54 protein-coding genes and 1 tRNA gene (1 of these 55 running past the window's edge) are annotated in these 56666 nt (G+C 57.3%); 32 read left to right on the plus strand and 23 right to left on the minus strand.

Features of this window, described 5'->3' with window-relative positions; genetic code table 11:
• On the plus strand, positions 1 to 200 hold a 200-nt coding region (locus ACR0FB_RS13870; protein WP_480621426.1), incomplete at its 5' end, for a hypothetical protein.
• Between the two features lie 208 nt (positions 201 to 408).
• Here ACR0FB_RS13870 and ACR0FB_RS13875 read toward each other — a convergent pair.
• Positions 409 to 912, minus strand: a complete 504-nt coding sequence (locus tag ACR0FB_RS13875; protein ID WP_171724345.1) for a hypothetical protein — start codon at positions 910 to 912, stop codon at positions 409 to 411.
• Positions 913 to 1316: 404 nt separating this feature from the next.
• Here ACR0FB_RS13875 and ACR0FB_RS13880 point away from each other — a divergent pair.
• Both ACR0FB_RS13880 and ACR0FB_RS13885 read left to right on the plus strand, forming a co-directional pair.
• Positions 1317 to 1406, plus strand: a tRNA-Ser gene (locus ACR0FB_RS13880).
• Positions 1407 to 1808: 402 nt separating this feature from the next.
• Positions 1809 to 2042 (plus strand): hypothetical protein, encoded by a 234-nt coding sequence (locus ACR0FB_RS13885; RefSeq protein WP_480621425.1) that lies wholly within the window; start codon positions 1809 to 1811, stop codon positions 2040 to 2042.
• A 35-nt stretch (positions 2043 to 2077) separates the two neighbouring features.
• Here the strand turns inward: ACR0FB_RS13885 and ACR0FB_RS13890 are convergent, their stop codons facing one another.
• The 9 genes from ACR0FB_RS13890 to ACR0FB_RS13930 form a co-directional block, all read right to left on the minus strand.
• Entirely contained in the window at positions 2078 to 3337 is a 1260-nt protein-coding gene (locus tag ACR0FB_RS13890; RefSeq protein WP_480621424.1) for a hypothetical protein, read from the minus strand.
• A gap of 177 nt (positions 3338 to 3514) precedes the next feature.
• Positions 3515 to 6658, minus strand: a complete 3144-nt coding sequence (locus ACR0FB_RS13895; protein ID WP_480621423.1) for a type I restriction endonuclease subunit R — start codon at positions 6656 to 6658, stop codon at positions 3515 to 3517.
• Complete coding sequence (locus ACR0FB_RS13900; RefSeq protein WP_480621422.1) at positions 6655 to 7938, minus strand: anti-phage deoxyguanosine triphosphatase; 1284 nt, start codon at positions 7936 to 7938, stop codon at positions 6655 to 6657. The genes ACR0FB_RS13895 and ACR0FB_RS13900 overlap by 4 nt, the downstream gene beginning before the upstream one ends.
• Positions 7939 to 7947: 9 nt before the next feature.
• Entirely contained in the window at positions 7948 to 8844 is an 897-nt protein-coding gene (locus ACR0FB_RS13905; protein WP_480621421.1) for a DUF6615 family protein, read from the minus strand.
• Positions 8841 to 10169, minus strand: coding sequence for a restriction endonuclease subunit S (locus ACR0FB_RS13910; protein ID WP_480621420.1), 1329 nt, complete (start codon positions 10167 to 10169; stop codon positions 8841 to 8843). Before ACR0FB_RS13910 ends, ACR0FB_RS13905 begins: the two co-directional genes overlap by 4 nt.
• A complete protein-coding gene (locus ACR0FB_RS13915) occupies positions 10166 to 11722 on the minus strand; it encodes a class I SAM-dependent DNA methyltransferase (protein ID WP_480686170.1) in 1557 nt (518 codons plus the stop codon). The genes ACR0FB_RS13910 and ACR0FB_RS13915 overlap by 4 nt, the downstream gene beginning before the upstream one ends.
• 368 nt (positions 11723 to 12090) lie before the next feature.
• On the minus strand, positions 12091 to 13269 hold the full coding sequence (locus ACR0FB_RS13920; RefSeq protein WP_480621419.1) for an AAA family ATPase: 1179 nt from the start codon (positions 13267 to 13269) through the stop codon (positions 12091 to 12093).
• A gap of 1565 nt (positions 13270 to 14834) precedes the next feature.
• A complete protein-coding gene (locus tag ACR0FB_RS13925) occupies positions 14835 to 15596 on the minus strand; it encodes a hypothetical protein (protein ID WP_480621418.1) in 762 nt (253 codons plus the stop codon).
• The gene (locus ACR0FB_RS13930; RefSeq protein ID WP_480621417.1) at positions 15593 to 16891 is read right to left on the minus strand and encodes a tyrosine-type recombinase/integrase; all 1299 of its coding nucleotides are present in this window, start codon (positions 16889 to 16891) and stop codon (positions 15593 to 15595) included. The genes ACR0FB_RS13925 and ACR0FB_RS13930 overlap by 4 nt, the downstream gene beginning before the upstream one ends.
• A 136-nt stretch (positions 16892 to 17027) precedes the next feature.
• On the opposite strand from ACR0FB_RS13930, the gene ACR0FB_RS13935 reads away from it, so the two are divergent.
• The 3 genes from ACR0FB_RS13935 (at position 17028) to ACR0FB_RS13945 (ending at position 20689) form a co-directional block, all read left to right on the plus strand.
• Entirely contained in the window at positions 17028 to 17252 is a 225-nt protein-coding gene (locus ACR0FB_RS13935) for a hypothetical protein (protein ID WP_480621416.1), read from the plus strand.
• Between the two features lie 61 nt (positions 17253 to 17313).
• Entirely contained in the window at positions 17314 to 19293 is a 1980-nt protein-coding gene (locus ACR0FB_RS13940) for a phosphatase PAP2 family protein (protein ID WP_480621415.1), read from the plus strand.
• 148 nt (positions 19294 to 19441) lie between these two features.
• The gene (locus tag ACR0FB_RS13945; RefSeq protein ID WP_480621414.1) at positions 19442 to 20689 is read left to right on the plus strand and encodes a hypothetical protein; all 1248 of its coding nucleotides are present in this window, start codon (positions 19442 to 19444) and stop codon (positions 20687 to 20689) included.
• A 7-nt stretch (positions 20690 to 20696) separates the two neighbouring features.
• On the opposite strand, the gene ACR0FB_RS13950 is transcribed toward ACR0FB_RS13945, so the two are convergent.
• Positions 20697 to 21638 carry a YcaO-like family protein gene (locus tag ACR0FB_RS13950; protein WP_480621413.1) on the minus strand — a complete coding sequence of 314 codons (942 nt, stop codon included), beginning with the start codon at positions 21636 to 21638 and terminating at the stop codon, positions 20697 to 20699.
• A gap of 68 nt (positions 21639 to 21706) precedes the next feature.
• Between ACR0FB_RS13950 and ACR0FB_RS13955 the strand changes: the two genes are divergently transcribed.
• Both ACR0FB_RS13955 and ACR0FB_RS13960 read left to right on the plus strand, forming a co-directional pair.
• Positions 21707 to 22018: a hypothetical protein gene (locus ACR0FB_RS13955; RefSeq protein WP_171171326.1), complete on the plus strand. Its 312-nt coding sequence runs from the start codon at positions 21707 to 21709 to the stop codon at positions 22016 to 22018.
• Positions 22019 to 22051: 33 nt separating this feature from the next.
• Positions 22052 to 23671: a hypothetical protein gene (locus ACR0FB_RS13960; protein WP_480491806.1), complete on the plus strand. Its 1620-nt coding sequence runs from the start codon at positions 22052 to 22054 to the stop codon at positions 23669 to 23671.
• Between the two features lie 7 nt (positions 23672 to 23678).
• Here the strand turns inward: ACR0FB_RS13960 and ACR0FB_RS13965 are convergent, their stop codons facing one another.
• The 5 genes from ACR0FB_RS13965 to ACR0FB_RS13985 are packed head-to-tail and all read right to left on the minus strand — an operon-like array spanning position 23679 to position 27651.
• Entirely contained in the window at positions 23679 to 24062 is a 384-nt protein-coding gene (locus ACR0FB_RS13965) for a carboxymuconolactone decarboxylase family protein (RefSeq protein ID WP_152456719.1), read from the minus strand.
• Between the two features lie 17 nt (positions 24063 to 24079).
• Entirely contained in the window at positions 24080 to 24820 is a 741-nt protein-coding gene (locus ACR0FB_RS13970; protein ID WP_480621412.1) for a sulfotransferase-like domain-containing protein, read from the minus strand.
• Positions 24821 to 24822: 2 nt separating this feature from the next.
• Entirely contained in the window at positions 24823 to 25659 is an 837-nt protein-coding gene (locus ACR0FB_RS13975; RefSeq protein ID WP_480485899.1) for an aspartate racemase/maleate isomerase family protein, read from the minus strand.
• A gap of 19 nt (positions 25660 to 25678) precedes the next feature.
• Positions 25679 to 26767: an aromatic ring-hydroxylating oxygenase subunit alpha gene (locus tag ACR0FB_RS13980; protein ID WP_480621411.1), complete on the minus strand. Its 1089-nt coding sequence runs from the start codon at positions 26765 to 26767 to the stop codon at positions 25679 to 25681.
• Positions 26764 to 27651, minus strand: coding sequence for a MurR/RpiR family transcriptional regulator (locus ACR0FB_RS13985; protein ID WP_209834748.1), 888 nt, complete (start codon positions 27649 to 27651; stop codon positions 26764 to 26766). The genes ACR0FB_RS13980 and ACR0FB_RS13985 overlap by 4 nt, the downstream gene beginning before the upstream one ends.
• Positions 27652 to 27719: 68 nt before the next feature.
• Here ACR0FB_RS13985 and ACR0FB_RS13990 point away from each other — a divergent pair, with 68 nt between their 5' ends.
• From ACR0FB_RS13990 to ACR0FB_RS14020, 7 genes are read left to right on the plus strand one after another with little or no spacing between them, the layout of a single operon-like run.
• Complete coding sequence (locus ACR0FB_RS13990; RefSeq protein ID WP_480621410.1) at positions 27720 to 30173, plus strand: FAD-dependent oxidoreductase; 2454 nt, start codon at positions 27720 to 27722, stop codon at positions 30171 to 30173.
• Positions 30173 to 31255, plus strand: coding sequence for an alcohol dehydrogenase family protein (locus tag ACR0FB_RS13995; RefSeq protein ID WP_480621409.1), 1083 nt, complete (start codon positions 30173 to 30175; stop codon positions 31253 to 31255). The genes ACR0FB_RS13990 and ACR0FB_RS13995 overlap by 1 nt, the downstream gene beginning before the upstream one ends.
• Complete coding sequence (locus ACR0FB_RS14000) at positions 31252 to 31830, plus strand: dimethylsulfonioproprionate lyase family protein (RefSeq protein ID WP_480621408.1); 579 nt, start codon at positions 31252 to 31254, stop codon at positions 31828 to 31830. The genes ACR0FB_RS13995 and ACR0FB_RS14000 overlap by 4 nt, the downstream gene beginning before the upstream one ends.
• Entirely contained in the window at positions 31827 to 32129 is a 303-nt protein-coding gene (locus ACR0FB_RS14005; RefSeq protein WP_480621407.1) for a hypothetical protein, read from the plus strand. Before ACR0FB_RS14000 ends, ACR0FB_RS14005 begins: the two co-directional genes overlap by 4 nt.
• A complete protein-coding gene (locus tag ACR0FB_RS14010) occupies positions 32126 to 33232 on the plus strand; it encodes a mandelate racemase/muconate lactonizing enzyme family protein (RefSeq protein ID WP_171724325.1) in 1107 nt (368 codons plus the stop codon). The genes ACR0FB_RS14005 and ACR0FB_RS14010 overlap by 4 nt, the downstream gene beginning before the upstream one ends.
• Positions 33229 to 34332, plus strand: a complete 1104-nt coding sequence (locus ACR0FB_RS14015) for a mandelate racemase/muconate lactonizing enzyme family protein (protein ID WP_480621406.1) — start codon at positions 33229 to 33231, stop codon at positions 34330 to 34332. The genes ACR0FB_RS14010 and ACR0FB_RS14015 overlap by 4 nt, the downstream gene beginning before the upstream one ends.
• Position 34333: 1 nt before the next feature.
• Positions 34334 to 35605: an aspartate aminotransferase family protein gene (locus ACR0FB_RS14020; protein WP_480621405.1), complete on the plus strand. Its 1272-nt coding sequence runs from the start codon at positions 34334 to 34336 to the stop codon at positions 35603 to 35605.
• Positions 35606 to 35843: 238 nt separating this feature from the next.
• Here the strand turns inward: ACR0FB_RS14020 and hemC are convergent, their stop codons facing one another.
• Entirely contained in the window at positions 35844 to 36809 is a 966-nt protein-coding gene (gene hemC / locus ACR0FB_RS14025; RefSeq protein ID WP_171635112.1) for a hydroxymethylbilane synthase, read from the minus strand.
• Between the two features lie 106 nt (positions 36810 to 36915).
• Between hemC and hemE the strand changes: the two genes are divergently transcribed.
• Entirely contained in the window at positions 36916 to 37950 is a 1035-nt protein-coding gene (hemE, locus tag ACR0FB_RS14030) for a uroporphyrinogen decarboxylase (protein WP_171635110.1), read from the plus strand.
• 80 nt (positions 37951 to 38030) lie between these two features.
• Here hemE and ACR0FB_RS14035 read toward each other — a convergent pair whose 3' ends face one another.
• Entirely contained in the window at positions 38031 to 39125 is a 1095-nt protein-coding gene (locus ACR0FB_RS14035; RefSeq protein ID WP_480621404.1) for a CaiB/BaiF CoA transferase family protein, read from the minus strand.
• A gap of 165 nt (positions 39126 to 39290) precedes the next feature.
• On the opposite strand from ACR0FB_RS14035, the gene ACR0FB_RS14040 reads away from it, so the two are divergent.
• The 6 genes from ACR0FB_RS14040 to uvrC all read left to right on the plus strand — a co-directional run bounded on the left by ACR0FB_RS14040 (position 39291) and on the right by uvrC (position 45978).
• Entirely contained in the window at positions 39291 to 40220 is a 930-nt protein-coding gene (locus ACR0FB_RS14040) for an ABC transporter ATP-binding protein (RefSeq protein ID WP_480485877.1), read from the plus strand.
• Positions 40217 to 40978, plus strand: coding sequence for an ABC transporter permease (locus ACR0FB_RS14045; protein ID WP_171635104.1), 762 nt, complete (start codon positions 40217 to 40219; stop codon positions 40976 to 40978). The genes ACR0FB_RS14040 and ACR0FB_RS14045 overlap by 4 nt, the downstream gene beginning before the upstream one ends.
• Positions 40979 to 41092: 114 nt before the next feature.
• On the plus strand, positions 41093 to 41890 hold the full coding sequence (locus ACR0FB_RS14050; RefSeq protein WP_480621403.1) for a S49 family peptidase: 798 nt from the start codon (positions 41093 to 41095) through the stop codon (positions 41888 to 41890).
• Positions 41891 to 42061: 171 nt separating this feature from the next.
• A complete protein-coding gene (locus ACR0FB_RS14055) occupies positions 42062 to 43024 on the plus strand; it encodes a calcium/sodium antiporter (RefSeq protein ID WP_171635180.1) in 963 nt (320 codons plus the stop codon).
• Positions 43025 to 43045: 21 nt separating this feature from the next.
• Positions 43046 to 43825: an SDR family oxidoreductase gene (locus tag ACR0FB_RS14060; RefSeq protein WP_480621402.1), complete on the plus strand. Its 780-nt coding sequence runs from the start codon at positions 43046 to 43048 to the stop codon at positions 43823 to 43825.
• Between the two features lie 290 nt (positions 43826 to 44115).
• Positions 44116 to 45978 (plus strand): excinuclease ABC subunit UvrC, encoded by a 1863-nt coding sequence (gene uvrC / locus ACR0FB_RS14065; protein WP_480621401.1) that lies wholly within the window; start codon positions 44116 to 44118, stop codon positions 45976 to 45978.
• On the opposite strand, the gene ACR0FB_RS14070 is transcribed toward uvrC, so the two are convergent.
• The gene (locus ACR0FB_RS14070) at positions 45975 to 46859 is read right to left on the minus strand and encodes a DMT family transporter (protein ID WP_171229853.1); all 885 of its coding nucleotides are present in this window, start codon (positions 46857 to 46859) and stop codon (positions 45975 to 45977) included. The genes uvrC and ACR0FB_RS14070 overlap by 4 nt on opposite strands.
• Before the next feature lie 173 nt (positions 46860 to 47032).
• On the opposite strand from ACR0FB_RS14070, the gene pgsA reads away from it, so the two are divergent.
• The 3 genes from pgsA to ACR0FB_RS14085 are packed head-to-tail and all read left to right on the plus strand — an operon-like array spanning position 47033 to position 48397.
• Positions 47033 to 47701: a CDP-diacylglycerol--glycerol-3-phosphate 3-phosphatidyltransferase gene (gene pgsA / locus ACR0FB_RS14075; protein WP_117872882.1), complete on the plus strand. Its 669-nt coding sequence runs from the start codon at positions 47033 to 47035 to the stop codon at positions 47699 to 47701.
• 3 nt (positions 47702 to 47704) lie between these two features.
• A complete protein-coding gene (gene moaD / locus ACR0FB_RS14080; RefSeq protein WP_209834739.1) occupies positions 47705 to 47950 on the plus strand; it encodes a molybdopterin converting factor subunit 1 in 246 nt (81 codons plus the stop codon).
• Between the two features lie 3 nt (positions 47951 to 47953).
• Positions 47954 to 48397 (plus strand): molybdenum cofactor biosynthesis protein MoaE, encoded by a 444-nt coding sequence (locus tag ACR0FB_RS14085; protein WP_171635087.1) that lies wholly within the window; start codon positions 47954 to 47956, stop codon positions 48395 to 48397.
• 35 nt (positions 48398 to 48432) lie between these two features.
• Here the strand turns inward: ACR0FB_RS14085 and ACR0FB_RS14090 are convergent, their stop codons facing one another.
• Positions 48433 to 49152 carry a helix-turn-helix transcriptional regulator gene (locus ACR0FB_RS14090; protein WP_480621400.1) on the minus strand — a complete coding sequence of 240 codons (720 nt, stop codon included), beginning with the start codon at positions 49150 to 49152 and terminating at the stop codon, positions 48433 to 48435.
• 84 nt (positions 49153 to 49236) lie between these two features.
• Here ACR0FB_RS14090 and ACR0FB_RS14095 point away from each other — a divergent pair, with 84 nt between their 5' ends.
• Together ACR0FB_RS14095 and ACR0FB_RS14100 are read left to right on the plus strand one after the other, a co-directional pair.
• Positions 49237 to 49512, plus strand: a complete 276-nt coding sequence (locus tag ACR0FB_RS14095) for a RidA family protein (protein WP_480621399.1) — start codon at positions 49237 to 49239, stop codon at positions 49510 to 49512.
• Positions 49513 to 49527: 15 nt separating this feature from the next.
• Positions 49528 to 49668: a hypothetical protein gene (locus ACR0FB_RS14100; RefSeq protein WP_480621398.1), complete on the plus strand. Its 141-nt coding sequence runs from the start codon at positions 49528 to 49530 to the stop codon at positions 49666 to 49668.
• Between the two features lie 11 nt (positions 49669 to 49679).
• Here the strand turns inward: ACR0FB_RS14100 and ACR0FB_RS14105 are convergent, their stop codons facing one another.
• From ACR0FB_RS14105 to ubiA, 3 genes are all read right to left on the minus strand, one after another.
• Entirely contained in the window at positions 49680 to 50000 is a 321-nt protein-coding gene (locus tag ACR0FB_RS14105; protein ID WP_117870533.1) for a hypothetical protein, read from the minus strand.
• A 1-nt stretch (position 50001) separates the two neighbouring features.
• A complete protein-coding gene (locus ACR0FB_RS14110; RefSeq protein ID WP_480621397.1) occupies positions 50002 to 51933 on the minus strand; it encodes an OmpA family protein in 1932 nt (643 codons plus the stop codon).
• A 64-nt stretch (positions 51934 to 51997) separates the two neighbouring features.
• Positions 51998 to 52960 carry a 4-hydroxybenzoate octaprenyltransferase gene (ubiA, locus tag ACR0FB_RS14115; RefSeq protein ID WP_171635084.1) on the minus strand — a complete coding sequence of 321 codons (963 nt, stop codon included), beginning with the start codon at positions 52958 to 52960 and terminating at the stop codon, positions 51998 to 52000.
• Positions 52961 to 52972: 12 nt separating this feature from the next.
• Between ubiA and ACR0FB_RS14120 the strand changes: the two genes are divergently transcribed.
• From ACR0FB_RS14120 to pheS, 5 genes are all read left to right on the plus strand, one after another.
• A complete protein-coding gene (locus tag ACR0FB_RS14120; RefSeq protein ID WP_480621396.1) occupies positions 52973 to 53698 on the plus strand; it encodes a 16S rRNA (uracil(1498)-N(3))-methyltransferase in 726 nt (241 codons plus the stop codon).
• Positions 53699 to 53707: 9 nt separating this feature from the next.
• Positions 53708 to 54433 carry an endonuclease NucS domain-containing protein gene (locus ACR0FB_RS14125; RefSeq protein WP_480621395.1) on the plus strand — a complete coding sequence of 242 codons (726 nt, stop codon included), beginning with the start codon at positions 53708 to 53710 and terminating at the stop codon, positions 54431 to 54433.
• A complete protein-coding gene (locus ACR0FB_RS14130; protein WP_171724309.1) occupies positions 54430 to 54957 on the plus strand; it encodes a hypothetical protein in 528 nt (175 codons plus the stop codon). The genes ACR0FB_RS14125 and ACR0FB_RS14130 overlap by 4 nt, the downstream gene beginning before the upstream one ends.
• Before the next feature lie 66 nt (positions 54958 to 55023).
• On the plus strand, positions 55024 to 56394 hold the full coding sequence (locus ACR0FB_RS14135) for a glutamate--cysteine ligase (RefSeq protein WP_152456747.1): 1371 nt from the start codon (positions 55024 to 55026) through the stop codon (positions 56392 to 56394).
• 70 nt (positions 56395 to 56464) lie between these two features.
• Positions 56465 to 56666, plus strand: partial view of a phenylalanine--tRNA ligase subunit alpha gene (pheS, locus tag ACR0FB_RS14140; protein WP_171635078.1) — the 5' portion only. Its footprint extends 872 nt past the window's final position; 202 of the gene's 1074 nt are visible here — the first part of the coding sequence; its start codon is at positions 56465 to 56467; its stop codon lies off the right edge, out of view.

Here is a 56666-nt window from a genome sequence, read left to right on the forward strand (position 1 = left end):
CAATCTCTTCGGGCTTCGGTCTCTTGTTTGCCATTCTTGGTCCTCCGTTTCCTAAACATAACGGTGGACCAGTTCAGTTGGGGAGGCTCAGCCTCAAGGCGATGTTGCAATTTGTGCCAACCCCACTGGAAGCACTGTGGAAGCAAGCGGGCGTACTTAAGGTTGTGCTTTCGGGGTACGCTGTAACCGTCGCGTCATAGGGACCATCGGAGCTGTGCCAGAGCTCCTTCACCGGACGGTCACGTTCTTATTGATGGATTGCGCCAAACATAATCGAGACCCCGATCACATAACGAGGCGTTCTGAGGAGCCCGCTCCGACCGGTTTTGAGATCAAAAAGCAGTTCATAGCAGAGGCGGAAGAGGTCAGGTCAGCCGGTCTAGTATGCCAGCTGACTTTGAGAACAAATCAATCAACTTCCGGCAGCCAGAACCCACCACGTTCCCAACGGTAGACGCGGTCAACCAATTTCGACGGGCAACAATTTGGATCACCGTCAGCGAAGTCTTTTCCGACGATATGCATTCGGTTAGACGCGAGCGCTTCTATTGATATCAATCCGCGCGCAGGCATACCTACAAATTCAATTTCCGCCGTTGCCCACATGTCGACATGGGCCGCCGAAGGCCGGTATTCCGGAACACGTACCACGACCGGCGTGAATGCGCTTGTTCCAGCCCCACCTGCGCATCCGACATCTACAACCGGAAACGCAATATATGTAGTGACGTCAAAATCGTCAGTGCCAAGTTCCGCAAGCAAAGATTGTGCGGCTTCTGGATCCGCGCAGCCTACAGCGTCAACAAAACTACCTACTTTCTCGTTAATAATAGCCTCTCTGTCAGCATCCATTGCCATCGCATTCGACATGACCAATGCCATCGCTCCAGCGGATGCGAGAAATTTCTTCATTCTGTGCCCTTCTTGGATTTATTAACCACACCGCTCTTAATAAAGGCGAGGGTGGTCGTAAAGTGAGCCATTATTCGTTTGCATTGCCCTGCGCTGCCGCCGCTGCCCGGAGGAAATGTAATCTAATCGAAACAAGAGAGCTTCTTCGGTTTGAGAATGCGATCTCTCAATCGACGCAGCAATGCAGAATGGGGATTCGATGTGCCCTGTCGTTTCGAACCAGGCGGTTCGGTGGTTTCACGTTGGAGAACGCCCCGGAAAAATTCTCCAATTCTGGCCGATGATTCATTTAAGTTGGCGCCTTTTACCGTGATTTCAACGGGTTCAGCAATTTTCTCAGAGAGAGGCACAAATCATATTTTTCGCCTTGTATTCCCGTCGCTTGCAAGGATATACCCGTCGGCGGAGACGTGGCCGAGTGGTCGAAGGCGCTCCCCTGCTAAGGGAGTAGGCGGGAAACCGTCTCGAGGGTTCGAATCCCTTCGTCTCCGCCATATATCATTGAATTTAAATGATATTTTTGGGTGCTAGTTGCGGTACCCGCCAAAAAACCCGCCATCCCAAATGCGCTTGGTTGCCACCTCATGCAACGGGTGAATCAGCTATGCCCAACTGCAACCCACTGGCCGCTTCGTACATCGTATCTAAATTGCGTATTCTAATGCGATTGCCGCACCTTTCCTAAAACCATTGCCGCCCAATCCCAAAAGGAGTGTGTAGCCCTCACTGCTTGAGTAAAGCGAACCTTATCGGAATCTACCTCAGGAAACGCGCTGTGGGATCAAGCGGACATAGGCCGATAACAGCGCCTTCATTTTGTCCCACGGTACGACAGAGTTTTTCGGTGGGACTGTGGGAGAAAACTGGTGTTCTAATACGCAACAATGGAGCAAATCATGAACGCCAAAACGAAAAAACCCGCTGGTCTACCCTCGAAGAAACATGGCATGAAGTCTGGAAAGAACCGCGACAACAAATCTCCCAAGCCCGGGAAAGCCTCGCGGGTGCCGATGACGACGGAAGCTGTCCGGCGCATCGAACAAAGCAAGACGCTCGACGGTGGATTTGTAAACCGCGCCCAAAAAACGGTTGCTCATGGCCGCCCGAAGCAACCGGCACGTCAGCCCTGATACTATGACTTGAACAAAGCCTTGCTGAATTGGGATCAGAGGCCAAATTCAGCAAGGCGCTTCCTATGGTTGTCCAATGCGCTACCGTAGATCAGCGGCCAATCCTGCCAAACGTCGTGCAAGTCTTGAAGCAATGTCGGATTGTCGAGCTTGCGACTTGCGTACTCCCACAAACGCTCAATGTAACTCATGAACCCAGCGATGTGTCCGTAGATTCGCAGCCGAAGAAGCTCATTTTCCCACTTCGCATCCCCGTCGTCTGACAAAGCACTCTGCAATGTCCCGTCGGGAGACAAATCCTCTGCAGCTTCGATCGTTCGGCAAATGTCTTCAACAACCTTGAATGTAAGCGGTTCTTGGCCCGAAAGAACTCCGTTCAACTTTCGAACAATATATTCGCTTCCATTTGTGCCGTCCGGGTGTTTTGCCAAAAGGGTGTGGATCTGCCGGGCAGCGCTGGTCGGACCCCGACTGCCCGTTCGTGCAGCACCGTGGTGAACTCGCTCAAATTCAGTGAGGGCAGCAACCCAGGCTGGCCCACTTGACCAACGCTGCGCATCATTTTCAGTCGGCTGAGGTGCCGGGTTTAGAATTGGGTTGTCCTCATCGCCGGGCGCGGCCGCTGCTGCAGAAACGAGAGCCAGTTGCCACATCATACCGGTATGAAAAGCCAATCGCCCCAATCGTTCCGCATCGAAGCTTGTTTCACGTTCCACATACCTTTGCAGAGCAGTTCCTTCGGGCAATCCTTCCAGGCAAGTCTTTGTCAGATCCTTTTCGGGTATCTTGCCTTGTTCCAAAGCGATGCCGTTCCGCTCCGGCTCAGAAAGAGCTTCGATGAACGAGTCAGAAAAAGCGCGCGATGTGTTCGAGCCTGGAACAGATGTACCAGAACGATTGGCAGCCATACCCAAAAGAAGTGAAGTTGGGCCGCCGCACCATTTTGCGAACTCGTCGAAGGACAATGCGTACTTCTCTTGGAAGGCATTGAGAAAGACATCGAGGTCAGCGAGATTGAGTACTTTTGCTTCTTTTCGCCCGGCCCGATCGGCCCAATGATCTAAGACTTGCGTAAAGAAAGCCCGCACCTTCTTACTACCGAGGGTGACCGCCTCGGTATCGGGAATACGATCCTTCATTTTGCGGAGTCGGTCGGCTTCGCGAGCTTGCGTTTCCGTAAGGCTGCCGTTGCGAGCAAGAAAAGGAACATGCTTCGGTTGAATGTTGGGCCGCGCTGCACCGATATCGGCGCAGTACGCACTCATCAGGGGGCCTTTGAAAGGATAGCTGATCATCGCAGTAGTCGGTTTTTGGGTCTTGTGTTGATTGGAGCTGTTTGGAGGGAAGAGCTATCGATTTGTTGAAGCTACGCGATACGCACGCGGTGTGCCCGGAATGTCGATACTAGGACCGCATTCAGCCCTAGTATCAGTATTCGTTGTAAGTTCAGTAGAAACTCCCAACACCGTTCATCAAGCGGCCTTCCAATGCAACAGAGTTTCGGCTTGGCTCAACACAGTATTGATCGCGACGGGCGCCAAATCAGGTGGATATCCATATTTTTTGAGGATTCTGCGCACAAGAACCCGAAGTTTGGCACGCGCGCTTTCTTTGAGGTGCCAATCAACAGTGACGTTCTTTTGAAGCTGTTCGACCAGCACATGGGCGATCTTGCGTAACTCTTCGCTGCCCAGCATCTCGACAGCGCTTCGGTTTTGCGCAAGAGCATCGTAGAAAGCCAGTTCCTCTTCGCCCAAGCCAAGGTCTTCGCCACGCTCGACAGATGCCTTCAAATCTTTAGCCATGTCTATAAGCTCTTGGATCATCTCAAGGCTCGTGATGGCGTTGGCGTGGTAGCGTGCCACAGCGGCCTCAAGACGCTCTGAAAAGGCTTTGGCCTCGACGACGTTCCGTTGCTGCCGGGCTTTGATCTCGCCCGCCAAAAGCTTTTTTAGAGCCTCCAGCGCAAGGTTCTTTTGCTCCAAGTTCTGAATTTCAGAGAGGAAATCTTCGGAAAGCACGGAGATTTCCGGGCTGTCCATACCCGCTGCCGCCAGGACGTCGACGATACTGGCATCTGCTATGGCATCTGAGATGAGTTGACCAATGGCAAACTCTTTTTCGCGCTTGCTCATCCCGGTCTTTGGCGACGACTTGGATAAAGCCGCGCGAACAGCCTGGAAAAAGCCAACCTCTTCCTTGACCGATTGTGCATAATCGCTTGCGGATGCCAAAGCGAAGGCTTTGGACAAATTGGCCACTAGATCGGCATAGTAATTCAGCTCTGCTTTTTTAGCCTTTTCACCGCTCGCCTTGTCTGCTCGGGTCTTTTGCTTCTCCAATGTCCATTCAATGGCACCAGCGAGCGCCTGAAGGCGATCCTGCGGCTCGCCTTCTATCCCAGCCCGGTAGTTGAAACCAGAAAAAAAGTCTTGGCATCTCTCGACAAGCTCCTGAAGCGTAGCCACGGCTTCTTCCTCGTCGATTCCGGTTTGCTCGCGATCGGTTGCTGTGTAGTTCCGAAGGGCTTTCTGCAGGTTTTGCCCAATTCCGATGTAGTCCACTACCAGACCACCGGGTTTGTCTTTGAACACTCGGTTTACGCGAGCAATCGCCTGCATCAAACCGTGACCGCGCATTGGCTTGTCAATGTACATTGTGTGCATGCTGGGCGCGTCAAAACCCGTTAGCCACATGTCGCGTACGATCACCAGTTTGAGCGGGTCGTATGGATCACGTGCCCGCTTGGCTAGCAGATCACGACGCATTTTGCTGCCGATGTGCTGCTGCCAGTCCAGCGGATCTGAAGCGGAACCGGTCATCACAACTTTGACCACTCCTTCTTTATCATCGTCAGAATGCCATTCTGGACGCAGCCCAATGATCCGGTTGTAGAGGTTCACACAAATTGCTCGGCTCATGCAGACGATCATACCTTTGCCCGCCATTGCCTCGATGCGGTCCTCAAAGTGAGTGACAATGTCTTGTGCGACCTTCTCCAATCTCGGAGGAGCTCCGACAAGACGCTCAACGCTACTCCAGTTCGACTTAACTTTTTCTTGCTCAGAAAGCGTTTCATCGTCGAAAAGAGCATCTACGGCCGCGTCGATCTCGGGCAGCTTCTCCTGCTCCAACTCAACACGAGCGAGGCGGCTTTCGTAGTAGATTGGGACAGTCGCTTTGTCTTCAACCGCGCGACTGATGTCATAGATATCGACATATTCGCCAAAGACGGCGGGCGTATTAACATCAGCTGCTTCGATAGGAGTGCCCGTGAAGCCCGCAAAGGACGCGTTGGGCAGGGCTTGGCGAAGATAGTGGGCATAGCCATATCGCCGCTTACCCGTCGTGCGATCCAGCTTAGCGTCAAAGCCATACTGGCTACGGTGAGCCTCATCTGCAATAACAATGATATTGCGCCTGTCAGACAGCATGGGGAAGTCTTCTTCACCTGCAATCGGAGCGAACTTTTGCAGTGTCGAGAAGATCACGCCACCTGATTGCCGATCGAGCTTTTGACGAAGGTCGTCGCGATCTTCGATCTGCTCTGGTGTCTGGCGAATCAAGTCACGGCAGAGTGAAAATGTCCCATATAGTTGATCATCCAGATCGTTGCGGTCGGTTACGATAAGGATCGTTGGGTTTTGAAGCTCCGGCGCTCGAACCAACTGTCCGGCAAAAAAAGCCATCAGAAAGCTCTTACCAGAACCTTGAGTATGCCAGATCACGCCTACTTTGCGGTCGCCTTCCGCGCTAACCGCATCAACGGCACAACGCAGCGCTTTCCGCGCACCGTGGAACTGGTGGTAGCCGCCAATGATCTTAAAGACGCCATCGCCCTTGTCACCAAACACGGTGAAATCGCGCATCAACTGGAAAAGTCGATCAGGCTGCATCACGCCTCGCAAAAGCGTGTCCATCTCCTTCGGGCCTTCTGGTGTGAAATCATCGTGGGCACCGGTGACCGTACGCCAGGGCATGAAGCGGTCTTCTCCCGCACTGAGCGAACCTATTCGCGCCAAAAGCCCATCTGACGTGATCAGGGCGGCATTGGTTCGAAAGAGAGAAGGGATTTGATGCTTGTAGGTCTGTAGCTGATTGAACGCGTCTTCAATCGTGGCGTTCTCACTAGCGGCATTCTTCAGCTCGATCACCACCAGAGGCAAACCATTCACGAACGCCACCACGTCGGGACGACGGTTGTGCCCTGCTTCAACAACGGTGAATTGGTTGGTGACCATCAGGTCGTTGTTTGATGGATTGGCAAAGTCGATCAACCAAACTTTGTTACCTTTGATTGATCCATCGGGGCGGCGGTATTCGACGTCGATCCCGTCAACCAAAAGCTTGTGAATGCGCCGGTTCTCTTCGATAAGCGAGGGAGTCTCAGAGACCGCCACCTGCCTGACAGCGGCATGCAATGTCTCATCTGGGATATCCGGATTCAACCGCTTTGCCGCGACTTGCAGCAACTCGTACAAGACCACCTCGCCATAAGATCCTCGCCGTTTTTCAGCCCCATCGGGTGCAATCGCCAAGGGGTCTTCGTATCGCCAGCCAAGGTCTTGCAGGATGCCAATAGCGGCTTGTTCGACGAGGTCTTCGTTAATGCTCACAACTCATCCCCACTACTCCCAAACCCCGGTTGATAAAGCCGTTTGTAGAGTTTTTCGGCGTAGGCATCCGTCATTCCCGCGATGTAGTCGCAGACCCTGCGTTCTGTTGAGCTATCTGTGCAGCCGTCTTCCCATGAACTCTGAGGTATCAGTCCATTGGGGTTTGAAATTAGAACGTCGAATAGACGCTCAACTATCATCTGCCCCCGCCATTCAAGCTGCTGCAACTTTGCCTTTTTAACTATCAAGTCGTACGCCAAGCCTTTGAGTGCCTTTAAGAGATCGCGATGCTCGGCGGGAAGAGATGCATTGAACCTCAAAAGCGGGTGCTGGAACTCACTATGAGTGGATAACCTCACGTTGGTGATGAACAAATTTACAAGGCTCGCAACCATCTGTTTGCGTTCAAAACTTGATCCGAGGAGACCGCGACAGACCATGACGCTGTTAAACTCAGTTTGCTCATGTGTCAGCGAGCCGTTGACCCGATCAAAAGCTTTTGTGACTTCTTGCCGAACCTCTTGATGAGTGGCCAGACCGCGTGCGACGATGTCTTCAATGTCGTGGATGCCATAGGCAATGTCGTCTGCCAATTCCAAGATACTACAGTCGAAACTGTGATGCGCACTTTTTCCGTCGGCCGAACCAACGAGATTGGCAACGTCTTCCTGTGAGAAGCCAGACAAAGCCCAACCCACCGCATCTCTTTCTTCGTCGTGATAGGACTTCGGAGGCTTCGTGCCAAATTTGCTGAGTTCGAAATCTGCCATAGACTTCGGATACTTCAACACGCCCAAGATCAAACGCCGCGTAGGATATATGCCGTAGCCACGTTCCTTGTACTTTTCGAGCTTAGTGAGGATGCGCAGTGTTTGGCCATTCCCCTCGAATCCGCCGTTTTCCAACATCGATTTGTGAAGTGCCTGTTCGCCTTTGTGCCCAAACGGCGGATGGCCTAAGTCATGCGCAAAGCAGGCGGCCTCAATCAGGTCTCTGTCCGGCAACCAATTCACTACATCGGCAGGAATGTCCTTCCTGGCCTTAAGGGCCTCTAAAATGCCGTAGCCGATCTGGGCGACCTCAATTGAGTGCGTGAGACGAGTTCTGTGGAAGTCGCCCTCACCAGTACCCATGACCTGAGTTTTGCCTTGTAAACGCCGGAATGCAGCAGAGTGCATTATTCGCGCACGATCGCGCTGAAATTGGCTGCGAATGTCCCCTGGTCTCAAATCCTGATCGCCGTGCTGGCGTTGCTCAAAGTGTTCTTTGTTGAATATCACGTAATTTTCCTATTGCTGCTCATCTGGTGTCTCCCGAAACACCGGACGGTCGGGAAACTCGCGTACATCAATTTCAACAAGCCGTCCGATACCGCGCTCACGGTAATCTGACACGCTTCCTCGATGTTCGAACTCTGGATCGTCTGCTTCAACGATGCCTTCAATGTCGCGCTCTATGTGATCATGGTCGTTCAATTCGTCCAACGTGGGGAACCCTAGAACCGAAGCACTATCCACAGGTTGCTGGGAGACTGTCGCGACTGTGACATCAGTAGATGGGACTAGAAACCGCAACACTCTACCTTCCATGTCCAATACATCAAAAGGGCTTGCATGCGCGTAGTTCCGACGCTCGACGAGGTAGTGCCAGGGAACACAGTATTTCTCGATTTCAGAAAGCGTCTTGGGCATCTTCTTTTTGACGGTCTTTGCGTGCGCTAAGAGGCAACCAGCCTCAAAGGCATCGAATCCACCGCCAACATTTTCCTTTTCCCAGTAGTCGCGCTGTCGTTCGGCTGAGTAGAGGCAATAGACAGGCTTGAGCCCGTGTGCCTTGGCGTCCTTGATCAATAGGTCGATCTGTTGCTTGCCCGAGGACTTCACCTTGTGAGGGATTTTTAGCTTGTCATCTTTCTGCAAGCGCTTGGCTTGAACGCGCATTCGAAACTTCCGCCTGCGCCCGATGATATGCCACTCCCAATCCGCTCCGTTCTTTGCCTCCTTCTTCTTGCCGAAGGTTTTCAAGGTAATGATAGCGGGATGACGACGGCGAAGCTCTAACAGGTTGGTTTCCGTGATCGTCTCCTCACCGTAACTGACATTGACATCGTCGTGATGTGCAAACCCGAGGTTCTGCGAGGTAGAATGGGCCAACTCCAGCAAGCTATGAAGTAGCGATCCTCTCATAACAGCGCCTCAGCGTCCTTCAGGCGGATTTCGCCGGACATGAGTTTGGGCAGGAGGAGGTCGCGCATATTGGCGAGGGTTTGGTTTTCTTCTTGGTTTGCGTAAAGCTTCGCGAACAACGGACTAAAAATCTCCGTTGCTGCGTTCTCTACCTCATCCGAACCCAAGCAAATCCGCATGCTCTTGAGGTCTTGTTTTGTTACGTGGCCAAGCCCGGTTGTCTGCTTATCTCGCGCAATTTCAGCGAACTGGGGGCGCAGGTACTTGAGCAAGAAGTAAAGAACCGATTGCTCGACTTCCCCGTTCGGTCTTACCGCGAATATGTGCTGGTTCAACCACGCGTCGCCGCCTGACCAAATGAAGGTATCAATCGAGGTGTCTGGGTTGCCGGACCATGAAAACAGCACTTCGCCGTTTACTATCCGGAATTTGTCGCCGAGTGCCGTGTTTGTGTGCTTGGTCGTCTTTGTGACACCCGCTTTCAACTCCGCGATCTTGATAACAGGCAGCGCGTTAGGCTCTGTTGAGAAGTGCATGTTCTTGTAAGCCGCTCCATTCACCCAATCGGTGAGGTCATACAGAATGCGCTTCTTCCACCCCTCAGGCAGGCCATCGTCGCCCAGCTTGGCGGTGAAGAGGGGGGCGACGGTGGCGGCTTTTTTGGGGGGGAGGGCGTGGCCCATAATAGCGGCGGGGTCGGTTGCGCCGTCCGCCTGACGACGGGTGGGACCGAAATCGACGAACCAGTCCTGAAACAGCGCCCGCGCCATCTCTTCCAACGCCTCATTCATTCGCCGGTTCAGCTCGATTTTGTCATCAAGCGCGCCGAGTGCATCACCTATGGCCTTTTGTTGTGGCAATCCAAGCGCAGGTAGTTCGTAGCGACCGATGTCGGCGAGATTAACGTTGGGTTGAGCGGACTGAGCCACTCCAGCCAAAACACTTCGAACGAAGCGTGGGTTTCGAAGAAAGAAGGATACAAACCGAGCGTCAGCTTTGGTCTTGTCCAAACGAATGATGGCGACCGCCTGATTTGTATTCGCCGGTAGTATTTCGGAAGGAACGATCCCGCATTTCCCTAGATTTGCTCCGGCAATCGAATAGAGAATATCGTCCTCTTTGAGCTGCGACCTCTTCAGCTTTTGATGAACTTCCGGTGAAACCTTGACTAGGTTTGATATGTCCACAGCGCCTGAATAGCTGAGGCTTTCCGACTTGATGTAGTTTATCCCCGCGTCGCTAAAGCCACCCATGCTCTTTGGTGGCGTTGTGCCTTTTGTTATTAGCTCCGCGACCTCTGAAAGCTGGAATGTGGCGATCGTCATTTGATGCCACCTAAAACTGCTTTGATCGTCGAGTTCAATTCTTCCGCAATTTGGAATTGTTCTTCTATTTGGGCTGAAAGAGCCGCAAATCTTTCGTCAAACGGCACGCTGTCGCCTTCGTCCTCGGCGGCTCCGACATATCGCCCCGGCGTCAACACATAATCGAATTTTCGGATGCGTTCTAAGTCAGGCTCAGCTTTGCAGAAGCCCGGCTGGTCGGTGTAGGCCTCCCAGCCTTTCTCCTCCAGCGTCTCTGGCTTGGCGCGCCAGCGGCGGTAGGTGCCAGCGATCCGCTCGATGTCCTCGTCCGAGAACTCGCGCCGCACCCGGTCCACCATATGGCCCAAGTTGCGGGCGTCGATGAACAGCACCTCTCCGCATCTATTCCGCAACCCGTTAGCAGATTTGTCCCGTGACAGTATCCAAAGGCAGACGGGAATTTGCGTGGAATAGAAAAGCTGCCCCGGCAGGGCGACCATGCAATCGACGCGGTCTTCCTCGATCAGGCGTTTCCTGATCTCGCCCTCGCCGCTGGTCTGGCTGGACATAGAGCCATTGGCGAGCACTACGCCCGCATGGCCACGCGGAGCGAGGTGGTGAATGATGTGCTGTATCCACGCAAAGTTGGCGTTGCCCTTGGGAGGGATTCCGTATTGCCAGCGATCGTCCTCAGTCAGTCGATCGCCGCCCCAATCAGAGATATTGAACGGCGGATTGGCGAGGATATAGTCGGCCTTCAGCCCCGGATGAGCGTCTTTGTGAAAACTGCCGGCGCTGTCCCAGGCAATGTCAGCATCAATGCCATGCACAGCAAGGTTCATTTTGGCGAGCCGCCATGTGGTGTGATTGATCTCCTGCCCATAGACAGCAAGGTTCAGGGGGTTGCCACCATGCTCTTCGATGAAATTCTCAGACTGAATGAACATGCCACCCGATCCGCAGCATGGGTCATAAACCCGGCCCTGATAGGGTTCGAGCATTTCAACCAGCGTTCGGACGACGGAGCGAGGTGTGAAGAACTCGCCGCCTCGCTTGCCTTCGGCGCTGGCAAAGCCTGAGATGAAATATTCATAGACCCGACCCAAGAGGTCGCGCGCGCGGTCGGCGCTGTCGTGCATCTTTATGTTGGAGAAGAGGTCTACCAGCTCACCCAACATGGTTTTATCGAGCGTGGGGCGAGCATAATTCTTGGGCAAGACGCCCTTGAGCGTTTCGTTGGTCGGTTCGGCCTCGATAACCTCCATCGCATCGTCGATGATTTTGCCTATATTCTCTGAGCGGGCGTTTTTTTGAATGTGCGACCAGCGTGCCTTTTCAGGAACCCAGAAGACATTCTCTGCAAGGTATTCTTCCGGGTCTTCTGGATCAGCGAGTTCGTCTTCAGAAAGCTGATCATGCATCGCCTGAAAGGCTTCAGAGATGTGTTTCAGGAAGATCAGGCCCAGCGCGACATGTTTGTATTCAGACGGCTCAAGCCCCCCGCGCATCTTGTCAGCGGCTTTGAAGAGGTCGGCGGCAAAGTCGAGATCAGCTTTGCGAGTGTCTGTTGTCATTCAATCGATACTTTCAAATTCTCGGTTTTGCACCGATCTGTAACAGACCAATTCTTGTTTTAACAATAGATGCTGACGCGATGGTCGCCCCTTGGTTGTTCATACCGGCAATTGGTCGCAGGGTTGCTGCCGTGATGATGGCTGGCCTCATGCTTTATTGAATGCCATCCAAAATTCTGCACTTCTTGATCGGTTGTCATTTAATTTAAAAACACCGAGTGTTCAGCGTTGTCTTCTCCCCCCAAATTGAACAGGGCAAGTTGCGCCACCACCCCCCTACCCCAATAGGGGGTAGGGGGGTGGTGCAACCAGTTTGAACGTATCTGCGCCACTGCGCGCGCCCTATGTTTTCGAGGTAGTGGCGCACTTTAATCCGATGCCCATTCGCCTACCTCCAAAGTCGGCACCTCCTTGCGCTGGGCGCTCATTTTGTGTCCCTTTTTCAATGCTCCTGATTTCAGCCAGGACTCGATCATCTTCTTAATTCGCTTTCGGTGACACGAGGCGTCCAAGCCCAAAACATTGGCCACAGTTACGCCAGCCCAATCGTCGCCGGTCTGATCCGAATATCGTCGTCCTTTTCCATCCAGGGCGTTTTGCACTGCCAATAGATCTGCAACGCTAACCCCATCGAACGTATCCGGCCATTTCCACGCTTCAGCGACGCCCACACTATCACCGTTCGATAGAAGTACCGATGCCATCCGTCGCCAAACACGGTCACCAACTGGCGCTAAGTTGGCTTTATCGCGGGTAACAGAGAAATAGGTAGCAGGGTCGTCTTTTACGCCCGCCTCAGCCTTCATATCGTCCGACATTTTGTTCAAAACCCGCCCGGATCGTGCCGCAGCCAGAAGCGCCGTTGCGCCACGGCCGCTTTCGGTTGTCGCAGTTTCGCCATTGGTTTTTCGGGTGTGGTGCACAAGTTCTATTGCGCAATTGCACCGATCCGCGAGACGGGCCCACTCCTTTGCAACTAAATCGATGGCCCCGTTGTCATTCTCGCCAACTTGATGCGACGAAACGAATGGGTCGATTACTATGACATCAATCCCACACGTATTGATCTCATTTGCTAAGGCGTCCACTTCTGGCGTGACGATTTTAACACCCCGTGGAGTTTGAATTGCCGTAGTCAGTTCGCGTTCCCGCCCAGTATCAACAAACAATCTGCCGGATATTTCCCTGGGGGTCACATTGTAATGTTGCATGGCTCCGCTTATCCGGCGGTCCATCTCATCACGGGGATCTTCAAGGTTATACAGCCACACCTTAAGGTCTGGTGCGGTCCAATCACCCAATAGCTTACGCCCAGAGGCCATTGCCAGCCCTTCACAAATCGTGAGAGACGACTTGCCGACACCACCAGGCGCCACTGTTACGGAAACCTGTTTTCGGATCAGATGTTGTCCGTAAAGCCACGGGCGAGGGGCAATGGTGGACGGATCACGCCAGACAAACTCTGTTGGTAAGCGAAGATTCCCGCCGCTGGGGCTTTCGATTTGATTTCCAAGTAACTGAACAGGAATTTCAGAATAGTCCCGCATTACACGCCACTCCCAACAGCCAAATAGGTAATTGCGGTCACGTGCGCTTCAGTGAGGCTATGCAGCCGTAGCAGGATTGAAAACGGCAATTGTTTCATGCGGCCAGCCTCCTAGTCACATGCTCCAGAAACGCTGTTTGTCGCGCTGGGCGCATCTGAGCAAAACTGGCTAAGCAATAAGCATCCAATTCTTCAGATGCTGCGCTACCGGCCCAAAACGCTGCTTCATCCATAAGGCTGATCAGTGGAGGGATAGGTGGCCCAGCGTAACTGTGGGCCTGCGTAAGCGCGAGCAAAGCATCGTCACGATCTAGAGTGCACAGGACATTAGAGGCCAATAGCATTCGGCACGCTGTGCTAAGCCTAGCAGTCAGAACTGTTTGGAATCCGATCCACGCGCGCGGGGAGCTGATCCAGAGGGCGTATCCTAAAGTGCGCCCGACGCTGTTTATGGGTTGGGGAATGCATTTCGATATTGATGCGTCCGTGGTTTTCACGATAGCCTCGTTGCGAAGAAGATTGAATTTTCCACCGTTAGTGGGTGCGCCGTCTCCTGTTCCAGCAGGGGCGGCGCTTTCTTTTATGCGAATGCAGGTCATGACATCTGCTCAGACTGAGACTTTTCCCAAGCCTCCAGATCTGACAGCTTCCAACGCGAGCACTGAGGTGACAATTTCACTGGTTTGGGAAATTCTTGATTGGAATTGACCCAACGCCACGGCGTCGATCGATGCACGTCATAGCGAGCGCCTACCTGTTTGTCGGATAAGTATGTTTCGGCCATTTTGATTGTCTCTTTTAGTTGCTTGTGATGGCAACTTGACGAAATATGATTGGGACAGTGGCCTGCAGTGTCCCAACTTTCTTGATGGGCTGTCGGAAATCTCCCCTTGTAGCGGTTGCGAAATCGGAAAGGGATGGGCTGGAGAAGGTTGCATGCCATCCATGCTCCCCAATTCAGATGTGGTCGATACGCTCGGTACTGCTTAGATGTCGCAGCGCTGGGCGATATGTCCAATTTCATGCCGAAAAACGACACATGAGGATATCTTCAGTTAACTCGCCTCACTGGAGAAACGCTGAAACTCTTTGTTTCTTGGTAGCTCCAAAGAGACGTTCTGGCATAAAGCGAGTAGAAGCCAAGGTACGTATATCTAACTATTCGACAATGACTTAACGGATCTACAGGGTGGTGGGGCTTGTTTCAATGATAAGGATCGTTGACCTGTGGATTATCAGAGTGCAATTTTAAGTAGATCGTTATTGATTTCGGCAAAGGGATTTGATGCTAACAATTGTTAACATTTCATAACGTTTTTCTTAGAAGGCTTTGAGCCATGCTTTCATTTCTAAAAGCCGTCTATTTGAGGTTTCTACCTGTCCCACATCGGCCTCAAAAAAGGCAGCAAGTATTTTTGTGTGGCACACCCTACGTTCGAAAATACAATATGACGCGCCCTCCAAACCCGCGCACGCGTATTCGGAACGGAAAAATTGAAGAAGAACTCCTTCGCGGCGATGGCGGTCGGGCAATTTGGGGCGTTAGGCCGCCTGAACAAGACTGAGCTATCTGTTTCGAATCCAACGCTTTCGGTTGGCTTCGGCAGAAGTTCCCAGACCAGCATTGAACGCATGCTTCGCAGCGGCCGAATCAGAGTGACCTTTTTCAATGCTCGCCTGCATGTGCGCCAGGATCTTTTCCCTTTCCGGTTTTCCTTCGCGGTTTTTTGACTTACCTCCCGCCGAGGCGCACCTTGCAATTTTTTGTCCCCGAAGTGCGTGTACTTCAATTTCCTTTCCCGCTGCGGCAAAGGCGTGAACGCCTGCAGAAAAGGCATTGTGCGCAGTATGTGCTATTACTTCCAAAAGCCATTCACGTTCATCTGGGTCCACTTCGTGGCTCATCCACTCATAACCGAGTTCGATTTGCTTTAAGAAATCAAGAGCTTTATCAGCGTGCGAGCGGCGCGACAATTCCGGGTCGCCATCTGTAACTTCCTCCAAAGCAGTGAATTTTTCGAGCTGCCCGACCACCTTATCGCGTTCTCTATGCCACTCCGCACTGGCCGGTTCAGGTTCACCTTCGACCAATGCCTCCAGCTCGCCCAGGTACAGTATCTTTGCCGCACCCTTCCACTCTTCTGGAGCTTCGTCGGGACGTGCGTAATCTGGTTTTTCTTCTATACCGTTTTGACGGGTAACTTTTGGTACGTCGCGCTTCAGCCATTCCAACAGCTCTTTTAACTGAGCGGTATCGTCCGAACTGCGCCACCAATTCTCAATGGCAATCCAATCGCGTCGTTGGTAGAGATCGCGCCAATCAATCATTGGATCACCAATCTGGAGACATTGCCATCCACGGCCGCTTCTCCATTCAGGAAATTTGACCACTCAGTCATTAGCTTGCGCCGTCTCTCAACCATGTCACCGCGGCGGTATGAAGCCTCCACAGCGTTCCCTATCTTGTGAGCCAGCGCAATTTCAGCCATCTCGCTGGGAAAATGCGTGCGTTCGGCGACCCAATCACGGAACGTACTGCGCAGACCATGCGGTACTGCTGGTCGTTTACTGTTCCTATCTATGAAACCGACCTTGCCATTGGCGACCTCGCTTGTGTGTATTCGTTTCATTGTTGCACTCAACGTCATATCTGACATTTCACCTCCACGCGGGGCGGGAAAAACCAAAGAGTTGCCCTCAAACCGGGGCAATGCCTCCAAAAGTGCGGTGGCTTCGTCTGACAGGGGTACACGATGTTCCCGATCCATTTTCATCCGCTCCGCTGGAATGACCCAGAGCTTCGTTTCAAAACTGATTTCTTCCCAGCGTGCGCCACGAACCTCTTGCGAGCGGGCCGCGGTCAATGCCGCAAACTCAAGTGCGCGAGCACCCATTCCATCTCTTTCACGAAGAGCAGCAAACCAATTGGGTGCGTCGTCTATTTTGACAGCGGGTTGGTTGCTCTGTTTTGCAATCTTGGACTTGGCGGGTAGAAGTTCTTTCAGGTTTCCTCCCCAGCGCGCAGGGTTGTCACCAGTACGGTGCCCGGCAACGGTGGCCCAAGATAGAACCGTTTCAATGCGCCCGCGCAGCCGAGAGGCAGTTTCAGTTTTTGTTTTCCAAATTGGCTCAAGAACGCGAAGAACATCCTGGACAGTTATTTCGTCGACTAGCAACTTTCCAAGTTCAGGCATCGCATAGGTGTTGATGGTGTTGCGCCATTGATCGCGGTGTTTTTCGTTTTTAAATGCATCCAATTTTGCCGCAAGGCATCTCTCGGTTGCTTCAGCAAAGGACAACCCCCGTCTTTGGGCCATGACGAGCGCTTTTTTTGCAGACTTACGTTCTTCTACAGGGTCAATCCCTTGCCGGATTTGATCCTTCGCTTCCCGTGCACGTTCTCTCGCTTGGGCTAAAGAAGTATCAGGATAGCCGCCTAACCCAATTTCTCGTCTTTTACCTGCTACAGAAACTCGCAAGAGCCATGTGCGTCCACCATTGGGAGTGATTTGCATCAAGAGACCTGACACTCCACCCACCGCGAATGTAGAGTTTCCAACACAGCCCGGGTGCTTCAACCTCTTCACATCAAGTGCAGATAGTTCTTTCGCTACTTTCGGCATACATACCCCTCAACTTACCCGCCAAAACTACTGACAGCAGTTGCGACGAGGTGCAATGGGTTGCAGCGAAAAATTCGATAATATTGTTTATTATTATAATGTTGAGACCAGAGTCATCATCTGATGCATCGACAAAATGGCTGCCTTCGTCTCCGCCATCCAACTTTCTTTATCTTTCTGTCCGGTGGAATGCGGCTCGAAGCTGGCTGGGCCCGTGATATCCTGTCTTGCATTGGATTCCGAAATTTCTCGAAAGATCGGAATGCGGCGGCGGGGCCTGGTGTCCAGCGCGATCGAAGCCTTTTCTACCCTGGACATTCTCAAAGTGTTGCAGAACAGGGCAAAAAGCCTGTCGGAATGACCGGTCACGATCCGGTAACGGCTTCGTGCGAATCGTTGTCTCCGTCGATCGGGAGAGCAACATGCCGCAACATATCATTCCGTCTGAACCCTGGCAGGACCTGGAAAAGCCCAATCGTGGATTGAACCGGGATCAGTGTCTTTCGAACGCGCCGATTGGTGCCAGAGACGGGGCAGCCGCCGAACATAACGGCGAAGCAGACCTGTTTGCCGGGACTTGGCCCACGAGCTTTTCGAAGGGCTTGCGGCATGACGAAAATGGTATTGTCGACGCGCAGGTTTATACCGAGTTTCTGGAAGAAGTGGCTGACCCAACCGGCACCGACAATCATGGAAACAGGCTGACGCTGTTTGACACGCCAGCCTATTCCGGGCCCTTCCGCACCGCGCCATCAGAGGGTGGTGAATTTAGATGGCGTGCGTGGGAAGGGCCGATCCTGGGTCATCGGTTGGGGTTCAATGGATTGGATGCCGGCGGTTTGGGTATCGCTCCGGCGCCCAGGCTTGGGTCAGATGAACTGGCGGCAGAGATGGCCGAACTCTATGCGATGGCCTGTCTGCGGGATGTGCCCTTCGAAACCATTCGGGATGGTGCCGAGGGAACCGACAAGGTGCTTGGCGCCCTGGGCCGGTTGGAGTGGTTCCGCAAAGACGGTTGCCCAAAGGATGCCAGCGGTGCCGAGATCGGGAAAGTACCGGCGGCGCGCCAGGTTCGAGATGGCGAAGGTCTGTCTTCGCGAACTTTGTTCCGCGGCTCGAGCCAAGGCTGTTCGGAAGGGCCTTACATGTCGCAGTTCCTTTTGCAGGGGTACGGCCCGCTGACGTCAGACGCGGCGCATGTGCAAGGGCGGTGGTTGGAAAAAACAACAACACCAGGGACAATGCCGTTTGGTTCATTTCGGCTTGACCAAAGGGTTGTACCTCAGGCTGTTGGCGTGGACTATTTGCGGGACTGGGCCGAGTGGCTGGACGTTCAGAACGGGGCGGACGCAACCGGCGAACAAGCCTTTGAGGCCTGTGGCCCGAAGTTTATTGAAACACCTCGCGACCTTGCTACCTATGTGCATTTCGACTCGATCTATCAGGCTTTTTTCAATGCCTGCCTGTTGATGTTGGGCAGAGGGTTTCAAGCAGATGACGGTCTGCCCGATGTCTGGAATTCCCGTGCGGAGGATAGTGGGGCCCATTGGGGCGGATCACACGCGCTGTCAATGCTGGCAGAAACCGCGACCAGGGCAATGCGGGCCGTGCGACGCCAGACCTTTCAGGTGCACAACCGCGCCCGCCCTGAAAAGCTGGGCAGCGTTGCAACCTTGGTGGCGAATGGTCATGGCGCGGTGCTTGGGGCAGCGGAACCGTTTGCCGCAGCCCATCTTGAGAAATTGGAAAGCGCCGCCTGCGAAGATTTCAGTCTTGTGGAAGCCATTGCCGCCGCGCCGGCCACCAAGCGGTTCGCCCACAACGCGGTTTCTCATAAAGGGCTGCCACAAATCGATCGCAACCTGCTTTTGCCTGTTGCTTATCCCGAGGGCTCGCCAATGCAGCCGTCCTACGGGGCGGCGCATGGCGCAGTTGCCGGGGCGTGCGCGACGCTGCTCAAGGCGTTCTTCAGAACACATGCGCTGGACGGGTCCAGGGTAACTTTGGCAGAGGCGGGTATGCCGCGCGTCTTTGTTCCGGCTCCGGGTGGCAGGACACTGGTTGAGTCCGTGCAGCCAGAGGACAACGCAGCGAAGCTTACGCTGAATGGCGAGCTGAACAAGTTGGCTGCGAATATCGCGATCGGGCGCAATTTTGCAGGGGTACATTTCTACAGCGACTATTTCGACAGTATCCGAATGGGTGAACGCGTTGCGGTGGGCATTCTGGCCGAACAGATGGCGAATTTCCGGGGGGCCGCGAAAATGTCGCTTGAAACATTTGATGGAGATCGCCTCAACATCGTTGGCGGTCGTTCTTGCGGTAGCGAAATCCACATTGTGAACAGTACGCCCGAATTGTGGTGGACCCGTCATTTGCCTGAACAGGCGGGGTGGGCATGATGAAGCTATCAGGCCCCATGACAGGTCGATTTCCATGATGCTTCCTTGTTCGTCACCGGTGGCGATCGCCCTGTCGGAATTGAAACCCTGCGGGCATCGACCTCTGACTTTCCATTCTAGTGTCTCTGAAGCCCAACGGTGTTCTTTGATGTCTGTATTCCAATCGCCGGGACTTGCTGATCAAGGCGTGAACGAAGCCACCCGGTCAGCGTGGAATTCAAGCATTCAGAACATATTCGACGTGCAAGGTGTCAGCCCGTTTCTGGTCATGGATCCGCGTGACATAGAGGCGGGCCAGCCTTCGAATGGGTTCAGATGGCGCGCCGATCCCCGGGAACCGCGGGACTGTCTGGGCGATGAGCTGGCGGCGCGCGTGTGTGACCAAGGCTGGCCCGGCAGGGTTGAGCTGCACAATGAATATCTTGAATACACGTTGGTAATGCGACCCGATGCCGGTGGCAGACTGCGCCCGAAGCGTTTTGTGGCCACTACCGAGTTTGTGGAGTGGTGGCAGTTCATGGCGGTGTTCGATCTCGATCACTTCCTGTCGGTGGTCGCATCGGTGACCGGGCGCTTCTACTCCTGCACGGACCTGCTTGAAGTCTCACGGTCGGTATGGACATCGATGGATGTGTCCGAGCGTGCGGCCCGCTTTCACAAAAGGCTGGTGGGCAATGATGACGCGCATCCGCCGGAACATCCGTTGAATATCCAGCATGCCCTGTTTCTGGCCAAGGGCACGAACCGTTTGACCGATCTGATCCAGACCATGCATTTTTCTTCCTTCCCGTATCTCGTGAAGGACGGCGAGAGCAGGCGGCGCGCCCGGCTTGAAGAAGTTCTTGATTTCGCGAACCGGCAGGATCTGTACTGCGGGCATGCAGGGATCCGCCTGGTGAGCGATACGCTTGAACTGGCCGCGGGGAACTGTGGCAAGTCACCTGCGGGCCGGGCGATGGCATTCTCAGATCCGCTTGGGCTGTATATTCAGGCATTCCATACAGCAGAACTGTTTGTGGGTGCGGGCGGGGTGCCTCGGGGCTGGGTCCGGTTCAGGCGCGGTGCGCCGGGAATGCACATGCGACTTGAATTCGGACCTGCCGACGACGATCCCCGGTTTCTGGATGATATCACGCTGGGAACAGGCGCTTCGGCGCGCCCTGTCTCGGGCTATGCTCTGGCCAGCCTGATCGAGGTCGGACCGATGATCACAGTTGCCGCCAAGCCGCGCGTGATCACCCGTGTCGAATTTGTTGAAATTCCGCATGTTGATCCGGGGCGGGTTGTCCGCAGCCTGCCCGAGACCGAACGTTGCAGGCAGCTTTTGGAGTTCGCGGACCGTTGCAAGGCAGAGACCAACGGCGACACGACACGCTTTCCCAGAGACGTATCCTGACAGGTGCTCAAACTGCTACGGCTTTGACCACCGGAAGGGGAATTTCAGGTGCCGTCATGTCAAAAACCGCTACTGGACGACCGAGGGCGCGGCTTGCCGCTGTCAATACCGTCGTCAGCGACGGGTTCGGGCTGTCCCACGCCTGCACGTCGTACAACCGCGTCGGAGCAACAGGCCGGTCATTCTGCGCGCCACGATAAAGCCGGAACAGACGGGCCTGTTCGGCATCCATGCCGTGATCCGTTACACCGTTGTGTTCAAGCATCACCATGTTGCGCCAAGACACCACCGCCTCGGATGCTGCGTGCCATATGCCCTGCGCCAGATTTGCGGAAAGCGCCGATCCATAGGTCGGCCTGCCGCCATCCGCATCTGCGCAGACCGCGCGCAGCAGAAGGCCGATGCCCGGAACTTCGAGGATGTGAAGGCTCAGTTGCCGCAGCTGGACGTGCAGCCACTGCGTCAAATCACGGGGCAGGACCGTGTCCGGCGCCAGGTGGTCAAACCCCTGCGATCCAAGAGCGTGTTCCAAACACTCCAGCGCCGCCCACAGCGCAGCGGCTTCATGTGTCGGGCCAGCCGCGGCACCTTTCGAAGTGACCTTTCCGTCACTGCCCGGAACACCCAGTGCAAGCGCGTCGTTTGGCATCACATGGGATGCGCCATCCGACGCAATCAGGCTTTTGCGGGTTTGTGGTGCTTCGGCACTGTATTGCAAGGCATAGCGCTCAATCGCTTCGAACCCGGCCAGCCGCGCCGCCTCTTCCGGTGTGCGGCCGGTGCCGAAAGACACGCGATGGCCCATCCCGCCCTTGGGCGGCAGAGCTCCGTCGCGCAGCTCGATCAAGCGAAAAGCCGCGTGGATCGGCGCAGCTTTGGGGAATTCGGCAAACGAGGGTTTGGAAATTAGCCGAGCAGTTTCAGCGCGTTCAATCAACGTGTCGGTCATTTTCATTTCCGGATAAGCATATAACGGGGTATACAAGCGGGCATTGTTGTTTGAGAAGGAGATTTTACATGGCTCGTTTGACAATCAACCCGAATTATTCGTTGAAAGACTTGGGGTGCGAAGTTCTGAATGCCGCGCGCGGCCGTGCGCTGGGGTCGCAAGATGATCAGGACGCGGCGGAACGCAAAATTCAAGAAATCCTCGCGGACAGTGGTAACCCTGAGGTCAGGTTTGTCTATGATACCAAGGATCTGGTTCATATCGTTGTTCCGGACCTGAGTGACAAAAAGCCGGATCCGAACCCCGATCACGAGTCATGGTGCTGCAAACTGGCCTATGAAGCGATGGGTGGTATCGTCATATTTGGATGCAGCGGTTAACGACAACCCCCGAACGTTTCTTGAGGGCTGTAAGTGACTGAGGCAATAACCAAGGTTTTTTTGACCGGACCGTTTCAGATTATCCGTGACGACGGTCAGGATGTGACGCCTCGGGGCACCAAAGCGAAAGCTCTTCTTGCTTTGGTGCTTCTGTCAAAAAACGCGATACGCAGCAGGGCTTGGTTGCAGGACAAGCTCTGGAGCGAGAGTTCGCCCGCACAAGGCGCGGCGTCGCTGCGCAAAGAGCTGAGTGTTCTCAGCAAGCACTTTTCCAAGCACAAACTTGATTTTCTTGAAGTCACACGTGAAACGGTGTCGATCAATCTGACAGCTGTCGAGGTTGATCTGTTTGACGAGCAGCTTAGTTCCGATCGGGCTGAATTGCTTGAAGGGTTGGACGTTGCCGACCCCGAGTTCGAGGCGTGGCTGACGGTTGAACGACAGGCCTATTGGGACATCGATACAGACTCAGACGGACCGGTTCTGGTTGGCCGCGGTTTGCCGGTGCATTGGGGGCGCTTGCGTCCAGCGGTTGTGGTTGAGCCTTTTGAGGTTGTCGGGGAAACGCCGGATATCAGCATTGCTGCCTCCTCAATACGAGACGAACTCATGTTTCTTCTGGGCACAATGTCCGACGTGATCGAACTGCGTGACGCGCGCAGGCAGGAAGGCGCGGTTGAAGGTTATGTTCTCAGCGGCAGCGTGGTTGGCGCGGAAGGTCTGCGGGTGGCCGCTCAATTGACGTCAACCGCGGATCAGGTGTGCCTTTGGACACAGCGGTTCCGCTTTCGTGCGAAGGAAACATTCGACGCGGTCGAAGAAATCGCCATGAAGGTTGTCGAGGCGCTCCAACTGCGATTGCGTGACGGGTATTGGTCAGAAATCTGGTCTGGTCGTGCCACTTCGACCGAGGCCTGGTCTGCGTTCCAGAAAGCGCGCATATTGGAAAGTCAGGCAACGGAAGACGGGTTGCAGGATGCCATCCGTCAATACCGCGCCTGTCTCGAGTTTGACCCCGGATACCTGCCGGCCCGTGTGGCGATCGGTTTCTGTCATTTGGACATGATCCGCCTGGGCATGGATGCAAACCCGGCCGAGACGCTGGCAATGGTCGAGGCCGAATGCAAACAGTTGCGCACTCTGAACCCGACTGACCCGTATTGCTCGGCCCTCCATGCTTTTACCCACAGTGTTGCCGGCAACACGTCAGAGGCTTGCAGCTTGATGCTTGCCGTCGTGGAACGTTTCAGCGGAAGCCCGGAACTGTTGGGATATTACGGCATCCTGTTGGTGTATGATGACCGGGCCGAAGAAGGCGTTTTGGTCTGCAAGAAAGCGTTGGCGTTGACGCCGCATCCGCCCATTTGGATCGAAGCAAATCTGGCAATCGCAATGATGATAACCGGGGACAAGGCCGCGTGGCAGCATGCCCATAACGTGTTGCGGGTTGACCCCGGACGCGTTCGCCCCAGGGTCGTGCTGTGCATGCTGTCCGCCGCCGCCGGGAACCATTCCCTGGCGCGTCGACATGCCCGGCAGATTCTGGAATTGCAGCCGGGCTTTACGGCCGAACGCTGGGCCTGGCCCGGCTGTTTCAAGAACCGGCAACACTACGAGAAAGGCGTGCGGCTGTTGTCGGCGGCTGGTCTGTGACGGGTCGTCAGGTTTCTTCCAGCACCTTGCGGGCCACGCGAAAACACTCCAGCGCCTGAGGAACACCGCAATATATCCCGACCACGTGGATGATGGCGCGGATTTCTTCCTTTGAAACCCCGTTGTTGATAGCGCCCCGGCAGTGGATTTCCCATTCATGCATCTTGCCCAGCGCACCGATCATCGACAGGTTCATCATCGACCGGGTCTTGGCGTCGATCACGTCGTCGCCCCAGCCAAACCCCCAGCACCAGGCCGTCATGGCTTCTTGAAACGGGCGGGTGAAGTCGTCGGCGGCAGCAAGGTTTTTTTCCACATACTCTGCGCCCAGCGTGTTCTTCCTTTGCTCCAGTCCTTTCAGAAACAGGTCTTCGTCGAAAATGTCGGCCATTGCGGGTCTCCGGTGTGTCAGTGTGTCAGGCGGTGTTTGTAAAGGTGATCGTAATGCGGTTTCATCCTGCGGTGCACCTGTTTCACACGGTCTGGCGCGTCCGCGATGTCGATATGCGTGCGTGTCTGCGGCGCAAGCCCGGTCGATTTCGCCAGGTTGCCATGGAACGACCCGCCGTCCCACCAGCTGAGGGCGGACGGATCACCGCCCGGTTCCCATGTCAGCGCCTCCTGAATGAATGGGATTCCCACCGCGTCACAGAAGGCCTGGGTCATGCCATGTGGGTCTTCCAGCAGGTCATCGCTGTCAATGACTGGCGGCGGAGTTCCGTTCAACGCCGTCAACAGATCGAACAGCGCGCGCTGTTCGGGAAAGCCAACCTCGCCTTCGGCAAAGTCCGGCCATTGTTTGTACATCGAAGTAATGGTCTTGGCCGGGTCCCGGATCAGGAAGGCGTGGGTGAAATGCGACAGAAACTCGGCATCCCACATGTGGTTGATGTAATGCGGAAAATCCTTGAGAAAGACCGGCCCCCGTTTCGCCCGCTGCTGAATGTCCAGCCACACGCTGTCCAGTGTCAGGCCCGGTGTTGTCACATCACCCGGTTGGAACCGATGCCAAAGCGGGTCTTCACCCTGATACCACGCCTCGCCAAAAGGCTCGTGCAGGCAGTCGAGATCACCGCGTTGCCGCATCATCCACTCGAACGCGGTTGACGTGGATCTGGGCACGGCCCAGAGCGCGAGGATTTTGTGCATGGTTATGGCCTCTCGAACAACTCAAGACGTTTCAGCAATTTCCCGTGCGGTTTGTCGGGTGCGATACCGAGGGATTTGAAGATGCGCCAGTAAAGCGCGATGTCGTGGCCGATCACCGGTTTGCCCAGCGTGTCTTCAAGCGTATCGGCCAGATGCAGCGGGCGCTGGGGCAAGCCACCGGGACCGGTGCGGAAATTGCACATGCCATTGATCAGGATCGCTTCGGCCCGAGGTGCCTTGTCGGCCACATATTCAAAGCTTTTCAGTGCCAGATCGCCGTCAAAGACCCAGCGACAGGAATTGACGTCTTCCTGACTGTCGAACCAGCCCTGATCGTGGAAATTCCCGGCCCAGACCACATCAAACCCGGCTTCTTTCAAGAAGCCGACCGTGCCCTGCCACCATTCCGGCCAATGATAGGCGGCGTTCAGGGCAACCTTTTCGACATTCAGGTCACGCAATGCCTCGACCATGGCATATCCCGCCATGTGAAAGCGGGTGCCATATTTGTCTGACAGGCCTTCGCAGTGTTGCCGAACGCCTTCCACGCCCAGCCCGCAGGCATGGACCCAATTTGAACCGACCTGACCGCAGACATCCACACCGTTGCGAGACATACAGTGCACGAAGTCTTCGAGCATGCCAAAGTTCTGTCTCCGCTGATCCAACCCGTGCACGTAGTCTGGCACATGCAGCATCCACCCGTGAACGCCCACCGTTTCGGGGCACATGCGCAGGAAATCCGAGGGCGCGGCGTCAAAATCGAACGGCGGGCAGGTGAACCCGACCTGATGGGGGAACAGTTTGTGTTCCGGGCGCCAGACTTCAGGCATCAGCATCAGCGTGCTACCTCGGCCACTAATCCACAGCCTCGCGCATCCATTGCTGAAGCCGCGCGATGGAATGTTCCGACATCACCCCGCAGCCCGGATCCAGAACAAGCGGTCCGGGGCGATAGCCCCGCGACTTGAGCCCGCGATGAACGGATTCCACAAGGCGGATGTCTTCCTCGACCGTCGTTTCGCGGTCTTGGACCGCCAGTTGCCGGATAACCGCACTGTCCGAGCCTCCCTCGGTGTACCAGCCGCGCCAGACGGTGCAGTGATCGGCATCAACCGCGCGCCAGTGATAGGTGTTCAGCACGTTGCCGGGATAACACTGAAACGAGAACATCGGCCACAGGAACCACGATTGGTAATCGCCCGCGTGCGGTACCGACAGGTCGATGGGATAGGTCATCTTGTCGAGGCTCTGGCATTCCGTTGTGTGACGCAGGACGTAGCCGCCGCCCGCGTCCGGCTGAATGTCATAGGTTTCGGGCTTGACCACACCTTCGGCAAAGGTCGGGTGGTTGGTCGGGCAATGGTAGCATTCCGAGTAGTTCTCGACACTGACCTTCCAGTTGCAGTTTTCGGGGATCTCGACCCATTCCAGCGGTTCCAGATCGTCGATATGCGGGACGAATGCGCGGATTTCCTCGCGCACACCGGGGTACCATTCATCCATTGGCGCGGCGTTGTCGTCGAGGTTGACGAAAATGAAACCGTTGAACAATTCGGTGCGCACCGAGGTCAGGCAAATAGCGCTGCGGTCGAACCCGGGGACGGATTTGATGTTGGGTCCGGCGCGCAAGTGACCGGACAGCTCATAAGTCCAGGCGTGGTAAGGGCAGACGACGACACGCGTGTTGCCCGCGCCGGTGACCATTTCATGCGCGCGGTGCTGGCAGACGTTATAGAAGGTGCGGATTTCGCCGTCGCGGCCGCGAATGCAGAACAGGTTCTGGCCGGCGATCTCAAACGCAAAGTAATCCCCCGTTTCCCGGACCTGCGCGACATGGCCCGCAAACTGCCACGTTCGGGCCAGAAGCCCCTGCATTTCCTGCTCGAAAATCGCAGGGTCGGTATAGTATCGCGCGTCCAGTGAGTGGGTCAGGGGTGCGTTCATTCGGGCTCCTCCGCGTAGAGGCCAAGTTGGTGTCTGCGTTGGTGAAACCGTTCCACCCGCTCGACGATCTCATCGCTGGACACTGCGATCACGAAGGACAGCAGCGTTTCCAGCAAGGCAATCGTCGAAACGGATGACGGAAAGAACTGCGGCGTGTCGGCGGCGACGACAAAGCCGTGGTGGGCGTTCAGGATCACCGGGCTTGCCGGGCTGTCGGAAATACCGATGACGGTCAGACCCTGTTGCCGAGCCAGCTTGATCGCCTCGATGACTTCGGTGCGATAGGGGTGGCAGGTGATCGCGATCAGTACGTCCTGCTCATCGGCCCAGGCCAGATCATCGACCGGGTTCGAGCCGGGGCGGGGAATGGCGTGAAACTGCTTCATCCCGGTCGACGCAAGATAGGTGAAATTGCGCGCGTTCGCGTTGTTGACGCCAACGCCCAGCGTGAAGATCTGGCGGCAGTTCCAGATAACCTCGGCGGCGGCCTTCAGGGTCGCAGCGTCGATTCCGGCAAAGGTTTCTTCGATATTGCGGATCGCCGCGCCCACCATATCGGCATAAAGCCCACCCAGTTCCCCTGACTTGCCAATGTCCTGCAACCAACGCGCGCGGTCTGGAAACGACACGTTGCCCCGTCGAATCGATTCGCGGAAGGGGGCCCGGAAATCTTCGTACCCTTCGAAGCCCACCTGCCGGGCCATGCGCACGAAAGTATTGGGTTTCACCTTGGCCGCCTCGGCAATCTCGCGCACGGTTGAAACCCCAACATCCGTTGGGTTTTCCAGAACGTAACGCGCGGCTTTCTGCGCCTCGGGGGTAAGCGCGTCCCACTCCTGGCTCAGGCGGTCCAGAACGGTTGATGATACATTTGTGTCATTCATGATTGACGATGGTACATTTGTGGAATTAGCCTGTCGAGCAGAAACGCGACTCGGGAAGAGGAAAAATCATGTCCGGGAACGAACTGCCGTCACACGCCCGTGTGGTCATTGTCGGAGGCGGCGTGATGGGGGTCGGTCTGGCCTATCATCTGGCGCATGAAGGCTGGGGCGCTGATACCGTCCTGCTGGAGAAGGCCGAGCTGACCAGCGGCAGCACTTGGCATGCAGCGGGGCAGATCACGCATTCGACGTCCAGCTTTGGACTGGGCAAATGCGTGGATTACAATATTGGCCTGTACTCTGGTCAGTTGGAGGCCGAAACCGGCCAGCCCGTCACATGGCATGGCTGCGGTTCGTTCCGTCTGGCCTATACCGAGGATGAGATGGACTGGCTGCGCCACACCCTGTCGGTTGGTCGGTCGCTGGGTTTCAATATTGAGCTTGTTGGTCCCGAAAAGGTGGCCGAACTGCACCCGTTCTACAACCTCGAAGGTGTTTTAGGCGCGTTGCACACACCGGATGACGGACATGTCGATCCAACCAACGTGACCATGGCGATGGCGACCGGTGCGCGTCAGAAAGGCCTACGTATCTTCCGCAACTGCCGCGCGACCAACATCACGCAGGCCGAGAATGGCGAGTGGGCGGTTGAGACCGAGCAGGGCACCATCACCTGCGAGCATGTGGTGAACGCAGGCGGCACTTATGCCCGTCAGATGGGCGAATGGTCGGGGCTGCAATTGCCGATGACCTCGATGACGCACCATTACTTCGTGACCGAGCCGGTGCCTGAATTCCAGAACCTGGACACCGAACTGCCGGTGATCCGTGATGACCGCAAGGTCTCGGGCTATATCCGGATGGAGCAGCAGCGCGGTCTGATCGGGATTTACGAAAAAGAGAACCCGAACTCGGTCTGGCATGATCACTGCCCGTGGGAATACGAAAACTGGTTGTTCGACGCGGATTACGACCGGGTGATGCCGTGGCTTGAGGAAAGCCTGAACCGGATGCCGATCTTTGCCGAACTCGGTATTCAGCGCGACGTGCACGGGGCGATCTCGCACCCGCCGGATGGCAATCCGCTGATCGGACCAGCGCCGGGGGTTCGGAACTATTGGTGCTGTTGCGGGACCCAGATCGGCATCGGCTGGGGGCCGGGTCTGACCCGCGAACTGGCGCGGTGGATGGTGCATGGTGCCGCCGATATCTCGATGCGCGAATTCGATCCGCGCCGGTTCGGCAGCTATGCGACCAAGGATTGGCAGGTGATCAAGGCCGAAGAAGACTACTGCCTGCGCCATGAAATCCCCTTTCCACATTTCAACCGTCTGGCCGGGCGACCGATCAAGCCGTCGCCGCTGCATGAGCTGCTGAAATCCAAGGGCGCGGTGCATGAAGAAGTGTATGGTTTCGAACGCCCCCGCTGGTTTGCCCGCGATGGGGTGGAACAGCGCGACCATTATTCCTTCCGCCGCACACCTGCCGACGACATGGTCGCGGCCGAGGTCAAAGCCGTTCGTGAAAGCGTCGGCATCATGGACGTCACCGCTTTCACCAAGGTCGAGGTTTCGGGGCCGGGGGCTTATACCTTGCTTGACCGGCTGACCGCAAACCGGATGCCGCAGAAGGTCGGCTCGATCACGCTGACCCATATGCTGAACCGTCGCGGCCGTATCGAATTGGAGACCACGATTGTCCGCATGGCCGACGACCGCTTCTATCTGGTTTGTGCGGCCTTCTTCGAACAGCGCCTGCTGGATCATCTGGCGCAGCAGCGCGCGGAAGAGGATGTGCAGATCACCGCGCTGTCCGCGGACTGGTCGGCCCTGTCGCTGAACGGTCCTCGATCGCGGGATGTGCTGGCGCGCTGTACCGATGCCGATCTGACCAATGCCGGGTTCCGCTGGCTTTCCGCGCAGGAAATCACCATCGCCGGTCACAAGGTCTGGGCCTTCCGCATGTCCTATGCCGGAGAGCTGGGCTGGGAAGTGCACATGCCCAACGCTGCCTGCCTCGACGTCTACAACGCGCTTTGGGCGGCAGGTGAGGCGTATGGCATCACCGACTACGGCAGCTTTGCCATGAACGTGATGCGAATGGAGAAGGGCTTCAAAGGCGCGGGCGAGTTGACCAACGAGGTCACTCTGGCCGAGGCCGACGTGCAGCGTTTTGCGCGCACCGACAAGGATTATCTGGGCAAGGACAAGACGCTCAACACCGATCTGCCCTGGATCTGTGCCTATCTTTCAATTGAACCGGATGGAGAGATTGATGGGCATGGCGGAGAGGCGGTGCTGCTGGACGGGCGCGTCGTCGGGTCCACGGCGTCGGTCGCGTATGGCCACACCGTCGGCAAGATTCTGGCCTTTGCATACCTCAAGCCCGAAGCGGCCAAGGCCGGGACACAGCTGGAGGTCGTGATCCATGGCCAACCCCGTACCGCCCGTGTTCTGGACAAACCTGCCTACGACCCCGACAGTTTGCTGCCCCGCAGTGACGCCATACTGGAGACCGCTTGATGAGCCTGCCCGATACGATGAGAGCCATGGTCACAATGGGCCATGGTGGTCTGGAACAGATGGTAATGCAGGAAGACTGGCCGCGCCCAGAACCCGCGGCCGGTGAAGTTCTGATCAGGGTCGCAGCCTGCGGCCTGAACAATACCGACGTGAATACGAGGTCCGGCTGGTATTCCAAGACCGTAACGGATGCGACCACCGGTGGCGCATTCGAGGAAGTCGGTGAAGAAGACCCGACATGGGGCGGCAACCCGATTACCTTCCCGCGCATTCAGGGCGCAGATGTCTGCGGCCGTATCGTTGCCGTTGGCGAGGGCGTGGACAGCGCTCGTATAGGCGAGCGTGTCATCACGGATGGCTGGCTGCGAGATCCGGCTGATCCCGGCAACATGAACAAGACAGGGTACTTCGGTTCGGAACGCGATGGCGGGTTCGCCGAATATACCACGACTCTGGCGGTCAATGCGGTGCCGATCACTTCGGATCTGTCGGATGCCGAACTGGCCACATTCTCCTGTTCCTATTCTACCGCTGAAGGGATGCTGTCCCGTGCCAACGTGACGGAAAAAGACACCGTTCTTGTACCCGGTGCCTCTGGCGGGGTGGGTGGTGCTTTGGTTCAATTGGCCAAACGCCGTGGCGCGCGTGTGATTGCGATGGCATCCGAATCCAAACACGCCGACGTGGCCGATCTTGGCTCAGATGTGATATTGCCCCGCACACCTGAAGATCTGCGGTCGGCGCTGGGCGACGAGAAGATCACCGTGGTCGCCGATGTGGTAGGTGGCCCTTACTGGCCGAACCTGATCGACGTACTGGAGCGCGGCGGGCGCTACACCTGTTCGGGGGCCATTGCAGGTCCGATGGTCGAACTTGACCTGCGGACGTTCTATCTGCGCGATCTGACCTTCACCGGTTCGACCGTGATCGGACCCGAGGTCATGAAGAACCTCGTGACATATATTGAAGCCGGTGAAATCAAGCCGGCTCTGGCCGCAACCTATCCTTTGGAGGAGTTGCGGGACGCGCAAGCGGCGTTCATCGCCAAACAGCATACCGGCAACATCGTGGTGGTACCATGACGTTGGATGATGTTCTCGAGGCGGCCCGCCAATTGCATCAGGCGCATCGTGACCTTGCCGCGTTTGCATCATGGCCGGACGATCTGACACCGACGGGTTTGCAGCCTGCTCACATTCCGGCGACCGATCTGGTGGGCGATTTTGGCCTTGATGGCGTGGCGCCAACCCGTGATCTGGTCGCGGCGATCAAGGCCAGCGCGCATCTGGCGCAATGGAAACACACATATACCGAAGAGGAAGTCGGTGCGGATTTCCTGAATCGGTACGGGTATTACGAACTGTTCGGACCGACCGGGCATTTCCACTCGACCCAATTGCGCGGCTACGTTGGATATTGGGGCGCTGGTCTGGACTATGACTGGCACAGCCATCAGGCGGAAGAGCTGTATCTGACCCTTGCGGGCGGAGCAGTTTTTCGCAGCTACGAGGATGAAACCTTCGTCGGCCCGCACCAGACACGACAGCACAAAAGCTGGCAAAGCCACGCCATGACAACGATGGACCAACCGATCCTGACCTTTGTCCTGTGGCGAGGCGAAGGGATGGGCGACCTGCCCAGAATGGACGCCGCATGAAAATCACCCGCATCCGAATTTACCAGACCGGGCTTCCCTATGTCGGCGGCACCTATGCCTGGGGTGCGGGAAACGCGATTGAAACGGCCATCGCATCGGTTGTCGCCCATTTTGCGGCGTCGACCCCGCCTGAATACCTGCAGAACACCACGGATCTGATGAACTACAACACGCGATCTACGGGCGTCGGAGGTCCTGTCGTTAAAGACGGAAAGTTTTGTGCAACCAATACGCCGGGATTGGGTGTAACCCCCGATTTTGAAAGCCTCGGCGCACCCGTGGCGGAGTATGCTCTATGAAGATTGAAACGATTACCGTTTTTCAGGTCGATTTGCCGCTCGAGCATCCCTATTGGCTTTCCGGGGGGCGCCTGAAGTTCGAAACGCTTGATGCGACGCTGGTCAGGCTCGAAACCGATACCGGTCTGGTTGGCTGGGGCGAGGGCACGCCCTGGGGGCACACCTATGTACCCGCGCACGGGCCGGGCATCCGGGCCGGGATCGAAACGATGGCCCCCTTCATCCTGGGCCTTGATCCGCGGCGCGTGCTGGACGTGGAACGGGCCATGGATCTAGCCTTGCCCGGACATCTCTATGCTAAAAGCCCCATAGACATGGCCTGCTGGGATATTACCGGTCAGGCGGCGGGCTTGCCGATTGCCGATCTGATGGGCGGCGGATCGCGTACACCGCGCCCGATTGCGTCCTCGGTCGGGGCAAAAACCGTCGAGGAAACACGCGAGGTCATGGAGCGATATCGCGAGCGCGGCTATATCGCGCATTCGGTGAAGATCGGCGGTGACGTCGAGCGGGACATTGCGCGTGTGCGGGATGTGGAAAGCATCCGGCAGCCCGGAGAGATTGTTCTGTATGATGTCAACCGTGGCTGGACGCGCCAGCAGGCCTTGCGGGTGATGAGCACCTGCGAAGACCTGAACGTGATGTTCGAGCAACCCTGTGAAACACTGAATGATATCGCGGCGATCTCAAGGCTTCATGCGTCCCCTGTGTCTGTGGACGAGTCCCTTGTGACCTTGCAGGATGCCGTCCGGATTGCCCACGATGGTCTGGCCCAGATATTCGGGATCAAGCTGAATCGCGTGGGTGGTCTGACCAAGGCCGCGCGGATGCGCGATATCGCGCTGGCCCATGGGATAGACATGTTCGTGATGGCCACCGGAGGAACGGTTCTGGCCGATACCGAAGCGCTGCATCTGGCCGCCACGATCCCGGATGACCATTGCCACGCGGTTTGGGCCTGTCAGGACATGATCACGGTTGATGTTGCAGGTGGTCGAGGGCCCCGCAACGTCGATGGCCATCTGCATCTGCCCGAAGCGCCGGGGCTGGGCGTGCATCCGGACGAAGCTGCATTGGGTGATCCAGTAGGAGAATATGCTTGAGAATTGACAAGATAACACTCTGGTCCGTCGATCTGACCAGCCATGAAACCTATCACATGGCCGGCGGCAAGACCTGCGCGACCGTGACGTCTCTTATCCTGCGCCTTGAGACGGATACAGGTCTGACAGGTTGGGGTGAGGTCTGCCCGATCCCGCATTATCTGCCCGCCTTTGCAAATGGAGTACCGGGGGCAATCGCTGAAATGGGACCCGAGATTCTCGGGATTTCGCCAATTGGGGTCGACGCACCGATGCGAAAGCTGGACGGATTTCTGCAAGGCCACAGCTACGCGAAATCGATCGTCGACATTGCACTGTGGGATCTGTTCGGCCGCGCGGCGGGGGTGCCGGTTTACGCGTTGCTGGGCGGGCGGACGCGGGCAGATATGCCACTTTATCATTCGATCACATGTATCGCGCCGGACGAAATGGCGCGCATCGCCAAGGCAGCCTTTCAGACGGGCATTCGGCAATTCCAGGTCAAGCTGGGTGTCGAGGGTGATTGGCAAGCCGATACCGAGCGGCTGATCAAAGTGCGCGAAGCCGTGGGAACCGGACCGCTTGTGTATGGCGACTGGAACTGCGGCGCATCGCGCCTTCAGGCAACGCGAACCGGGCGCGCGGTGGCGCATCTGGATGTGATGCTGGAACAGCCCTGCAAAACACTGGAAGACTGCGCCGCTGTTCGTCAGTCGACGGGTCTGCCAATGAAGATCGACGAAAGCGCCTTTGATCTTGCATCGCTGATGCGGGCGCATGAGTTGGGTTGCATGGACGCGGTGGCGCTGAAACTGTCGAAATTCGGCGGTCTTTCGGCAATGCGCCGTGCACGCGATCTGACCGTGCAGCTGGGTGCCGAGATTTGTGCAGAATGCACCTGGGGATCGGATATCGTAACGGCGGCCTCGCTGCATTTTGCGGCTTCGACCCCGCATGGATCGCTGATGAACACTTGCGACTTGTCCTCTTACGTTGCTCCGCGCCTGTGCCCCGACGCACCAAACCGTGAAAACGGCCGGATTGCACCGCCCGAAGGCCCGGGTTTAGGTGTGACACCTGACCTCGAAATCCTTGGCGCCCCGATTTTGGAGATTGATTGAGATGCTGAAGATCCAGACACAGTCCGAGTGGATAGCACGCGCAAAAGAGGTTCTGCCAGCTGGCGGTTTCGGCAACTTCGATCCGGGCATCATCATCGCCCGTGGCGAGGGCAGCCATGTCTGGGACGAGGACGGGAACGAATATATCGACTATTTGATCGGGTCCGGCCCGATGCTGCTGGGCCATGGTCACCCCGAGGTGATGGAAGCGGTGCTGGAGCAACTGCCCAAAGGAATGACCTTCTTTGCCAACAACAGCAAGGGCATAGAACTGGCCGAGGCCATAATCGAAGCCGTCCCCTGTTGCGGGCAGGTGCGTTTCGTGGCCTCTGGTGGCGAAGCTGACATGTACGCCATGCGGCTGGCGCGTGCCTATACCGGGCGCGACAAGATCCTCAAGTTCGAAGGGGGGTATCACGGCATGAGCGCCGAGGCGCAGATGAGCCTGGCCCCCAGCCGCCGGGTCAATTTCCCGCAGGCCGTTCCCGACAGTGCCGGTATCCCCCAAAGCGTGGCCGAGCAGATGCTGATCGCGCCATTCAATGATCTTGACGCGGTGGCGGCGCTGCTGGACGAACATGACGATGTCGCTGCGATCATGGTCGAACCCTTGCAGCGGATCATCCCGCCCGAGCCGGGGTTTTTGCAGGGCTTGCGGACCTTGTGCGACAAATTTGGTGTGCTGCTGATTTTTGATGAGATCGTCACCGGGTTCCGTCTGGCTTATGGCGGCGCACAAGAGCGATATGGCGTGACCCCGGATATCTGTACGCTTGGCAAGATCACCGGTGGTGGTTTCCCTCTGGCGGCATTGGGTGCCAGCACCGAGATCATGAAGCATTTCGACAAATCGAAGGTCGGAGAACAGGGCTGGCTTATGCAGTTGGGCACTTTGTCCGGCAACCCCGTCGCCTCAGCGGCGGGGCTGAAGACGATGGAGGTTTTGCGGCGCGACGGCACCTATGAAAACCTGCGCTCGATTGGGAGGCAGTTGCAGCAGATGCAATCGGACGCTTTGAATGAGGCGGGCATCGCCCATCGCATCTGCGGTGACGAGACCTTGTTCGACATTTATTTCACCAAGGCCGAATGTCGGGACTATCGCAGCGCAAACCATGATGATCCGCAACGCAACGCCACGTACAATGCAACGTTGCGGGCGCATGGGGTCTTCAAGGCTCCGGGCAAACTGTACCCGTCTCTGGCGGTTACCGAAGCGGATCTGGAACAGACCAGAGAGGCCGTACGTCACGCCGTTGAAGCGATTTCCTGAACGCGGGTCTGGCACAACGCAATCCGGCACAACGTAAACGGGTCGCCGTTGAACTCAACAGCGACCCGCTACCTTTGGAAGCCGGGGGTCAGCCTCGCCCCCTCGAATACTGATTAAAACACCGGCAATCTGAAAACTTTTCGATACTTTCGAGACTGACCCGACTTCCTCTTCGGTATGTCACATTAATGCCTGATCGCGCCGCCTTCTACAGTGATCAAGTTCACACTAGGAAAACTTATTGCGAATTTTTCCAATCGAATAGATCACGTCCCGCCTGTTCAAGCAGTTCAGCCGCCATCGCGCGGGCCATCTCAGGCCCATCCTCGACGGGGCCGGTCATATCCCTGCTGGCGGTTTCCGTTCCGTCCGGGCGCAGCACTTCGCCTCGCAGCCTGAGTTTGTCGCCGTCCAGTTCGGCAAGACCGGCGATCGGGGTTTCGCAGGACCCGTCCAGCGCGGCCAGCAATGTGCGTTCTGCCGCCAGGCGCCATCCCGTTTCGGTGTGATGAATCGCGTCCAGCATTTCGGCTGCGCGCATGTCGTCGCAGCGCCGTTCGATGCCGATGGTGCCCTGCGCGATCGCTGGCAGCATGTCGTCAGGGGAAATGGCGCTGGCCGGAACCTCTTCCATTCCCAAACGGCGAATGCCTGCCATTGCCAGAAACGTGCAATCGGCAACCCCGTCTTCAAGCTTTTTCAGCCGTGTCTGCACGTTTCCGCGAAACTCGACCACTTTCAGATCCGGCCTCCGATTCAGCAGCTGCGCCCGCCGCCGCAAAGACGAGGTGCCCACAACGGCGCCTTCGGGCAGATCGTGGATCGAGCCCAATCGCGGAGATATGAAGGCGTCGCGCACATCCTCGCGCGGCAGGAACGTATCCAGGACCAGCCCTTCGGGTTGTTCAACGGGCATGTCCTTTGTTGAATGCACGGCGATGTCGATCTCGGCGCGCAGCATCGCCTCTTCGATTTCCTTGGTGAACAGGCCCTTGTTGCCGATTTCCTTCAGCGGTCGATCCGCGTCGATCATGGCGCGATTGTCACCGGTCGTCTTGATCACTACGATTTCGAACGCATCCTGTGGCAGATCAAAGGCATCGCTCAGGCGTTGGCGCGTTTCATAGGCCTGAGCCAGAGCCAGCGGCGAGCCACGGGTGCCGATTCTGAGGGGCGATGCGGGGGTGGGCAGGGTCAAAGTCATGTGCACAGCTTTAGTCGCGTCACATTGCCCTGACAATGGGGGCTGAGCTTGACAAATTGCCGCCGAAGGACGACCCGTTGCCAAAACCTGAATGCTGGGGACAAACATGGCCGAGACAAAGAAGCTGCTGCGGGCGCTGGCGGGCGAAGTACAGGATGTGCCGCCGATCTGGATGATGCGTCAGGCGGGTCGGTATTTGCCGGAATACCGGGCCACACGTGCTCAGGCCGGGGATTTCCTGTCACTGTGCTACAATCCTGAATTGGCAGCAGAAGTTACCTTGCAGCCAATTCGGCGATATGGGTTCGATGCGGCGATCCTGTTTGCCGACATCCTTCTTGTGCCACAGGCGCTGGGGGCTGACCTTTGGTTCGTGACAGGTGAAGGGCCGCGTTTATCCACCATCACGCAGCAGGCCGAGTTTGATGCGTTGAAGCCTGTTGACGCGATTCACGAGACACTGTCACCGGTTTACGAGACGGTGCGCATTCTTTCGCGGGAATTGCCGTCGGAAACCACCTTGATCGGATTTGCAGGTGCGCCGTGGACTGTGGCCACCTACATGATTGCAGGGCGCGGCACGCCGGATCAGGGTCCCGCGCATGCGTTGCGCGAAGGTGATACCGCTTTGTTCGAGGCGCTATTGGACCGCATCACCGCGGCAACGATTGAATATCTGTCCGCTCAGATCGACGCCGGAGCCGAGGTGGTCAAGATATTTGACAGTTGGGCGGGGTCTTTGACGGGCGAAGCTTTCCGCAAATACGCGGTGGAGCCGTGCCGGGTGATTACGCAGGCCATCAAGGAACGTCATCCTGGCATCCCCGTGATTGGATTTCCGCGGGAAGCAGGCGACGGGTATGTCAGGTTTGCAAGGTCGACCGGCGTGGATTGCGTGGCGCTGGACAATTCCGTGTCGCCCGAATGGGCGGCTAAGAACGTGCAGATTGATGGCTGTGTGCAAGGCAATCTGGCATCGTCGCACATGGTTACTGGCGGTCAGGCGCTGGTGGATGAGACTCGGCGCATCGTGCGCGCCTTTTCCAAGGGGCCGCATATTTTCAACCTCGGCCATGGGATCACTCCGGATGCCGACCCGGACAACGTTCAGCTGATGATCGACACGGTGCGCGGCGGGTAGAACGCATGGGAGGGGGCCAGCCCCCTCTTGGCCGCTGGCCAATTCACCCCCGGGATATTTCTGGCCAGATGAAGAGTGTGTCAGGTGCTTTCTGGGGCTTGGAGTTCATTCAGGATCTCGGTTGTGTGTTGGCCGCGGGCCGGGCTGGGCTTTGGTTGCCACTGGTGTGTGGAGAAGCGTGGGGCGGCGGTGGCCTGTAGGGTGCCGTCTGTCTGGCGCCAGGATTGACGGGCTGCATTCATCGGATGGGCTGTGGCCTCGTCGGGGCTGAGTACCGGGGCGACGCAGGCATCTGACCCGTCGAACAATTTGGCCCAATGGTCGCGCGGCCTGGATGAGAAGATCTCGGCCAGGCGCCGGGTCAGGTCGGGCCAGAGCTTGCGGGTGTACTGTTGTTGGAACGCCGGGTCCCGGGCCAGGCCCAGGATTTCAAGAAATCGGGCGTAGAATTTTGGTTCGAGGCATTGGACCGAAACAAATCCGCCGTCCGCGCAGGTGTAGGTTCGGCTCCAATGCGGGCCGTCCAACAGGCTTTGGCCGCGGGTTTCAGACAGGTTTCCGGTTTGGCGCATGGTCATCAGAAGGTTCATCATATGGGCCGAGCCGTCGTAGATGGCGGCGTCGACCACGGTGCCTTTCCCGGTTCTTTGCGCGTTGATCAAACCTGCCAGGATGCCCGCGACAAGGTACATGGCGCCTCCGCCGATATCGCCGACCAAGGTTGCAGGGGTTTGAGGCGGCTGATCCGGGAGAGAGGCGTACCAGAGCGCACCGGACAAGGCGATGTAATTCAGGTCATGTCCTGCCGTGTCGGCCAGCGGACCATCCTGCCCCCAGCCGGTCATGCGGCCATATATCAGTTTTGGGTTGCGGGTCAGGCAAAGATCCGGGCCAAGACCCAGCTTCTCCATCACGCCGGGGCGAAAGCCTTCGATCAGCGCATCTGCCGTGTCAATCAGGCGACGGGCGGTCGCCAGATCTTCGGGATCCTTCAGATCAAGCGCAATCGATCGTTTGCCGCGGTCCAGAAGCGAGCGGTCGGGCATGCCCGGTGTTACTGCCTGGCCTTTGCGGTGGATCGTGATGACGTCGGCGCCCAGATCAGCTAGCTGCATGGCGGCAAACGGGCCGGGGCCCAGCCCTTCGATTTCGACTATGCGTATTCCATTCAGCATCGGCGCCCTCCGTTGTGGCAGAGTTTGCGGGTGGGTTGACGGATTGCAAGTTGGAATTGAGCATGGTTCTGACAACCATTACAGAATGCGCGGCACGTTGTGCGAAATTGACCTGTTACAGGCTGGTTCGGCGCGATAGGGTCTCGGTCGGAACGGGGAACGGATATGACGACCATTTTGTCCATCAAAGAACTTCGCAAGTCTTACGCGGATGGGTTCGAGGCGCTGAAAGGTGTGTCTCTGGATATTGAAGAGGGTGAGATACTTGCGCTTCTGGGGCCAAATGGGGCCGGAAAGACGACCCTGATTTCGACGATTTGTGGAATAACGACTCCGACCTCGGGGGTGGTCACGGTTGGCGGACATGACACCCAGTCCGATTATCGCGCAGCGCGCAGGATGATAGGGCTTGTACCGCAAGAGATCGCGTTGGAACCGTTTGAAAAGGTCTGGAACACGGTTCGACTGTCACGCGGGCTGTTCGGACTTGGCAAGGACAACGCGCGGATCGAAGAGATTCTGCGCAAGCTGTCCCTGTGGGACAAGCGCAACAACGCGATCAAGGAATTGTCCGGCGGCATGAAGCGGAGGGTGCTGATCGCCAAGGCCCTGGCCCATGAACCCCGTGTGCTTTTTCTGGACGAGCCGACTGCCGGAGTGGATGTCGAGTTGCGCAAGGACATGTGGGAGCTTGTGGCGGAACTGAAACGGGACGGTGTCACCATCATTCTGACCACCCATTACATTGAAGAAGCAGAAGCGATTGCGGATCGTGTCGGCGTCATCGACAAGGGTGAGCTTTTGCTGGTGCAGGACAAAGACACACTCATGTCGCAGATGGGAAAAAAGCAGATCGAAGTCATGCTGACCGAGCCCATCGATCGGATTCCCGATAATCTGGTCAGCCACAATCTGGCCCTCAACGGCGCGGGTGATTGTCTGATCTATACCTACGATACCCATGCGGATCGTACCGGCATAACGACCTTGCTGAATGACGTGTCCGAGGCCGGGTTGGTGTTGCGCGACGTGCAGACCAGACAATCAAGCCTGGAAGAGATTTTTGTCAATCTGGTATCGGGAGAGGCCGCATGAACTGGACCGCGATCGCTGCCATCTACCGGTTCGAGATGGCCCGTTTCTTTCGCACTCTGGCACAGAGCTTTCTGTCGCCGGTTCTGTCCACGTCGCTTTACTTCGTGGTGTTTGGCACCGCCATCGGCAGCCGTATCCAAGAGGTCGAGGGCGTTTCATACGGTGCGTTCATCGTGCCGGGGCTGATCATGTTGTCGGTGGTGATGCTGTCGATTTCGAACGCGTCGTTCGGAATTTACTTCCCCAAGTTTCTGGGCACCATCTACGAGCTGTTATCCGCTCCGGTCAATTTCATCGAGATCGTGATCGGATATGTCGGTGCCGCCGCAACCAAGGCGTTGTTCGTGGGGTTGGTGATATTGTTCACCGCGACGTTTTTCGTCGATATTCGGATCGAGCATCCATTCGCCATGGCCGCGTTTCTGATCCTGTCCTGTCTCAGCTTTTCGTTGCTCGGATTCATCATCGGCATCTGGGCCAGTAACTTCGAGCAGATGTCGCTGGTGCCGCAGTTGGTGGTGACGCCACTGATCTTTCTGGGGGGCACGTTTTATTCAATCTCGATGCTGCCGCCATTGTGGCAGACCATCACGCTGTTCAATCCCGTGGTCTATCTGATTTCGGGTTTCCGCTGGTCCTTTTACGGGCTGGCAGATGTGCCGATTGTTTTCAGTCTTCTTGCCATTGTCGCTTTTACAGGGCTGTGCCTGGCCGTCATAGGCTGGATATTCAAAACCGGCTGGCGCATTCGCAGTTGACCCTCGCCAAGGCGTTGCATTTTTGCCCATCGGGTGTGTGAATTTGGTTCACGTCGCGTTTTACGCCGGCAGAGTCCCTTGTTTACGGGTTGGGGGCACTCTACATCGGCACCCATGAAGCTCAGCCTGCCGTTTGTAAAAAAGCACCCTTGCGTGGCCGTTGTCCGTTTGTCCGGTTCCATTGGAATGGCCGGTCGCGGGTCCTTGAACGATACCACCCTGGCCCCGGTTCTCGACAAGGCGTTTCGAAAGGGGAAACCTGCGGCTGTCGCGCTCGAGATCAACTCTCCGGGCGGGTCGCCTGTACAAAGCTCTTTGATTGGCGCCCGAATTCGGCGTTTGTCGCAAGAGCTGGACGTGCCCGTGATCGGGTTTGTCGAAGATGTTGCGGCATCCGGAGGGTATTGGCTGGCGGCCGCTGCGGATGAGATCTGGGCCGACGACAGTTCGGTTCTTGGCTCAATCGGAGTCATTTCGGCAGGTTTTGGCGCGCATGTCTTCCTGGCGCGGCAGGGGTTCGAGCGGCGCGTTCATACAGCGGGCAAATCGAAATCGATGCTGGATCCCTTTTCGCCGGAAAAGAAAGAGGATGTGGCACGCTTGCAAGGGCTGCTGGGCGACATCCACGAAAACTTCATCGCGCATGTCAAAGCCCGCCGGGGTGACAAGCTGGATCACAGTGCCGACCTGTTCACGGGTGAAGTCTGGCTGGCGCGTCGGGCGCATGAACTGGGTTTGATCGACGGTATCGCCCATCTGAAACCCAAGATGCAGGAACGGTTTGGCAACAAGGTCAAGTTCCGCCGTTATGGCGTGCGCAAACCGATCTGGTCTCGGTTCGGGGCCAGCCTGGCACAGGATGCCATTGCCGGATTAGAGGAGCGTGCGGCCTACGCGCGTTTTGGTTTGTGACGTGATCATCAAGGCTGTCACACTTTTTCTGATCGGCATGGGTGTCTTGGCGATGTTCGGTAAACTGCGCTTTCCGGGGCAGAAGAAACTGAGTTCGGCCAAGTGTCCGCGCTGCGGACGGTTTCGCATAGGCAAAGGCCCTTGTGCCTGCGAAAAAGGAGGTCGGACTTGATCACCACTTGGCTGCTGTCTGGTCTTGGGCTGTTGATCCTGCTGCTTGCAGGCGATGCGCTTGTGCGCGGTGCTGTGAACCTGAGCTTGCGTCTGGGTGTTCCGGCGTTGATTGTCAGCCTGACGATAGTGGCCTTCGGAACGTCTGCACCCGAGTTGCTGATCGCCATCAGCGCATTGAAAGAGAACGCTCCCGGTATTGCGCTGGGCAACGTTGTCGGATCGAACACGGCCAACATCCTGTTGGTTCTTGGACTGCCCGCATTGCTGGCTACGATTCACACCAGTGAATGTGACAGCCGCAGGAATTACGTCTTCATGCTGCTGGCGACGGTTCTGTTCATCGGGCTGGCTTTTAGCGGAACATTCACATTCTTCAGCGGTCTGATCCTGCTGGCGGCGTTGAGTCTTGTCCTGATGACTGCCTTTCGTGAGGCGAAAGCACATCGCAAGGCCTGTGGTGAGGCTTGCGCGGATGATGACGAGCTTGAAGGCTTGGAGGAAGCCGACCCTGACATGCCCTACTGGAAGGTATCGATTTACCTGATCCTGGGGTTGGTGGGGCTTCCGATGGGTGCGCACTTGCTTGTCGACAACGCGACCGTCATCGCAAGAACCTATGGGGTCAGTGAAACGGTCATCGGCCTGACCCTGATCGCGGTTGGAACCTCTTTGCCCGAACTGGCGACGACGCTTATGGCCGCATTGCGCAGACAGGCCGATGTCGCGCTGGGCAACGTGATCGGTTCGAACATGTTCAACCTTCTGGCCATCATCGGGATCGCAACCTGGTTCGGGCGCATTCCGGTCGATCCGGAATTCCTTCGGTTCGATCTGTGGGTCATGCTGGGCGCATCGCTGCTGCTGGTTCCGTTTGTATTCCTAAAACGCGACATCTCGCGCGTCTGGGGGATGGTGTTGACTTTCCTTTATGTGCTTTACGTCATCGTATTGCTGGTGTGATCTGACCAAACGAGGTGAAGAATGACCCGAGCCCTAGTCACCGGTGCCGGTATTCGTCTGGGCCGGGCCATTGCACTGTATCTGGCAGATCGAGGTTTCGATGTGGCCGTGCATTACGCCTCATCCGAAGGTCCGGCGCAGGAGACGGCGGCAGAGGTACAGGCCCTGGGCCGAAAATCCGTGACCCTGAAGGCCGATCTGCTGGATGAAGCTCAGGTTCAGGCGCTGCTGCCCAAAGCGGCCGAGGCGCTGGGCGGGCCGATCACGTGTCTGGTGAACAACGCTTCGATCTTCGAATACGACAACATCCGCACGGCAACCCGGCAAAGCTGGGATCGACATCTCGACAGCAACCTGCGCGCGCCCTTTGTGCTGACGCAGGCCATGGCCGGTCAGGGGCTGAGCGCCGGAACAGATGAAAATGGCGAACCGCTTGCAACCGGCCTCATCGTCAACATGGTGGACATGCGTGTGCGTAAACTGACGCCCGAGTTCATGTCATACACCATCGCAAAAATGGGTTTGTGGACGCTGACCCGAACGGCGGCGCAGGCGTTGTCTCCGACGATCCGTGTCAATGCGATCGGGCCGGGCCCAACGATGCAGGGCCACCGCCAAAGCGAAGAACATTTCCAGGCACAGCGTTCAAATACCGTTTTGGAGCGGGGATCCAACCCGTCTGACATAACCGCTGCGCTTGGGTACTTTCTGGATGCACACGCGGTCACCGGACAGCTTTTATGTGTGGACGGCGGTCAGCATCTGGGTTGGAAAACTCCGGATGTTCTGGGTGTAGAATAAGTAATTCTGCTGCAAGTTTTGCACCGCTCTCAATCGTGTTACATGTGCGTTACAAAAATGTCTTTTTTTTCATACACTTGCTAAGTATGCAAAAAAATAATGTTTAAAAACAAACACTTGATAAGTTGCCTATTTTTTGTGCAAGTAAAGGAAAAGGCAAGGAAACAAGGGGATTTCTGATCTTCCGGAATTTTATCTTCACACTTATCCACAGAAACCGTGGATTTGTTTTCTCTTGATCTGACAAGCGTGAGATTGCAGCCATTGCCAGAGAATCATATCTCAGGATCATGACCACCGACAGCGAATCATCCCCCACCGGCTATGCCTGCATTCAGCGCTATGCAAAAACGCTGGACAGTTCTCCGGGCGTTTACCGCATGCTCGATACAGACAGCCGGGTTCTGTATGTTGGCAAAGCCCGAAATCTCAGGGCACGGGTGTCGAATTACACACGGCCGGGTCATTCGGGGCGGATCGAAAAGATGATCGCCGCGACGGCCTCGATGATGTTCCTGACCACGCGAACCGAGACCGAGGCCCTGCTGCTGGAGCAGAACCTGATCAAGCAGCTCAAACCCAAGTACAATGTATTGTTGCGGGATGACAAAAGCTTTCCGAACATACTGGTCGCCAAGGATCATGACTTTCCGCAGATCAAGAAACACCGAGGGGCGAAGAAGGAAAAAGGTGCTTATTTCGGCCCTTTCGCCAGTGCCGGTGCGGTGAACCGGACGTTGAACCAGTTGCAAAAAGCGTTCCTGCTGCGCAACTGCTCGGATTCGATGTTCGACAGCCGAACGCGGCCATGCCTTCTGTATCAGATCAAACGGTGTTCCGGGCCGTGTGTCGGCCTGATCTCAGAGCAGGATTACCGTGAAAGCGTGAAGGACGCCGAACGCTTCCTGTCGGGCCGCTCGACCAAGGTGCAAGAGGAACTGGCCGAGCAGATGATGGTCGCATCCGAGGCGATGGAGTTCGAACGCGCCGCAGGTCTGCGTGACCGCATCCGGGCTCTGACGCAGGTGCAGACCTCTCAGGGCATCAACCCGCGCGGTGTGGCCGAGGCGGACGTGATCGGCCTGTATATGGACAGCGGTCAGGCCTGCGTGCAGGTGTTTTTCATCCGTGCGAACCAGAACTGGGGCAACAAGGATTTCTATCCCCGCGTCGGCCCGGATGTTTCACCTGCCGAGGTGATGGAGGCCTTTCTGGGCCAGTTCTATGACAACAAGGAGCCGCCGCGTCAGCTGATCCTGTCGGACGGAATCGAAAATGTGGATCTGATGCAGGACGCGCTGACTGAGAAAGCCGGGCGCAAGGTCGAAATCCTTGTGCCGCAGCGTGGCGAAAAACAGGAACTTGTTGCCGGTGCCTTGCGCAACGCGCGCGAGGCTTTGGCCCGCCGCATGTCGGAAAGTGCCACGCAGGCCAAGTTGCTGCGCGGGCTGGCCGAGGCGTTCGATCTGGATGGTCCGCCTGGACGGATCGAGGTCTATGACAACTCTCATATTCAGGGCACCAATGCTGTCGGCGGCATGATCGTGGCCGGCCCCGAGGGGTTCATGAAGAACGCTTACCGCAAGTTCAACATTCGCGGTGATGACCTGACACCGGGTGACGACTTCGGCATGATGAAAGAGGTGCTGAACCGCCGCTTCACCAGACTGCAAAAGGAAGACCCGGACCGCGACAAAGGGCTGTGGCCCGATCTGTTGCTGATCGATGGCGGTGCCGGGCAGGTAAGCGCGGTGCATCAGATCATGGTCGAACATGGGGTCGAAGACATTCCCATGGTCGGCGTCGCCAAGGGGGTCGACCGCGACCACGGCAAGGAAGAGTTTCACCGGATCGGCCAGCGCCCCTTTGCGCTGAAACGCAACGACCCTGTGTTGTATTTCATTCAACGCCTCAGGGACGAAGCGCACCGGTTCGCCATCGGCACCCATCGTGCGAAACGCGCCAAGGCCGTGGGTGCAACGCCGTTGGATGAAATCCCAGGGGTAGGGGCTGCGCGCAAGCGTGCTCTGTTGACCCATTTCGGCAGCGCCAAAGCCGTCAGCCGGGCCAATCTGGCCGATCTGAAAGCGGTCGAAGGAATCTCGGCCGGGTTGGCGCAAAAGGTTTACGATTTCTTCCACGACAAGGGCTAGGCCTGCCGGCCTCGCCACAGGATATAAAGACCCGACGCGACGATCAGCGCGCTGCCGATCCACATGTTGGGATCCAGCCTCTCGCCAAACATGGCTACGCCAAGCCCGATGCCGAACAACAGCCGGGTGTATCTGAACGGGGTCACGGCGGACACTTCGCCGGTGCGCATCGCCTTCATCAGCGACGCATAGGCCATTACGCCCATCAGCACCGCACCGATCAGATGCAGGCTGGTATGAAGGCCAACCGGTGCAATCGGCGCGCCCTCCCAGAACCGATAGGCCACGCCGGCCACGATGATGCTGAGGAAGCCGTAGAACCCCAGGACTTCGGTTCCAAGCGTGGCAGGTGCTGCGCGGCTGGCCAGATCACGTCCGGCAAATCCCAGCATTCCCAGCACCGCCAGTATCGACAGCAGCGAAAAGCTGTCTCCGGTGGGTTGCAGGATGACGACAACGCCGATCATGCCGACAAAGATAGCGCTCCAACGCCGCCAACCGACTGTCTCGCCGAAGAACAACGCGGCGCCTGCTACAACGACCAGAGGCGTAGCTTGCAGAATCACCGTGGCCGAGGACAACGGCGTCAGTGCTATGGCCAGAACATAGAACAACCGACCAAAGACCTCGAACAGCACCCGAATTTTCATCGGGCGGGACAGAACGTCAGGTTGCAGCAGCCGCTGCCCGCGGGCCCGGGCCACCGCAGCAAAAATTACGGACCCGCCCGCGCCGAAAAGAACCAGGACCTGCCAGATCGGCAGCGCGGCTGAGGCTGCCTTCAGCAACGCATCCTCCAGCGCAAAACCGGCCATCGCCGCGACCATCCAGAGGCTGCCGATCATGTTCGACCGTGTGTCGGTTTGAATATGCGCTGTCATCTGGTACTTTCCGGCTGGGCTTGCGCGGCAATCTGACCGCAAAGCAGGGAAAGGCCAAGAGGTACTGTTCTGAGACGTCGGGCCTGCGGCGCTTTGACCAAGCGTTTGTGAGTGATGCAGTTTTTTGTCTGATTGGCTTTTCTGTCCCGGACCAGCGATATAGGGTCCAAGCCATGAAGTGGAATTTACCTAATCTCCTGACCGTCCTGCGCCTGCTGGCCGCGCCCGGGCTGGCAGTCATGTTTCTGTATTTCACCCGTCCCTATGCGGACTGGTTTGCACTGATCCTGTTCCTGTCAGCGGCGATTACCGATTGGTTCGATGGGTATCTGGCCCGCGCATGGAAGCAGGAGACCAAGATCGGAGCGATGCTGGATCCGATCGCCGACAAGGCTATGGTGGTGATCGCGCTTATGATCCTTGTGGGCTATTCGACCGAGCACTGGACGCCGTGGCTTGTCCTTCCTGCAACCGTGATCCTGTTTCGCGAAGTCTTTGTCTCGGGCCTGCGGGAATATCTGGGCGATGTGGCCGGGACGCTCAAAGTCACCAAACTGGCCAAATGGAAGACCACGGCCCAGATGGTCGCCATCGCGGTTCTGTTTTCGCAGGGTATCTTCGAGCACTATGCCGTGATGGCAAGTTTTGGCATGGATGCCGAGCTGGTCGAGCAGATCATTGCGGGTCAGGTCGAAGACGTGAACCACCTGCGTCTGAATGTCGATGGTATGTATTGGGCGGGTCAGGTCGGGCTGTGGCTGTTGTGGATTGCGGCAACGCTTACATTGATCACCGGCTATGACTATCTACGTAAGGCCATGCCTCATCTGAAGGAGAGCTAACCGATGGATGTTCTGTATTTCGCCTGGGTGCGCGAACGCATCGGCTTGCCAAAGGAAAAGGTCGAAACGCAAGCGGCCACGGTCGGCGATCTAGTGGCTGAACTGAGCGCTCGGGAAGAGCGCTATGCAGTGGCATTTGCCGATCTGTCCGCGCTGCGCGTTGCGTTGGATCAGGAGTTGTCGGATTTCGATGCGTCGCTGGCAGGTGTTCGGGAAGTTGCGTTTTTCCCACCGATGACGGGCGGTTGACCGATGCGGATCGCGGTTCAGGAGGAGGCATTTGATCTGGGGGCCGAGGCCAATGCCTTTGCCGCCGGGGATGATTCCAACGGCGCCATCGTCACCTTCACCGGCGTTGTGCGTGATCTGGCGAGCGGAGATCTGGATGTGATGGAGATCGAGCACTATCCCGGTATGACCGAACGCGCCCTGACCAAGATCGCCGAAGAGGCGCAGGCGCGTTGGGCATTGGGTGACGTGCTGGTGATTCACCGCCATGGACGTCTGGCCCCGGGCGACAAGATCATGATGGTGGCCACCGCTGCACGGCATCGCAAGGATGCGTTCGAGGCGGCGGAGTACCTGATGGATTATCTGAAATCCCGTGCTCCCTTCTGGAAGAAAGAAATCACCCGGTCGGGTGCGGAATGGGTTGCCGCCAAGGATGAGGATGAAGACGCGTTGACCCGGTGGTGAGGATGCGTCGAGCGGGCGGATCGGCTGTCGCGGCCTTATTTCGGCAGATCATTGAACGGGCAAACATCGTCTTCGAACGGAACTCTCTTGCGGCGGAACATGGCACCCTCAACGCATTCCGGGTCGCTGATCCTGTCCATGCGGAAATGCCGAAAATCATCTCGCTGCGGATCCCAGGCAACCAGGTACCAGAGCGGTGGCAGGATCAGCATAGCTTGCGGTTCAACTTCGCGAAAACTCTGGACACCTTTGGCGTCGCGATAACCAAAGCGCAGGTAAAGCCGGTTCAGAAACGCCTGTTCGAAGGCGGGCAGAAGGGCCGCATCCATGGGTCCGAGGTCTGACAGGTTCTGCTGAGGCGACAATTGTCCAACGTGGAGGCAATCGAGAAAGCGACGCAGATCGCGCACCCGGTCCGCTGGCAGGGATTTTTCGATCTTGGCCAGACCTGCATCCGCCAGATCCGAGAACGGCAATGCACGTGCCGCCCGCATTGACGCCACGCCGAGCAGCAGGGCAAAAACCTCGGTTGCCGACAACCGGGCGGTTGTTAGGACGGATTGCGGATCAAGTTGCAGCCCGCCACCCCGGCCACATTCGGAATAGATTACAAATCCCTGATCACGCAGTGCAGCGATGTCGCGCAGGATGGTGCGGCACGAGACGCCGACCTCTGCGGCCAGCGCATCTACGGTGGAACTGCTGTTGCGTCGTAGGATAAGGGCGATGGCGTCTTGTCTGGTCGCGGCTTTCATTAGCCCAACCTAGCATATTCAGTGACAAAATTTGGCACTAATACCGTCTAGACCTGTCCTTGCACCTCAGCAAGGATTTCGAACATGACACTTGAAAAACAAAATCTCGAAACGACCCTGCGTCCTCAGATCGTCAATTCCGGACACCTCCACGACCCATCCCCGAACGGCTATAGCACCGCCGTTGTAACCCCGGGCGCCGGTCGGTTGGCCTTTGTCTCGGGTCAGGGTGGGCAGGATCAAACCGGAGCGTTGTCGCCGGATTTCGGCGCGCAGGTCGAACAGGCCTATACCAATCTCAAGGCGGTGATCCACGCGCTTGGGGCGCAGTGCGATCAGGTTGTGAAGTTGACGGTTTAAGTGGTGGACCACGACTTGTCGAAACTCGGCCTGCTGACTGACGCCGTCAAACGCGTGTTTCGAGATACTCTGCCAGCGCAAACCCTGGTTCCGGTGCCAAAGCTGGCAATCGAACCGATGCTGTTCGAAGTTGAGGCTGTCGTTTACCTGAACTGATACTGTAGCGTCTAGTCGGCGTTGTTGATCCGACCGCGCATTTCCTCGGCCTCTTGCCGCGCGGCGCGCAGACCGTCCATGGCTGCGGCCAGTTCTGCCTCTGTCTGGGTCAGCTGGTTGGTTAACTCGGCTTCACGTTGCTGAAGATAGGTTATGGCCTGATCGCGGGTTTCTTCCGCTTCGTGCAGTTCCTGGCTCATGCGATCCAGATCGGCAACGTCGCTTTGGCGGACGCGGGACAGGCGGTGTGCCAGCCAGTTGGCAAACCAGCCCATGCAGAAGGCCGCAAACAGGATGACGGCTGTGGCAATGATGAATTCGGTTCTGTTCAACTTACTGGTCCTCTGCGTCCGTGTCTGGTGCGGTCGATTCGGTCTGATCCGTTTCAGGCGCGTCAGCCTCAGCCCCAGCCTCGGCCTCGAGCGCTTCGAGGCCTGTTTCGGAGGCTTCGACCGGCTCGGGACGGATCAGCCGGAACTCGATCCGCCGGTTGGCTTCGCGGCCTTCTTCGGTGTCGTTGTCCGCGATGGGCTGTGTTTCACCATATCCAACGGCAGTGTAGCTGCTGGTGGGAATGCGCCGCCCGCGCAGCTCGTTCAGAATCGATTGCGCCCGTGCCTGGCTGAGCTGCTGGTTCATCTCTTCGCGGCCCTGGCTGTCGGTATGGCCCTGGATCTCCAGCCGGATCGGCCCGCAGTCGCGCAGGATGTCGGCGATCTGGTTCACCGTATCGCGCGAGTCGGATGCGATCGTCGCTGATCCGGGTTCGAACGCAATTTTGCTGACGGTCTGGATTTCGGCGATCTGCGCTTCGCAGACTTCAGGATCGGGCAGCGCGTCTTCGGGCTCTGGCGGAGGCTGATAGGTGATCGTCAGGGTGAATTCCTGCCCTTCGCCCAGCTTGTCCGACAACTGACCTGCGATACGGGCCTTGGCATCCTCTTCATGGCTGAGGCCGGTCAGTTCGACCGAGCCTGGTGTTACGGTCAGGGCCCCGTTGTGAAGCTGGGCCAACGCCTCGAGGCCGGCCAGAACACGCACCGGCCAATCTGCCGGAAGCCCCGGCGCGATGCGGGTCGCGGTATAGACCTGATCCGAGCCGAAGGCCGCGCGGGCATAGCTGTCGACCATGTCCCGCAACGTTTCATCCCCCAGGCGCCCTCGTAGTTGCACAAGCCCTTCGGGGCTGCGGGTCGCCGAGAACTCGACGGGTCCGGTCTGTTCGCTGGTTTCAGGTTCCGGCAGCACGGCATGCAGGGCAAAGACCTGAGGCAACGCTGTTTCAAGTTCACCTACAACCCGGTCGAACAAGGCTGGATCCGTGCCTTGCGCCGCAACCAGGGTGATGTCCGCATCCGACATCGTGACCGAGCCTTTGCCGATTCTGGCCAGTGCCTGAATGCTCTTCTCGGCGGCTTCGGGCCAGCGTGGCGAGGGCTCGCCCAGACCGATGGTGCAGGAATATGTTCCCGACAAGCCGGCATCGCGCGCAGCGGTCACGATCCGGTCGCGTGCTTTTGCATCTTGTGCCGAGCAGGCGTCAAATTGCCCACCGTCTTCGTTGATCAGAAAACGCAGCGTAAAGGGCGTTATGACGGGACGAGGTGCCGAGATCGCCAGCCCGATCCGCAGGCTAGGCGGCGCGGCGCGGGTCAGATCGCGTTCGAGACGTTGTTTTTCCTGTTGGCTGTCCGCAATGGCAGTGATTTTGACCAAATCGGCGTTTGCGGAAATTTTGGCACGTGGCAGGCTGGCCAGCGCCTCGATGGCATATGATATCGCGGCATCCCAACCGTCGGGCTTGGGGTAATCCGCGGTTTCCATCAGGTCCGAAACTGCGATGTTGCGGTCGAGGTTGCCCAGCCTTCTGATCAGGGCATCTCTGTCTTCGCTGGCCGGGATCAGGCCGATGATCGAGATGCCGTGATCGTTGCGCAGAATTTCCGCCGAAAAGCGCGGCGGCGCCAGGGCAGAGGTCGCTTCAACCTCCATTTCATCGATTACGCGGGACGCATCGACCTCGGTTCCGGCTGCGGTCAGCGCGTTGAACCGTGTCGCCTCATCGGGTGCAATCCCGGTCAGGACCACGCGCAAGCCGTCCGACTCGACCTCGGCCCAGTCGTGCCCTTTGAGGTCAAGCGCCCGGCGCACAGCGAATTCCGATGTCTCTTCGATCTTTGTGACGGCATAGCTGGCTGCCAAAAGCGACAGCCCGGCTGATACAAGAAAGATCAGGGAAACAACGATAAAATACGGCAGACGCATATTTGGGTTTGACACTCCTCAGGCGGTTGGGCCGATCTTTACAGGCCACGTTCAGCAGGTGCAATCAGAGCAACAGGGCGACGCAGAGGAAGATCAGCGGAATCAAGCCAGTGTCGCGGTTGACCCTGAACAATTGCAACAGCCTGGCATTGTCTTCGATGTCCAGCGCGCGGAGTTGCCACATCATGTGCCAGCCCATTGCCCAAGGCCCACAGAGCGCAACACCCAATGCCAGCATCGAGGTATCCGGCACCCCTGCATCGACGATGGCCAGCCCCATTAGCGACACGGTCGCCACCAAAAAGTACTTTAGCCACCGCGCTGTATCGGCTCCGAACAGACGGGCGGTTGATTTGATGCCGATCAGTTCGTCATCCTCGGCATCCTGATGCGCATAGATGGTATCGTAGAACAGGGTCCACGCGATTCCAGACAGGTAAAGCGTCACCGCAGGCCATCCCACGGAACCGCTATGCGCCGCCCAGGCCAGAAGGGCGCCCCAGTTGAAGGCCAGCCCCAGAAACACCTGAGGCCACCACGTAAACCGTTTGGCAAACGGATAAATCGTCACGGGCAGCAGGGACAGAACACCCATTGCGATTGCCGCCTGATTGAAGCTGAGAAGGATACCAAGCGCCAGAATGCATTGCAGGATCATCCAGACCACGGCCTGCCGGACACTGACCTGACCCGACGGAATCGGGCGCGAGCGTGTGCGTTCGACCTGCCCGTCGAATTCCCGGTCCGTAATGTCATTCCACGTGCAACCGGCGCCCCGCATCAGAAAGGCCCCAAATGCGCATCCCAAGGCGATCCACAGATCTTCCCAACGCGGCTGACCATCATGCAGGATCGCCAGCGCCAGCCCCCACCAACAGGGAATCAGCAGCAGCCATGTCCCGATGGGCCGGTCCGCGCGGCTGAGGCGCAGATAGGGGCGGGCAAAGGCCGGGGCGTGGGTGTCGACCCAGTTGCCGCTGACGGCATCGGCGACTTGACCATCTGGTGTTGGGGCATTGCCTTGCATATGTAGGGTCTCATGAGTGCGAAGATCAGACTGTATGTAGAGCAGCCCTTGGGTCAGGGGCAATCGGTTCCTTTGACGCGCGACCAGGCGCACTACCTTTTTGGTGTCATGCGCCTTGCGGTCAAAGGGCAGGTCGCCCTGTTCAACGGGCAGGACGGAGAGTGGTTGGCCGAAGTCTCCGAGGCGGGAAAACGCGGCGGGACGCTGACCTGCCTTGAACAGACGAAACCGTTGCAGCTGCCGCCCGATCTGTGGTTCCTGTTCGCGCCCATAAAAAAGGCCCGCACCGATTTCATCGTGGAAAAAGCCGCCGAAATGGGTGCGGCGCGTATCCTGCCGGTGCAGACCGAGTTCACCAATTCCGAACGCATTCGTCAGGACCGCCTGCAGGCCCATGCCGTCGAGGCGGCCGAGCAGTGTGGCGGAACCTTCGTGCCTGAGGTTGCCGAATTGCAGCGGTTGGATCGGCTGCTGGATGCATGGCCCGAAGATCGGCAACTGATGTTCTGCAACGAAGCCGAGGTTGGATCGGCCCTGCGATTGGCCGCCAATGAAAAAGGACGGCCCTGGGCGATTCTCATCGGCCCAGAAGGCGGGTTTTCGGACCAGGAACGCGCGCGTCTGACAGGGTTGCCATTCGTGCATGTGGTCAGCCTTGGCCCTCGTATCCTGCGGGCCGACACGGCAGCGGTGGCTGCATTGACCATGTGGCAGCAGGCGCTGGGGGATTGGGGTTAGGTTGGAACAATGAAAGCGCAATATCGGGATTGGCTTGTTGCCGAGGGCTATGCAGAAAACACCTGTGTCGCTCAAATTCACCGGGTCCAGAAAGTCGAAGCGCATTATGGCTCATTGGACGAAGCCTTTGACCTTGGGAAACTGGAAGACGTTCTGGCAAGTCTGAGCTATTCGACTTCGGACGAGCGCAGCGACAAAGAGAACCCCTCACGGATTCCGATCAATGGAAATCTGCGAAACGGGTTGCAATCCTACAAGAACGCAGTTCAGCGCTACGCACGGTTCTTGCGTGAAATCAAAGCTGGAACCAGTTTGACAGCCGCGAACGAAAGACTTGAAACTACAGGACAGACGAAGCCTGAAAGGCAGCGGTTTACGCTTGAGCGAGATATGCAAACCGCAATTCGGCAAAATATCTCTTTGTTGGATACCGGATTCGAAATCGTGGATGACGGTGCTGAACGGGCAGTGGCCTCGGGCTTTATCGATATTCTGTGCCGCGGCGCGGATGGCAGCCTGGTCGTTGTGGAGTTGAAAGCCGGCAAAACCGATTCGAAGGTTGTCGCCCAGATATTGGGGTACATGGGTGATTTGGTCGAGGAAGGCGAAGAAGCCGTCAGAGGGATTATCGTCGCTCATGAGTTTGACCGGCGCACGATCTCGGCCTCAAAGGCAGTCCCCAACCTAACGTTGGTTCGTTACTCGGTTTCGTTTGCGTTCGAGGCTTTGTCATGAGTTTCATCCGACCCGAGGCAAAACTGGCCCTGTGGCGCTGGCGCGAAGTGCTGGTTGCCGGGTTTGTCCTGATCCTCGGTCTCAGCTGGATCAACGGGCCCGGTGGTCTGCTGGGGTGGATCGGCTGGCTGCTTGTCGCTGTCGCAATCGCCCTGGCGGTGATCGGGGTGCAGCGCGCAAGGTTCAGAACCGGCACTGGCGGACAGGGTGTCGTGACCGTCGATGAAGGTCAGATCACCTATTTCGGCCCACTGGATGGCGGCACCATCGCCACGCGCGAGATTGAGCGGCTGGCGCTCGATCCGACTTCGACGCCGGCGCATTGGGTGTTGGAACAACCGGGTCAGGCGGTGCTTCACATTCCTGTGAATGCGGAAGGGGCCGAGGCGCTGTTCGATGTCTTCTCGGCGCTGCCGGGTCTGAAAACCGAGCATATGCTGGCCGAACTGAACGGTGGATCGGCCCATCCGGTCGTGATTTGGGAGCGTACGCCCTCGCGCCCTCCACACCTTCGGCTGCATTGACACTGGCGCGGTTTGCCCCCACGACTGGCCAAAAGACAGACACATCAGGATCGGAGCACGGGTCTCATGTCCATCCCCCAGTCCGGCGGCGGACCAATCGAACGCCACGAGCAATTGGCCGAATATCTGGAGTCGGGCTGCAAGCCCAAGGCAGACTGGCGCATCGGCACCGAGCATGAGAAGTTCGGCTACTGCAAAGACACGCTGAAACCGTTGCCGTTTGAGGGTGCGCGATCCATCGTGGCGGTGTTGGAGGGCCTGCGCGACCGGCACGGTTGGGCCGAAGTCCGTGAAGCGGGTCATCTGATCGGTCTGGAAAAGGATGGCGCCAATGTCAGCCTGGAGCCGGGCGGCGCGCTGGAGCTGTCGGGTGCTCCGCTCGAGACCATCCACGAAACCTGTGATGAGGTGAACACCCACCTGCGCGAGGTGAAGGATATCGCTGATGAGATCGGCGTGGGTTTCATCGGTCTGGGCGCGGCACCGACCTGGACACATGAGGAAATGCCGCTGATGCCCAAGGGGCGGTATCGGCTGATGAATGACTATATGGAAAAGGTCGGCACCATGGGCCGCGCCATGATGCGACGGACCTGCACGGTTCAGGTCAACATCGATTTCGGGTCCGAGGCCGACATGGTGCAGAAACTGCGCGTGGCGTTGGCCTTGCAGCCGGTGGCAACGGCGTTGTTTGCGAACTCGCCCTTTTTCGAAGGCAAGGTAAATGGCCAGAAAAGCTGGCGCAGTTACATCTGGCGGCATCTGGACGATGCGCGTACGGGCATGCTGCCTTTCGTGTTCGAAGACGGCTTCGGGTTCGAGCGCTACGTGCAATACGCGCTCGATGTTCCGATGTATTTCGTCTATCGCGATGGCCAGTACATCAATGCGCTGGGCATGTCGTTCCGCGACTTCCTGAAAGGCGAACTGCCCGCTCTGCCGGGTGAAACGCCCACGCTCAGCGATTGGGCCGATCACCTGACCACCGCCTTCCCCGAGGCGCGGATCAAGAAATTCATGGAAATGCGCGGGGCCGATGGCGGCCCATGGCGTCGTCTGTGTGCCTTGCCCGCCTTCTGGGTTGGCCTGACTTACGATCAAACGGCCCTGGACGCGGCCTGGGATCTGGTCAAAGGCTGGGATACCGAGACCCGCGAGGCGCTGCGTGTCGCGGCTGCCAAAGACGGTCTGCAAGCGAAGGTCGGCACCATCAACATGCACGATCTGGCGCGTGAGGTTGTGGCGATCTCCGAAGCCGGCCTGAAAGCCCGCGCCTATCCCGGGGCCGGTGGTCTGGTTCCGGACGAGACCCATTTCCTCAACGCGCTCAAGGACAGCATCCAAAGCGGGAAAGTGCCTGCGGATGAGTTGCTGGAACACTACAACGGCGACTGGAACGGTGATCTGACCCGGATTTTCCCCGAATACAGCTATTGATCCGCCCGGTCCCGCTTGCATTCGCGGGGCTGGCCCGATAGCAGGTTGGCGACCAAATTCAGAGGGCGTCATGGACGATCTTAAGGCAAAATATCTGGGCCAAATCGCCGAAGCAGGCGATGAAAACGCGCTTGAGGCGATCCGCGTCGCTGCCGTGGGCAAAAAAGGCGAGGTCGCGCTGAAGATGCGCGAGTTGGGTAAAATGACGCCCGAGGAACGCCAGGTGGCAGGCCCCGCGCTGAACGCCCTGAAGGATGAGATCAACTCGGCCC

The sequence above is a fragment of the Ruegeria sp. P10 genome (assembly GCF_056534925.1).

Bases quoted from the DNA above. Each gene is read 5' to 3' on its own strand.
- ACR0FB_RS13875 (WP_171724345.1), bottom strand. From the start codon at position 912: ATGAAGAAATTTCTCGCATCCGCTGGAGCGATGGCATTGGTCATGTCG.
- ACR0FB_RS13885 (WP_480621425.1), top strand. From the start codon at position 1,809: ATGAACGCCAAAACGAAAAAACCCGCTGGTCTACCCTCGAAGAAACAT.
- ACR0FB_RS13890 (WP_480621424.1), bottom strand. From the start codon at position 3,337: ATGATCAGCTATCCTTTCAAAGGCCCCCTGATGAGTGCGTACTGCGCC.
- ACR0FB_RS13905 (WP_480621421.1), bottom strand. From the start codon at position 8,844: ATGAGAGGATCGCTACTTCATAGCTTGCTGGAGTTGGCCCATTCTACC.
- ACR0FB_RS13910 (WP_480621420.1), bottom strand. From the start codon at position 10,169: ATGACGATCGCCACATTCCAGCTTTCAGAGGTCGCGGAGCTAATAACA.
- ACR0FB_RS13915 (WP_480686170.1), bottom strand. From the start codon at position 11,722: ATGACAACAGACACTCGCAAAGCTGATCTCGACTTTGCCGCCGACCTC.
- ACR0FB_RS13920 (WP_480621419.1), bottom strand. From the start codon at position 13,269: ATGCGGGACTATTCTGAAATTCCTGTTCAGTTACTTGGAAATCAAATC.
- ACR0FB_RS13925 (WP_480621418.1), bottom strand. From the start codon at position 15,596: ATGATTGATTGGCGCGATCTCTACCAACGACGCGATTGGATTGCCATT.
- ACR0FB_RS13930 (WP_480621417.1), bottom strand. From the start codon at position 16,891: ATGCCGAAAGTAGCGAAAGAACTATCTGCACTTGATGTGAAGAGGTTG.
- ACR0FB_RS13935 (WP_480621416.1), top strand. From the start codon at position 17,028: ATGGCTGCCTTCGTCTCCGCCATCCAACTTTCTTTATCTTTCTGTCCG.
- ACR0FB_RS13940 (WP_480621415.1), top strand. From the start codon at position 17,314: ATGCCGCAACATATCATTCCGTCTGAACCCTGGCAGGACCTGGAAAAG.
- ACR0FB_RS13945 (WP_480621414.1), top strand. From the start codon at position 19,442: ATGTCTGTATTCCAATCGCCGGGACTTGCTGATCAAGGCGTGAACGAA.
- ACR0FB_RS13950 (WP_480621413.1), bottom strand. From the start codon at position 21,638: ATGACCGACACGTTGATTGAACGCGCTGAAACTGCTCGGCTAATTTCC.
- ACR0FB_RS13955 (WP_171171326.1), top strand. From the start codon at position 21,707: ATGGCTCGTTTGACAATCAACCCGAATTATTCGTTGAAAGACTTGGGG.
- ACR0FB_RS13965 (WP_152456719.1), bottom strand. From the start codon at position 24,062: ATGGCCGACATTTTCGACGAAGACCTGTTTCTGAAAGGACTGGAGCAA.
- ACR0FB_RS13970 (WP_480621412.1), bottom strand. From the start codon at position 24,820: ATGCACAAAATCCTCGCGCTCTGGGCCGTGCCCAGATCCACGTCAACC.
- ACR0FB_RS13975 (WP_480485899.1), bottom strand. From the start codon at position 25,659: ATGCTGATGCCTGAAGTCTGGCGCCCGGAACACAAACTGTTCCCCCAT.
- ACR0FB_RS13980 (WP_480621411.1), bottom strand. From the start codon at position 26,767: ATGAACGCACCCCTGACCCACTCACTGGACGCGCGATACTATACCGAC.
- ACR0FB_RS13985 (WP_209834748.1), bottom strand. From the start codon at position 27,651: ATGAATGACACAAATGTATCATCAACCGTTCTGGACCGCCTGAGCCAG.
- ACR0FB_RS13990 (WP_480621410.1), top strand. From the start codon at position 27,720: ATGTCCGGGAACGAACTGCCGTCACACGCCCGTGTGGTCATTGTCGGA.
- ACR0FB_RS13995 (WP_480621409.1), top strand. From the start codon at position 30,173: ATGAGCCTGCCCGATACGATGAGAGCCATGGTCACAATGGGCCATGGT.
- ACR0FB_RS14000 (WP_480621408.1), top strand. From the start codon at position 31,252: ATGACGTTGGATGATGTTCTCGAGGCGGCCCGCCAATTGCATCAGGCG.
- ACR0FB_RS14005 (WP_480621407.1), top strand. From the start codon at position 31,827: ATGAAAATCACCCGCATCCGAATTTACCAGACCGGGCTTCCCTATGTC.
- ACR0FB_RS14010 (WP_171724325.1), top strand. From the start codon at position 32,126: ATGAAGATTGAAACGATTACCGTTTTTCAGGTCGATTTGCCGCTCGAG.
- ACR0FB_RS14020 (WP_480621405.1), top strand. From the start codon at position 34,334: ATGCTGAAGATCCAGACACAGTCCGAGTGGATAGCACGCGCAAAAGAG.
- hemC (WP_171635112.1), bottom strand. From the start codon at position 36,809: ATGACTTTGACCCTGCCCACCCCCGCATCGCCCCTCAGAATCGGCACC.
- hemE (WP_171635110.1), top strand. From the start codon at position 36,916: ATGGCCGAGACAAAGAAGCTGCTGCGGGCGCTGGCGGGCGAAGTACAG.
- ACR0FB_RS14035 (WP_480621404.1), bottom strand. From the start codon at position 39,125: ATGCTGAATGGAATACGCATAGTCGAAATCGAAGGGCTGGGCCCCGGC.
- ACR0FB_RS14040 (WP_480485877.1), top strand. From the start codon at position 39,291: ATGACGACCATTTTGTCCATCAAAGAACTTCGCAAGTCTTACGCGGAT.
- ACR0FB_RS14045 (WP_171635104.1), top strand. From the start codon at position 40,217: ATGAACTGGACCGCGATCGCTGCCATCTACCGGTTCGAGATGGCCCGT.
- ACR0FB_RS14050 (WP_480621403.1), top strand. From the start codon at position 41,093: ATGAAGCTCAGCCTGCCGTTTGTAAAAAAGCACCCTTGCGTGGCCGTT.
- ACR0FB_RS14060 (WP_480621402.1), top strand. From the start codon at position 43,046: ATGACCCGAGCCCTAGTCACCGGTGCCGGTATTCGTCTGGGCCGGGCC.
- uvrC (WP_480621401.1), top strand. From the start codon at position 44,116: ATGACCACCGACAGCGAATCATCCCCCACCGGCTATGCCTGCATTCAG.
- ACR0FB_RS14070 (WP_171229853.1), bottom strand. From the start codon at position 46,859: ATGACAGCGCATATTCAAACCGACACACGGTCGAACATGATCGGCAGC.
- pgsA (WP_117872882.1), top strand. From the start codon at position 47,033: ATGAAGTGGAATTTACCTAATCTCCTGACCGTCCTGCGCCTGCTGGCC.
- moaD (WP_209834739.1), top strand. From the start codon at position 47,705: ATGGATGTTCTGTATTTCGCCTGGGTGCGCGAACGCATCGGCTTGCCA.
- ACR0FB_RS14085 (WP_171635087.1), top strand. From the start codon at position 47,954: ATGCGGATCGCGGTTCAGGAGGAGGCATTTGATCTGGGGGCCGAGGCC.
- ACR0FB_RS14090 (WP_480621400.1), bottom strand. From the start codon at position 49,152: ATGAAAGCCGCGACCAGACAAGACGCCATCGCCCTTATCCTACGACGC.
- ACR0FB_RS14095 (WP_480621399.1), top strand. From the start codon at position 49,237: ATGACACTTGAAAAACAAAATCTCGAAACGACCCTGCGTCCTCAGATC.
- ACR0FB_RS14110 (WP_480621397.1), bottom strand. From the start codon at position 51,933: ATGCGTCTGCCGTATTTTATCGTTGTTTCCCTGATCTTTCTTGTATCA.
- ubiA (WP_171635084.1), bottom strand. From the start codon at position 52,960: ATGCAAGGCAATGCCCCAACACCAGATGGTCAAGTCGCCGATGCCGTC.
- ACR0FB_RS14120 (WP_480621396.1), top strand. From the start codon at position 52,973: ATGAGTGCGAAGATCAGACTGTATGTAGAGCAGCCCTTGGGTCAGGGG.
- ACR0FB_RS14125 (WP_480621395.1), top strand. From the start codon at position 53,708: ATGAAAGCGCAATATCGGGATTGGCTTGTTGCCGAGGGCTATGCAGAA.
- ACR0FB_RS14130 (WP_171724309.1), top strand. From the start codon at position 54,430: ATGAGTTTCATCCGACCCGAGGCAAAACTGGCCCTGTGGCGCTGGCGC.
- ACR0FB_RS14135 (WP_152456747.1), top strand. From the start codon at position 55,024: ATGTCCATCCCCCAGTCCGGCGGCGGACCAATCGAACGCCACGAGCAA.